This is a genomic window from Anaerocolumna sedimenticola, from assembly GCF_009931695.1.
GTDB lineage: Bacteria > Bacillota > Clostridia > Lachnospirales > Lachnospiraceae > Anaerocolumna > Anaerocolumna sedimenticola.
The window spans coordinates 2,396,544-2,454,214 of record NZ_CP048000.1; the positions used below are offsets into that span (position 1 = coordinate 2,396,544).

Annotated in this window: 47 protein-coding genes, 1 tRNA gene and 1 pseudogene (2 of these 49 cut by a window edge); 36 read left to right on the forward strand and 13 right to left on the reverse strand. The window is 36.4% G+C overall.

Annotated elements, in window-relative coordinates; genetic code table 11:
- Positions 1–1,350: the 5' portion of a multicopper oxidase family protein gene (locus Ana3638_RS10530; RefSeq protein WP_330587975.1), read on the reverse strand. It extends 531 nt beyond the left edge of the window; only the first 1,350 of its 1,881 coding nucleotides appear in the window; it begins with the start codon at positions 1,348–1,350; its stop codon lies beyond the left edge, outside the window.
- Positions 1,351–2,206: 856 nt separating this feature from the next.
- On the opposite strand from Ana3638_RS10530, the gene pheS reads away from it, so the two are divergent.
- From pheS to Ana3638_RS10650, 24 genes and pseudogenes are all read left to right on the forward strand, one after another.
- Positions 2,207–3,226 carry a phenylalanine--tRNA ligase subunit alpha gene (gene pheS / locus Ana3638_RS10535; protein ID WP_161837984.1) on the forward strand — a complete coding sequence of 340 codons (1,020 nt, stop codon included), beginning with the start codon at positions 2,207–2,209 and terminating at the stop codon, positions 3,224–3,226.
- Between the two features lie 157 nt (positions 3,227–3,383).
- Positions 3,384–5,822: a phenylalanine--tRNA ligase subunit beta gene (pheT, locus tag Ana3638_RS10540; RefSeq protein ID WP_161837985.1), complete on the forward strand. Its 2,439-nt coding sequence runs from the start codon at positions 3,384–3,386 to the stop codon at positions 5,820–5,822.
- Between the two features lie 173 nt (positions 5,823–5,995).
- Positions 5,996–8,551 carry an Ig-like domain-containing protein gene (locus tag Ana3638_RS10545; RefSeq protein WP_161837986.1) on the forward strand — a complete coding sequence of 852 codons (2,556 nt, stop codon included), beginning with the start codon at positions 5,996–5,998 and terminating at the stop codon, positions 8,549–8,551.
- Positions 8,552–8,893: 342 nt separating this feature from the next.
- Positions 8,894–9,364: a hypothetical protein gene (locus Ana3638_RS10550; RefSeq protein WP_161837987.1), complete on the forward strand. Its 471-nt coding sequence runs from the start codon at positions 8,894–8,896 to the stop codon at positions 9,362–9,364.
- Complete coding sequence (locus tag Ana3638_RS10555; protein WP_161837988.1) at positions 9,361–11,439, forward strand: hypothetical protein; 2,079 nt, start codon at positions 9,361–9,363, stop codon at positions 11,437–11,439. Before Ana3638_RS10550 ends, Ana3638_RS10555 begins: the two co-directional genes overlap by 4 nt.
- Before the next feature lie 309 nt (positions 11,440–11,748).
- Positions 11,749–13,368, forward strand: a complete 1,620-nt coding sequence (locus tag Ana3638_RS10560) for an Ig-like domain-containing protein (protein ID WP_161837989.1) — start codon at positions 11,749–11,751, stop codon at positions 13,366–13,368.
- Between the two features lie 394 nt (positions 13,369–13,762).
- Positions 13,763–14,203, forward strand: coding sequence for a VanZ family protein (locus Ana3638_RS10565; protein ID WP_161837990.1), 441 nt, complete (start codon positions 13,763–13,765; stop codon positions 14,201–14,203).
- A gap of 33 nt (positions 14,204–14,236) precedes the next feature.
- Positions 14,237–14,563, forward strand: a complete 327-nt coding sequence (locus Ana3638_RS10570; protein WP_161837991.1) for a DUF6142 family protein — start codon at positions 14,237–14,239, stop codon at positions 14,561–14,563.
- 129 nt (positions 14,564–14,692) lie between these two features.
- Positions 14,693–16,762 carry an aminopeptidase gene (locus Ana3638_RS10575; protein WP_161837992.1) on the forward strand — a complete coding sequence of 690 codons (2,070 nt, stop codon included), beginning with the start codon at positions 14,693–14,695 and terminating at the stop codon, positions 16,760–16,762.
- A 211-nt stretch (positions 16,763–16,973) separates the two neighbouring features.
- Entirely contained in the window at positions 16,974–17,489 is a 516-nt protein-coding gene (gene purE, locus Ana3638_RS10580) for a 5-(carboxyamino)imidazole ribonucleotide mutase (RefSeq protein WP_161837993.1), read from the forward strand.
- A 377-nt stretch (positions 17,490–17,866) separates the two neighbouring features.
- A complete protein-coding gene (purM, locus tag Ana3638_RS10585; protein WP_161837994.1) occupies positions 17,867–18,892 on the forward strand; it encodes a phosphoribosylformylglycinamidine cyclo-ligase in 1,026 nt (341 codons plus the stop codon).
- The gene (purN, locus tag Ana3638_RS10590) at positions 18,886–19,509 is read left to right on the forward strand and encodes a phosphoribosylglycinamide formyltransferase (RefSeq protein WP_161837995.1); all 624 of its coding nucleotides are present in this window, start codon (positions 18,886–18,888) and stop codon (positions 19,507–19,509) included. Before purM ends, purN begins: the two co-directional genes overlap by 7 nt.
- A gap of 23 nt (positions 19,510–19,532) precedes the next feature.
- Positions 19,533–20,804: a phosphoribosylamine--glycine ligase gene (gene purD / locus Ana3638_RS10595; protein ID WP_161837996.1), complete on the forward strand. Its 1,272-nt coding sequence runs from the start codon at positions 19,533–19,535 to the stop codon at positions 20,802–20,804.
- A gap of 328 nt (positions 20,805–21,132) precedes the next feature.
- Entirely contained in the window at positions 21,133–21,552 is a 420-nt protein-coding gene (locus Ana3638_RS10600) for an MATE family efflux transporter (protein ID WP_161837997.1), read from the forward strand.
- Positions 21,549–21,716 carry a hypothetical protein gene (locus Ana3638_RS10605; RefSeq protein WP_161837998.1) on the forward strand — a complete coding sequence of 56 codons (168 nt, stop codon included), beginning with the start codon at positions 21,549–21,551 and terminating at the stop codon, positions 21,714–21,716. The genes Ana3638_RS10600 and Ana3638_RS10605 overlap by 4 nt, the downstream gene beginning before the upstream one ends.
- Positions 21,717–21,907: 191 nt before the next feature.
- Positions 21,908–24,223: an SH3 domain-containing protein gene (locus tag Ana3638_RS10610; RefSeq protein ID WP_161837999.1), complete on the forward strand. Its 2,316-nt coding sequence runs from the start codon at positions 21,908–21,910 to the stop codon at positions 24,221–24,223.
- Positions 24,224–24,408: 185 nt separating this feature from the next.
- The gene (locus Ana3638_RS10615; RefSeq protein ID WP_161838000.1) at positions 24,409–25,683 is read left to right on the forward strand and encodes a cadherin-like beta sandwich domain-containing protein; all 1,275 of its coding nucleotides are present in this window, start codon (positions 24,409–24,411) and stop codon (positions 25,681–25,683) included.
- A 126-nt stretch (positions 25,684–25,809) separates the two neighbouring features.
- The gene (locus tag Ana3638_RS10620) at positions 25,810–26,184 is read left to right on the forward strand and encodes a GntR family transcriptional regulator (protein ID WP_161838001.1); all 375 of its coding nucleotides are present in this window, start codon (positions 25,810–25,812) and stop codon (positions 26,182–26,184) included.
- Between the two features lie 30 nt (positions 26,185–26,214).
- A complete protein-coding gene (locus Ana3638_RS10625; protein WP_161838002.1) occupies positions 26,215–26,757 on the forward strand; it encodes a UvrB/UvrC motif-containing protein in 543 nt (180 codons plus the stop codon).
- On the forward strand, positions 26,750–27,784 hold the full coding sequence (locus Ana3638_RS10630; RefSeq protein WP_161838003.1) for a protein arginine kinase: 1,035 nt from the start codon (positions 26,750–26,752) through the stop codon (positions 27,782–27,784). Before Ana3638_RS10625 ends, Ana3638_RS10630 begins: the two co-directional genes overlap by 8 nt.
- 138 nt (positions 27,785–27,922) lie before the next feature.
- Positions 27,923–30,366: pseudogene (locus Ana3638_RS26760) on the forward strand (ATP-dependent Clp protease ATP-binding subunit).
- Positions 30,367–30,580: 214 nt separating this feature from the next.
- Positions 30,581–30,997, forward strand: a complete 417-nt coding sequence (locus tag Ana3638_RS10640) for an endosialidase (protein WP_161838004.1) — start codon at positions 30,581–30,583, stop codon at positions 30,995–30,997.
- Positions 30,998–31,141: 144 nt separating this feature from the next.
- Entirely contained in the window at positions 31,142–32,494 is a 1,353-nt protein-coding gene (gene radA, locus Ana3638_RS10645) for a DNA repair protein RadA (RefSeq protein ID WP_161838005.1), read from the forward strand.
- A gap of 310 nt (positions 32,495–32,804) precedes the next feature.
- On the forward strand, positions 32,805–33,521 hold the full coding sequence (locus tag Ana3638_RS10650; RefSeq protein ID WP_246240988.1) for a methyl-accepting chemotaxis protein: 717 nt from the start codon (positions 32,805–32,807) through the stop codon (positions 33,519–33,521).
- Positions 33,522–33,555: 34 nt separating this feature from the next.
- Here Ana3638_RS10650 and Ana3638_RS24675 read toward each other — a convergent pair whose 3' ends face one another.
- The 6 genes from Ana3638_RS24675 to Ana3638_RS10675 form a co-directional block, all read right to left on the reverse strand.
- Positions 33,556–33,717 carry a hypothetical protein gene (locus Ana3638_RS24675; RefSeq protein WP_202621598.1) on the reverse strand — a complete coding sequence of 54 codons (162 nt, stop codon included), beginning with the start codon at positions 33,715–33,717 and terminating at the stop codon, positions 33,556–33,558.
- Between the two features lie 73 nt (positions 33,718–33,790).
- A complete protein-coding gene (locus Ana3638_RS10655; RefSeq protein ID WP_161838007.1) occupies positions 33,791–34,495 on the reverse strand; it encodes a DinB family protein in 705 nt (234 codons plus the stop codon).
- Between the two features lie 14 nt (positions 34,496–34,509).
- A complete protein-coding gene (locus Ana3638_RS10660) occupies positions 34,510–35,055 on the reverse strand; it encodes a cysteine hydrolase family protein (protein WP_161838008.1) in 546 nt (181 codons plus the stop codon).
- 34 nt (positions 35,056–35,089) lie between these two features.
- The gene (locus tag Ana3638_RS10665; RefSeq protein WP_161838009.1) at positions 35,090–35,668 is read right to left on the reverse strand and encodes a DJ-1/PfpI family protein; all 579 of its coding nucleotides are present in this window, start codon (positions 35,666–35,668) and stop codon (positions 35,090–35,092) included.
- A gap of 91 nt (positions 35,669–35,759) precedes the next feature.
- Positions 35,760–36,332, reverse strand: a complete 573-nt coding sequence (locus tag Ana3638_RS10670; RefSeq protein WP_161838010.1) for a DUF1062 domain-containing protein — start codon at positions 36,330–36,332, stop codon at positions 35,760–35,762.
- A gap of 572 nt (positions 36,333–36,904) precedes the next feature.
- Complete coding sequence (locus Ana3638_RS10675; protein ID WP_161838011.1) at positions 36,905–37,183, reverse strand: CD3324 family protein; 279 nt, start codon at positions 37,181–37,183, stop codon at positions 36,905–36,907.
- Between the two features lie 337 nt (positions 37,184–37,520).
- Here Ana3638_RS10675 and Ana3638_RS10680 point away from each other — a divergent pair, with 337 nt between their 5' ends.
- Both Ana3638_RS10680 and Ana3638_RS10685 read left to right on the forward strand, forming a co-directional pair.
- A complete protein-coding gene (locus tag Ana3638_RS10680; protein WP_161838012.1) occupies positions 37,521–38,093 on the forward strand; it encodes a rubrerythrin family protein in 573 nt (190 codons plus the stop codon).
- A gap of 291 nt (positions 38,094–38,384) precedes the next feature.
- On the forward strand, positions 38,385–39,821 hold the full coding sequence (locus Ana3638_RS10685) for an MFS transporter (RefSeq protein ID WP_161838013.1): 1,437 nt from the start codon (positions 38,385–38,387) through the stop codon (positions 39,819–39,821).
- Positions 39,822–39,880: 59 nt separating this feature from the next.
- Here the strand turns inward: Ana3638_RS10685 and Ana3638_RS10690 are convergent, their stop codons facing one another.
- Positions 39,881–41,584: a S8 family peptidase gene (locus Ana3638_RS10690; RefSeq protein WP_161838014.1), complete on the reverse strand. Its 1,704-nt coding sequence runs from the start codon at positions 41,582–41,584 to the stop codon at positions 39,881–39,883.
- A gap of 200 nt (positions 41,585–41,784) precedes the next feature.
- On the opposite strand from Ana3638_RS10690, the gene Ana3638_RS10695 reads away from it, so the two are divergent.
- Positions 41,785–41,855 (forward strand) — tRNA-Trp (locus Ana3638_RS10695).
- Between the two features lie 17 nt (positions 41,856–41,872).
- Here the strand turns inward: Ana3638_RS10695 and Ana3638_RS10700 are convergent.
- The 3 genes from Ana3638_RS10700 to Ana3638_RS10710 form a co-directional block, all read right to left on the reverse strand.
- On the reverse strand, positions 41,873–43,153 hold the full coding sequence (locus tag Ana3638_RS10700) for a hypothetical protein (RefSeq protein ID WP_161838015.1): 1,281 nt from the start codon (positions 43,151–43,153) through the stop codon (positions 41,873–41,875).
- Between the two features lie 79 nt (positions 43,154–43,232).
- Positions 43,233–44,354, reverse strand: coding sequence for a DUF58 domain-containing protein (locus tag Ana3638_RS10705; RefSeq protein ID WP_161838016.1), 1,122 nt, complete (start codon positions 44,352–44,354; stop codon positions 43,233–43,235).
- Between the two features lie 7 nt (positions 44,355–44,361).
- Complete coding sequence (locus Ana3638_RS10710) at positions 44,362–45,318, reverse strand: AAA family ATPase (protein ID WP_202621599.1); 957 nt, start codon at positions 45,316–45,318, stop codon at positions 44,362–44,364.
- A 381-nt stretch (positions 45,319–45,699) separates the two neighbouring features.
- On the opposite strand from Ana3638_RS10710, the gene Ana3638_RS10715 reads away from it, so the two are divergent.
- Positions 45,700–45,927, forward strand: a complete 228-nt coding sequence (locus Ana3638_RS10715; RefSeq protein WP_246240990.1) for an HPr family phosphocarrier protein — start codon at positions 45,700–45,702, stop codon at positions 45,925–45,927.
- A gap of 57 nt (positions 45,928–45,984) precedes the next feature.
- Here Ana3638_RS10715 and Ana3638_RS10720 read toward each other — a convergent pair whose 3' ends face one another.
- Positions 45,985–48,495, reverse strand: a complete 2,511-nt coding sequence (locus Ana3638_RS10720; protein ID WP_161838017.1) for a bifunctional diguanylate cyclase/phosphodiesterase — start codon at positions 48,493–48,495, stop codon at positions 45,985–45,987.
- A gap of 355 nt (positions 48,496–48,850) precedes the next feature.
- On the opposite strand from Ana3638_RS10720, the gene tgt reads away from it, so the two are divergent.
- Positions 48,851–49,984, forward strand: coding sequence for a tRNA guanosine(34) transglycosylase Tgt (gene tgt / locus Ana3638_RS10725; protein ID WP_161838018.1), 1,134 nt, complete (start codon positions 48,851–48,853; stop codon positions 49,982–49,984).
- An 84-nt stretch (positions 49,985–50,068) separates the two neighbouring features.
- A complete protein-coding gene (yajC, locus tag Ana3638_RS10730; protein ID WP_161838019.1) occupies positions 50,069–50,401 on the forward strand; it encodes a preprotein translocase subunit YajC in 333 nt (110 codons plus the stop codon).
- Between the two features lie 181 nt (positions 50,402–50,582).
- On the opposite strand, the gene Ana3638_RS10735 is transcribed toward yajC, so the two are convergent.
- The gene (locus Ana3638_RS10735; protein ID WP_161838020.1) at positions 50,583–51,449 is read right to left on the reverse strand and encodes a PHP domain-containing protein; all 867 of its coding nucleotides are present in this window, start codon (positions 51,447–51,449) and stop codon (positions 50,583–50,585) included.
- 313 nt (positions 51,450–51,762) lie between these two features.
- Here Ana3638_RS10735 and Ana3638_RS10740 point away from each other — a divergent pair, with 313 nt between their 5' ends.
- The 6 genes from Ana3638_RS10740 to Ana3638_RS10765 form a co-directional block, all read left to right on the forward strand.
- Positions 51,763–52,137: a TIGR04086 family membrane protein gene (locus tag Ana3638_RS10740; RefSeq protein WP_161838021.1), complete on the forward strand. Its 375-nt coding sequence runs from the start codon at positions 51,763–51,765 to the stop codon at positions 52,135–52,137.
- Positions 52,138–52,378: 241 nt separating this feature from the next.
- Positions 52,379–52,519: a six-cysteine ranthipeptide SCIFF gene (gene scfA / locus Ana3638_RS10745; RefSeq protein ID WP_091684032.1), complete on the forward strand. Its 141-nt coding sequence runs from the start codon at positions 52,379–52,381 to the stop codon at positions 52,517–52,519.
- A 161-nt stretch (positions 52,520–52,680) separates the two neighbouring features.
- Entirely contained in the window at positions 52,681–54,123 is a 1,443-nt protein-coding gene (gene scfB / locus Ana3638_RS10750; RefSeq protein WP_161838022.1) for a thioether cross-link-forming SCIFF peptide maturase, read from the forward strand.
- 223 nt (positions 54,124–54,346) lie between these two features.
- Positions 54,347–56,119, forward strand: a complete 1,773-nt coding sequence (gene recJ, locus Ana3638_RS10755) for a single-stranded-DNA-specific exonuclease RecJ (protein WP_161838023.1) — start codon at positions 54,347–54,349, stop codon at positions 56,117–56,119.
- Between the two features lie 283 nt (positions 56,120–56,402).
- The gene (locus Ana3638_RS10760) at positions 56,403–56,927 is read left to right on the forward strand and encodes an adenine phosphoribosyltransferase (RefSeq protein ID WP_161838024.1); all 525 of its coding nucleotides are present in this window, start codon (positions 56,403–56,405) and stop codon (positions 56,925–56,927) included.
- A 375-nt stretch (positions 56,928–57,302) separates the two neighbouring features.
- Positions 57,303–57,671, forward strand: partial view of a RelA/SpoT family protein gene (locus Ana3638_RS10765; RefSeq protein WP_161840519.1) — the 5' end (the start) only. Its footprint extends 1,914 nt past the window's final position; the window shows 369 of its 2,283 coding nt (coding positions 1–369); its start codon is at positions 57,303–57,305; its stop codon lies beyond the right edge, outside the window.

Here is a 57,671-nt window from a genome sequence, read left to right on the forward strand (position 1 = left end):
TATATCCGGTAATTTTCCCGGTTTAACAGGCGGTGATGTATACATAGGAACCGTAAACCGCATAACCTGGCCGACGGTGTCCGGATCAGGCGGATTACCTCCCGGATAAGGGGCATTGGCATCATTTAGCAACATTATTTTAGTTCCTGGTTTTATATCGGAAAAGTCTATTAAAATATCTGCTCTTTCTGCCGGAGCTAACAGTAAGGATTCAAGAACCACCGGAGTGGGCAGGAAACCGCCGTCACTGCCGATTTGAGTCATCTTCATTCCATTTGATAATTTTAGATTGTAAAATCTTGCGTTGGAGCCATTTAAGATACGAAACCGGTATTGGTTTCGTTTTACATTTAGATTAGGCCAAACCTTGCCGTTTACCATTATAGTATCACCAAAGAATTCCGGCATCCAATACGGATGAATATCCGGATTATTACCTGTGGTATGAAAATAAAAGGATCCGTCTTCCATAAAAGAGCGGTCTTGTATTAACAGCGGTATTTCGAATTTTCCATGAGGCAAATGAAATTTATTTTCCATTGCGGCGGATTTTTGGTTATGAGCAGAATTCCGAAGCAGATAAAACCCAGCAAGCCCTGCATATAAATTAAGCCTTGTAATACCCAAAGCATGATCATGGTACCATAACGTGGCAGCGTCCTGTTTATTGGGATAAGTGTAAATATTCGTTATGAAAGCACTGCCTGTTTTACCGTTACTGGTAAACCAGGCATCCGGATGCCCGTCGAAAACAGATATAACTTCACCGCCGTGCAGATGTGTAACGACTGGAATCGGTTTTTGTGCATCATGAAAGCCGGGAGGATAAGATGGCCATGGCTCTGGAGGATCCATTGGTATATGATTTGGATTTGCCCAATGCAGGGTTGGATCTACGGCAAAAAGATGGGAACCCTGTAAGTGGTTAATCCAATTTACGGTAACCGGTATATTTCTCACTGCTTCCAATGTAGCACCTGGAGAGCCCCGGTAATATTTTACACGTCCGGTTTTTCTATCCTCAATTAGTCCGCCATATCCCCAGACTGTCGTATCAGGGTAACCTTTTGGAAGAATCTGCTGCTTAAATTCGCTGATATCGATCTCGTATAAATGCCTGGTTCCATGCGATTCTTTCATTATGCCCTTTACGTTATCATTTTTGGCAGCTTTTATATAAGGCTTATAAACTGGTGGTTTTTCTAATTGATTGACATACTTAGGTATGGCAGCAGGATCAAGTTTCATAACAGAAACGGAATTCTTATTATTTTTATGAAAAGTATTCTTTATCGCTTTATGCATTTTAGCAGCATAAGTGTGATGTTTCCTGATTTGCGAAGTAAACATAGGCCCTCACTATAACAATGGATCTATGACATATTATGTAGATTTCTGGTTAAAAGTTACTGGATTCTATTGACATAAAATCCAAAAAAGCGGCAGCTTTATTCGTGGTATTTTTTTCCGATTATGTCCGTAAAGACCCGGGATATGACTGTGGAACGTAAAAATGAAATCGGCAAGCTTTAATCTACCCTTGACAACACAAAAAAATATGCTAAAATGAATCATATATGTTAAAGGCTATGAAGGTGTAATGCATATGCTGAATTTTGTATTTGCATACCAGGTAATTATTTTCTTGCAGAGAGAGGAAGTCACCGGCTGAAAGCTTCCTTAAGTTCAGATAATTATTAATATTCCCACCGGAGCCTCATCTTTGAAACAAACAGTAGGAGATGACGTTTTAGCACGTTACGCTGACTTAAGTGCTTATGTATTTGGAATTTCTTATATAGACTGCAATACATAGGAATTTGGGTGGTACCGCGGAGTACACGTTACCGGTAGGTAAGTGTATTATCATGTATGATATGATTCCGTCCCTGTTTTTGCAGGGACGGATTTTTTTGTTTAATTAATAATTTATTAAACAAAAAAACTCAAGAAGTACGAATGATGCTGTAAAGGAATATGCCAAAGTAAGTAAAAAAGTTCATTACAGTGTTTGGACTGTATCGCAAGCAAACCTGCGATATGCAAAAGTATCAGGTTGAAAGAAAATAAAAGAATGGAAAGGATGCCACATGCAGATTCTTTCAACCTTTTATTGCTGACAATAGAATGCTGGCCAGGTCCGTATTCTATTGTATGTGGCAGTAACACTTCTGCCTGCAGATGTGTTATATAATGGGTGTTAATTATGAAAGAAAAATTAAAAGCCATAGTAGACGAAGCCTTAGTAAAGATTCAGGCTTCCGAAGAGTTAGACAAATTAAATGATATCAGAGTTGCATTTTTAGGCAAAAAAGGAGAACTGACTGAAATATTAAAATCCATGAAAGATGTGGCACCTGCCGACAGACCGGTAATCGGACAATTAGTGAATGAAGCAAGGGCTGCACTGGAAGAAAAATTGGATGAAAAAAAGAATTACTTTGCTAAAAAATTAAGAGAAGAGCAAATTCAGAAAGAGACGATAGATGTTACCCTGCCTGCTAAAAAACCAATGGTTGGACATCGTCATCCTAACTCCATTGCTTTAGATGAAGTGGAGAGAATATTTGTGGGAATGGGATACGAAGTAGTGGAAGGCCCGGAAGTAGAATATGATTATTATAATTTCGAAGCATTAAATATTCCGGCAAACCATCCGGCGAAGGATGAACAGGATACGTTCTATATTACGGGGGATATCTTATTAAGAACCCAGACTTCACCCGTTCAGGTTAGGGAGATGGAGAAAGGAAAATTACCCATTCGTATCCTGGCGCCCGGTAAAGTATACCGTTCCGATGAAGTAGATGCAACCCATTCTCCTAATTTCCATCAGATTGAAGGTCTTGTAATTGATAAAAATATAACCTTTGCGGATTTAAAAGGTACCCTTGCCGAGTTTGCAAAACAATTATTCGGGGAAAATACAAAAGTTAAGTTCAGACCCCATCATTTCCCTTTCACCGAGCCAAGTGCGGAAGTAGATGTATCCTGCTTTAAATGCGGAGGAAAAGGATGCCGTTTCTGTAAAGGCTCAGGATGGATTGAAATTTTAGGCTGCGGTATGGTACACCCGAAAGTTCTTAAAATGAGTGGTATTGATCCCGAAGAATATTCCGGATTTGCTTTTGGCGTAGGGTTAGAACGTATCGCATTATTAAAATATGAAATTGATGATATGAGATTACTCTATGAAAACGACGTACGTTTCTTAAAACAATTCTAGAATTTTACAGTTTATGTAATTCCAGAATTGAATCTCAGAGCCGGATCTGGCCCAAAGGGCATTAGAAGCTTTTGAAATAGCAGTAGTATGGATAATCAGAAAAGTAAATCGTTTATCAATGACTTTAAGTTAAATTATATAGGAGGTTTAATGGAATATGAATACACCATTATCATGGATAAAAGCATATGTGCCGGATCTTGACGTAACGGCACAGGAATATACGGACAGTATGACACTAAGCGGAACAAAAGTAGAGGGTTATGAAAAGCTGGATGCTGATCTGGACAAAATCGTGGTAGGTAAGATTTTAAAGATAGAAAGGCATCCGGATGCGGATAAACTGATAATATGTCAGGTACAGATTACGGAAGAAGGAGAAACCGTTCAGATTGTAACGGGTGCTCCCAATGTGAAAGAAGGGGATATCGTACCCGTCGTATTGGACGGAGGACGTGTTGCCGGCGGCCATGACGGAAGTAAAACACCGGGCGGAATCAAGATAAAGAAAGGGAAACTTCGTGGAGTAGAGTCCTGCGGTATGATGTGTTCCATTGAAGAATTAGGTTCCAGTAAGGAGATGTACCCGGATGCACCGGATAACGGAATCTATATATTCAGCGATAATCCTGCATATGACGGTATTAAAATAGGCTCCAGTGCAATTACCGTTTTAGGTCTTGATGATGTAGTTTTTGAATATGAAATTACATCCAACCGCGTGGACTGCTTTGGGGTGATCGGAATTGCAAGAGAAGCGGCAGCAACATTTGGTAAATCCTATCAGCCTCCTTTTGTGAAAGCTACCGGCAATCAAGAAAACGCAGGCGATTATATTTCCGTAGATATTCAGGATAAAGATCTTTGCAGCCGTTATGTAGCAAGAGTAGTAAAGAATATAAAAATTGGACCGTCACCTCTTTGGATGCAGAGAAGATTAGCTGCCTGCGGTATTCGTCCGATCAATAACCTGGTTGATATTACTAATTATGTTATGGAAGAATATTCTCAGCCGATGCATGCCTATGACCTTGATTTGGTCGCAGGTAAGAAGATTATTGTCAGAAGAGGCAAAGACGGAGAGGAATTCCAGACTCTGGACGGACAGGTAAGAAAAATCGATTCTTCCATTCTTATGATTTGTGATGCCGAAAAACCGGTTGGTATAGCGGGTATCATGGGCGGAGAAAATTCAAAAATAACAGATGATGTTAAGACTTTATTATTTGAAGCTGCCTGCTTTAACGGAACCAATATCCGTTTATCGGGCAAAAAACTGGGCCTTAGAACCGATGCAGCCGCAAAATTTGAAAAGGGTTTAGATCCTAATACTGCTATGGAAGCCATAAACCGTGCCTGCCAGTTAATTGAAGAGTTAGGCGCAGGAGAAGTGGTAGGCGGAGCAGTTGATATCTATCCTGAGGTGAGACAGCCAAAAAGGGTACCGTTTCATTATGAGCGGACTAATAAATTATTAGGTACCAATTTAGATAAAGAAACTATGATAGGTTACTTTAAAAAGATTGATTTAGACTATGATGAAATAACCGGTGAGGTTATTGTGCCAAGCTGGAGACAGGATGTGGAGTGCCAGGCAGATTTAGATGAAGAAGTCGCACGTTTCTATGGCTATGCTAATATTCCCACAACTCTGCCGACGGGAGAGGCAACTACCGGTAAATTGTCTTTTAAATTACGAATTGAAAATATGGCGAGAAATATAGCAGAGCAGTTCGGTTTTAACGAGGCTATGAATTACTCTTTTGAAAGTCCTAAAGTATTTGATAAACTCCTGATTCCTGCTGATGACAAACTTCGTAATACATTAATTATATCAAACCCATTAGGAGAAGATTTCAGTATTATGAGAACCATTTCCCTAAATGGTATGTTAGAGTCTTTGTCTACGAATTATAACAGAAGAAACAAAAATGTCCGTTTATATGAACTTGGCAGCATCTATCTGCCTAAGGTATTTCCTGTTACCGAACTGCCGGACGAAAGAATGCAGTTTACCCTTGGAATGTATGGGGAAGGGGATTTCTTTGATTTAAAAGGTGTTGTAGAAGAGTATTTAGAGAAAATCGGAATGAAGAAATTAGTTTCTTACGATCCTAAAGCAGGGAAACCATTCCTTCATCCCGGACGCCAGGCAAATATGATATACGACAATACGGTGATTGGTTACATCGGTGAAGTTCATCCGGATGTATTGGATAATTATGATATTGGTGATAAAGCCTATGTGGCAGTACTTGACATACCGGAAATCGTATCCCGTGCCTCCTTTGACGTAAAATACGAGGGAATTGCAAAATATCCTGCTGTTTCCCGTGATATCAGTATGGTAATGCCAAAGGTTATTTTAGCAGGTGATGTGGAGGCGGTAATCCGTAAAAACGGCGGTCATATTTTAGAAAGCTACCGATTATTTGATGTCTATGAAGGAAGTCAGATAAAGGAAGGCTATAAATCCATGGCATACTCCATCAGTTTCCGGGCGAAAGACAGAACGCTGGAAGATAAGGATGTTACGGAAGTGATGAAAAAAATCCTGGACGGATTAAGCAAATTAGGAATTGAATTAAGACAGTAAAACAAAAAGCTGTTGCAAATTTTGCAGCAGCTTTTCTTATTTTTTCAGTGTAAGATGCCGATAAAACTGATTAAGAGATAAAAATTTATTTTTCGGCTAATTTCTGACAAATTTGGATATTATTATCATAGTCAGAACAAAAAAACATGAAATAAAACCAAGGAGGGGAAATAATGAAGAAATACCTGTTTCGATGGAAAGCATTATTTTTGGCATTCGTTCTGTTTCTATCCATGTTACCGGCTGATGCGATCCATGTTGCTGCTGCAGCAAAACCTGCTATGTCGGTAACGCAAAAAACAGTGATCGGAGTAGATGAGGAATTTAAACTATCAATTAAGAATTTATCCAATTCCCAAAAAAAATCTGCCACATGGTATTCTACCAATAAGAAAGTGGCCACTGTATCCGGCGGATATGTCACTTCCACAGGAAAGGGAACCGCATATATTAAGTGTAAGATTACCTATAAGAACGGCAGTGTTTATATACCGTCCTGCAAGGTTACGGTTAAAATTCCGGCAACTGCCATAGAAATTACCAATGCCCAGGATGACTTATCCAATAACAGCAGGCAGGTTATTGCAGTTGGAGGTTCTTATGATTTTAATACTGAACTTACTCCATCCAAGGCAGACAATTACATAACGTACAGTATTGATAAGACAGAATGCGCCACAGTCGATAAAAAAGGTATCGTAACGGGTATTAAACCTGGTTTCGTAACCTTAACGGCTAAAGCTAAACTTAATAAACCGGCGGGTTACCAAAACCTGCTGGATGATGTCCTTGTTTTATCTTACAGTGTTAATCTTGAAATTGTATCCAAATCAGCAAGTGTCAGCAGTGTTGAATTAACGGATACGACAACTATGAAAGTAACTTTTGATGAAGAAATAGATAAAAGCTCGGTAATGGATGAAAATGGAAAACTATTGAATAATATTATTATAACCTCCAAAACAGACGGTGACGGTGTGATAGCCAGCGGCTTAGGAACCTTAAGCGGAAAACTGTCTTCGGACAAAAAGACGTTAACCATTACCACCTCCGGTTATTTTAACGGTTTATATGGCGTTAAATTTTCAAGAAATATCCGGACGGAAGATAACGAACCCTTAATGGAATATTACAAAACGTTTTCCTTATATGATACTACACCGCCTTATTTTAAAGATAACTCAGTTGATGATACCGGACTGATTGCTTACATCAATTTCAGTGAAGCCATGAACTATTCCGGTATGAAGATAGAAGAAGCGGAATTGGTTTCAGGACGTAAAGCAGCAAAAGCATCTACTATCAGTAAGTTAAAAAATAAATCCAATTATAAACCGTCCGAAGACGGAAAGTCCTTAAGTATTGATTTATCAACCATATCCAGTGTTGACAAGGATAAGAAATTTAAGGTCGTTTTCACCGGATTAAAGGACAGAGCAGGTAACTATACGGAAAATGACAGTATTACAGCTTATGTGGAAACGGATACTTCACCGAAACCGCAGGCTAAACTGGTATCTTTGGAACGTACGGATCTGAATACCTTAACGGCTACTTTCTCAAGAGGTATCAAGTCACCAGGCAAGGTACTATTAAGTAACGGAGAGATTATTACAGGTGTTATCAGTAAGGATGATCCAAAACAGGTTACTTACACCTTAGATTCCGATTCTGCCAAACTAACCGGTAAACAGGAAGTAAATATCGGATACTGGGATAGTTATAATGTAAAAGATTCGGATGATTCTGCAGATGATTACAAAGAAGTGAAAGTAAGCTTTGATATCGATTCCACGCAACCGGAGATAACGGATTATGAACTTATTACGGAAAGTGACGATGATAAGATTACCTACAGCCTGATATTGACCTTCAATAAAAATGTGGAGCTTATTGATGATGAGGGAACCTTTGAAGCAAGGCTGGTAACCGAGGACGGAGATATTGAAGATGAGCATGATATCGGATATTCAGCTGACGCAGATGATGAAATCGTTACGGTGGTACTGGATGATGATGATATGGAAGAACCAGGTACCTATACGATTACTATTCCGGAAGAATTTGTAGAAGATGATTATGGTAATGTAAACTCTGATACAACCGTTAAAGTGGAAAGTACGGAAGGCTCTTCGACCGCATTGCCTAAACCAAAAGCAATTGTTCAGTCCAATGATGATGCAAGTATTATTTATGTGACCTTTGCGAACCAGCTGGATGAAGATACGGCAGAGGAAGTTGATAATTACGATATAGAGGATGCTCATGTTGAATCGGCAGAGTTAACGGATAATACGACCAGCGGTGCTACGGTAGAATTAAAACTTGAGCCAGGTTCCATTTCGGAATCGGGCAAATACACCATTACCATTTCAGGAATCCTGGGATATCATAATACTTATTCGGAGATGGAGGAATATGAGACCAAGATCAGTCTTCATGAAAATACCGGTCCGGAATTGGAAGATAAAGATTATGATTATCCTGACGAAATAATCTTGACTTTTGATGAAACCCTTGCAGGTACGGCAAGTTTTCAGGTTCTTCAAAATGGTGTTGATTTGGTTGAATATTCAGAAATAAGCGGTAAGAAAGTAATCATTACTTTACAGGATAAACCAACGATGGGTCAGGAATTAGAGATTGTACCCACAAGTTATAATAACATAACTGATAAATATGGAAATAAATCGGATATTGGAACACTAAGCATTACACCGGACAATTAAATAGTAAGGTATATAGGAGCTTTTGCCAAAGCTGAATGCTAAAGGCAAGAGCTCCTTATTTATTTCCGCGAAAGCAAAGTGAGAATTGGCAAGCTTGCTTGCAATAATACGAACGCGCACGTGAACCGGAGAAACACGCAAAGCGTGTTTCATACGGTTTCCAGTGTTTCCTATCTAAGACAAATACATGCAGTAAATAAAATATTTTACAAGGGATAAATGTACAATTTAACAAAAATATAACATTTGAAGCATTATTAGACAATATTTTGACAAATGTAGGAACTATAATGTAAAATAGTAATGAAAGTAAAGAGAACGTATTAATAGGAGGAATAGTGAATGAAAAAATGGATGCAAAAGTGGATGGGAATTTTACTCGCCGTTCTGTTGTTTACCTCAGTAATTCCAGTAAATGAAATTATAACACAGGCTGCGGCGGCTCCAAGCTTGTCCGTAACAACCAAGGCTCTCACCGGGATAGGGTCGGCATTTACCTTAACCATCAAAAATCTTGACAAAACCAAGGTTAAATCGAAAGTATGGTATACAACAAATAAAAGTATTGTGACAGTAGATTCTAAAACCGGTTATGTAACATCCACCGGTAAAGGAACCGCTTATATTAAATGTAAAATTACTTACAAAGACGGGACCATTCTGCGTCCTGCCTGTAAGGTAACAGTTCAAATTAAAGCCACGGCAATTGATATAACTAATATCCCGGGAGACGGTACGGATTATTTTGTAATGACAACAGGGATACCATTGATTTTAACAGTGTTCTTACACCTGGTAATTCCAGTGATTTGATAACTTATACCACTGATAATACCAATTGTGCAACCGTAGATAAAAAAGGAATTGTTACGGCATTAAAACCAGGAATCATCAATCTCACGGCAACGGCTTCCCTGACAAAAGCAGGTGCTTCTTCAAGCCTTGTTAAAGATACCGTAAAGATTCAGATCCTTGAGAAATCAGCAGGGGTAAAGAGTGCGGTATTATCCGATACTACAACTCTGACCATAACGTTTAACAGTGCTATTGATGAATCAACAGTATTAGACGGAGATGAACTTAATGATGATAATGTATCCCTTAAGGCTATGACTGACAAGGATGGTGAGATGGCTGATAAATTGGGAGACTTGACCGGAAAATTATCTTCCGATGGAAAAACTTTAACAATCACTTCAGAAAATGCTTTTAACGGGATTTACGGATTGCATCTCTCAGATAGTATTAAGACTGCGGGAGGAACTGCATTAACGGAATATTATAAGGAGTTAGAGTTACATGATACCAAAGCACCATATTTTAAAGATTATGATGTTGATGATACCGGATTAATCGTAACCCTGACATTCAGCGAAGCCATGGACTTTTCTAAAATGGCGGTTTCCAAAGTAAGTCTTGTAAAATCCAGCCAGACTGCAGAAACTGCTACCTTAAGTTTATTAAAGACCAAAACAAACTATGTGAAATCAGAGGATAACAAATCTTTAACGATAGATTTAACCGGTATTGATGAGGATGACCAGAATAAGACTTTTGCCGTAGTATTTTCGGGATTAAAGGATAAAGCCGGTAATTATCCAAAAAGCTCCATTATAACCGCGTATGTTGCAACGGATACGACGGAAAAATCACAGGCTAAATTAAAAACCCTGACACGTACCGGTTATTATACCCTGACTGCTACTTTCTCCAGATCTATAAAGACACCTGGCGAGATTGTATTAAGTAATGGTAAGACGATTGAAGGAGAAGTGGATAAAGATGACAGAACCATAGTTAATTTTACACTGGATTCTACTTCGGCAAGATTAACAGGATCACAGAAAGTTTCTATCGGTTATTGGGACAGTTATAATGTTAAGGATTCGGATGATTCCGCAGATGATTATACGAAAAAGACAGTTAATTTCAGTGTGGATACGGATGGACCGGAATTAAAGACATATAAACTTACCAAAGAAGAAGATACAAAAGAGGATGATGAAATTAAATATATTTTAACATTAACATATGACAAAACCGTGATATTAACAGATGATTCAGGAGATTTCACGTCCAGACTTGATACGGTGGATGATGATATTTATCCACAGAAAAAACTTAGTTATACCGCTACGGTAAAAGATAAGGTAGTAACGCTTGAGTTGGATGAAGACCAGTTTAACGAAAATGGAACATATACCATAACGATACCGGTGGGATTTGTAAAAGATAAATTTAATAATGAAAGTGAAAAGAAACAGATTACTATAAAACGTTCCGGTTCGGACGGAACTGAATTACCGGCTCCGGAAAGCATTGAACAATCTTCTGATGATCCTAATGTTATTTTGGTTAACTTTGAGAATAAGGTTGATAAAGCCACAGCGGAAGATGAGGATAATTATAGTATTTTAGGAGTTAAAATTTCGAAAGCGGAACTAGTTGAGAATACTTCTAACGGAGCAACCGTAGAGCTGACACTGAAAGAAGGAGCTATTGAGGTATCAGCCACTTATGCAGTAACCATAAAAGGAATAAAAGGATATAATGATTCTTATACTGCTATGGAGGAATATGAGACCACTGTATTATTAAATGAAAATGAAGGACCATCCATAACAAAGGTGGCTTTTGAATACCCTGATACAATTGTAATAACTTTTAATGAAGATATTAAAGGAACTGCAAGCTTTAGTGTAACCCAGGGAGGAAATGAGTTTGCAGAAGATTTTGAAATTGATGATGATACTGTTACCATTACATTAAGTGATGATCCGGAGATGGGAAAAAGCTTAAAGATTACACCGACCAGTGCAAATAATATAACAGATGAAGATGGTAATAAGGCTGTAATATCAACTAAATATGTAACTCCCAAAAAATAATAAAATTATTTTAATAGCATAGCATTAGGGCTGTTGCAGATATCTTATACTTAATCTGCGCTTAGAATATAACCTTATTCTTTCGTAATTAACATATAAGAAGTCTGCAACAGCTCTATATTTATGTGAAATTAAAGAAAATTAGATTAGTAGGCACTAAGCGTCATGAACATAAGCAGGAAAATAGATGCAGATGTTTTATTCAATTAAAAATATCAAAAATCTGGCAAATTTCAGACAACATTATGACATAATATGGAAATATTATAGATTATGTAAAAGAAAACCAATCTAATAGGAGGAGTCAGAATGAAGAGAAAAGCAGTTAAAAAACTAACATTTATGCTTGTTTTCTTGATTTTACTTCCGATAAACACCTATGGTAATTCTAGTGTTGCCAGTGCAAAATGGACTTGGGACTGGAAATATTACCCTGCTTTATCAGTAACAGATAAGACATTGGAGAATATTGGAAACACTTTTGAATTATCTTTAAATGGTTTAAGTACAAATGTAAAAAGTATTAAATGGTATACCCTTAATAAGAAAATCGCCGCAGTAAAAGCAGAAAACAACGGTAAAACAGCAACCGTTACTGCAATTAACAAAGGAACCACAAATATTAAATGTAAAATCACGTTTTATCACAGCAAGACAATAGACCTTTATTGTAAGGTAACCGTAAAATCAACTGCTTTAAAAATAGAAATAACCAATAATAAAGATGATAATGACGGCAGGCAGGTTATGGAAGTTGGAGACAAATATAACTTTAACAGTAGAATAACTCCAAGCAGTTCTTCTGCGAAGACCTATTGGCTTATTAATAACGAATATTATGCCAATGTTGATTCGAATGGAGTCGTAACGGCAAAAGAAGAAGGAATTGCTGTTTTAACAGCAGTTGCGGCTAATTCAAGAGATGAAATTGCATCCAGTAATATAAGGGATCAGGTAATTATTGAAATCGTTGAGGATGAGGATGAGGACGATAACGATGATAATGACGATAACGATGATCCGGATTATGAACACCAGGCTAAATTAGTAACCCTGAAGCGTACTGACAGAAACAGGTTAACGGCAACTTTTGACCGTTCCATTCAGACACCCGGATTATTACTTATAAATAATATGGAATGTATTGAGGGTAAAGTGGATTCCGAGGACACTGAAAAGGTAAATTATAATCTGTCTTCGGCATCTTCAAAGTTAACTGGTTGGCAGGATGTTTTAATCGGTTATTGGGAAGGATATGATGTATCACCGGATGATAACTCTGCGGATAAATTAATGAAAGTGAGGGTCAACTTTTCAGAAAACGGTGTAAATTCCTTACCTGCTCCTGTCCAAATTACCCAGTCACAAAATGACAACGATATTGTTATCATACAATTTAATGTTAAACTGGATAAAGCTTCGGCTGAGAAAGAATCTAATTACTCCATAGCAGGAGCTAAAATAATTGATGCAGATTTAAAAAATAACAATTCCGGGAATGCGGTAGTCGAGTTAACTTTGGATGAAGACAGTGTTTCGACTAATGGAAACTATCTGGCAAAGATAAGCGGAATAAAAGGATATAATAATACTTATTCTGTAATGAATCCATATAATGTATCAATTTATTTAAGGGAAAATACAGCCCCCATATTAACTGATTATAATTATATTTATCCTACAACAATTAACCTTACTTTTAATGAAACTGTAAGAGGAAATGCAGGATTTAAGGTACTTCAGGATGATAAAGATTATGTTTCCTATACTTATATTAATAATAATATAGTAACAATCTTCTTAAAAGAGACTCCGGATATGGATGAGATTCTACGTATTAAACCTACGGATTGGAATGTTATAATGGATACGGCAGGAAATAAAACCAGTTCATCTTTATCTCATACAATAGATCCGGATAATGATTAGTAGTAATTTATTAAAAAAACTGCCCATATTATCTATAATGCATTTAACCTTACAAGTAAGTCCCCCGCTTCTTAGCGCAGCATAAGCGGCGGGCCTTAGATTAACTTGTTTCAGTCAGAATTCATATTCCGCTGAAATACCTGCGCAGCAGGTATAAGGGTAGAGCCAAGTAGCGCAGCGGACTTAAGAATATCCGCTTGACTTGCAACTAAATGTTGCAAATGCTCAATATAATTATAGTAAAATATGTGGTGGTTTTTTCCTATTCATAACATTCCTGCAGTACGATTTTATTACCCCCTTTACGTAATGTAATATTTGTTTTATAATGGTTGGGATATGGAAAGCACACTGGAGGAAAAAGTCATTGAAATCTATTAGCAGAACAGTCATTATGTCAGTAAGTCGCGTGCTGTTTGTACTATATATCATATTATTAGCTTATTTTTTATTTTTTAGCGAGCGTTATGGACGAACAATAATTTCGGATGATTATAGATATAATTTGGTATTATTTAAAGAAGTAAGGCGTTTTATTTTATACCGGAGAGAGGTCGGTTTTGAAAGTTTTATTGTGAATATATTTGGAAATGTTCTGGCATTTGCGCCATTTGGATTTGTTTTACCCATTATAAGTACCGCTAACAGGAAATTGTTAAATATAACTTTGTTAAGCCTGGAATTTAGTCTTACCATAGAATTGATTCAGTTGATTTTTAAAGTTGGAATATTTGATGTAGATGACATACTAATGAATACTTTGGGTGGTATTCTGGGCGGTATCTGTTTTCTGATATGCCATAAATTAATAAAATCCATAAAAAAACTACGGTAAATATAGCAATTGTACGTGGAGAAGGAGCGGACAATGTTTAAACATAAAAAAGAAATATTTAAATTCTCAGGCAGGAGTCATTCCCTGAAAGGAATTATATCAGTAATAATCGGAAGCCTTTCCCTTATTTCTTTATTGATATTATCCATAATTTCCAGCCTTTCCAAAGGAAACGGCGGATTGATTATCGGATTTATTGGGATGCTCTTATTTGTCATATCCATAACCGGTTTTATTCTTGGTATTAAAGCCTGCCGGGAAAAGGAAATTTATTATACGGCACCTGTTACCGGGATGGTGATAAATGGGTTTCTATCTATCTTCTTTTTTGTTTTATATATGGTCGGAGTGATAATTTAACCTTACAAGCAGCGTAGCGGACCTAAGAATATCCGCTTCACAAAATAGAAGATGAAGATAACCAATTTCTAATAGTATAAATCCATTGAAAATAACTGGATAAAAATATAAAAAAGAAAGGAATAATCTATGAAATATACAGAACTGTTTAAAGAATCAAATGAGGAAATCCGTGAACGTTATGAATTATCCATGGAACGTATTGGTACAATCTTAAACGAACAAGTCATGAAAGAACCAGTCAGGGATTATTTTAATAAAACGGCTGAGTTTATCCTGAAAATAAAAGAGTTAGTCACATTGGTAGAAACGGACAAACTGAGTCAGATGACATTGGAAGACCTTAAGAAGCTGAATAATGAGTTATATGAAGATGTAATTCCTGAGAATTATGAGAATAGTTTTGGAAATCCCCGCTACGCAGTAAAAAAGCTGGGTAAAGTCGGAAAACTTCTGTCTTTTTTATATGCGGAAATAAGGGGTATGATAGTTTATGCCTATGAATGCAGATTATTTGATATTACCATTTATTTGGAATTATTTATCGAAGTTTATAATTATTTTGAAGAAGCGGATGATTATACTTATAAAGATGTAAAACGGGCTATTTATGATTTCATCAGTGATTATACAGGGGATATCATTGAATACAGGACAAGGGAATTAATTGATTCCCAGTTATCATTTGTTAATGATATTATTCATAATTGGGATTTAAAGGATTTCAGGTATCTATATCAATTTGGTGAATATATCGGTGAAAATGAATTAAAGACAGCAGAATTCCTAAACAGTCTGACCGAAGAGGAGGTAAAAGCAATGGCTTTTACTTACACGGAAGGATATCGGAGAGGGTTTGCAGCAGCCAGGATTGATTTACGTAAAAAGAGAACAGTAAACATACGTTATAACATTGGATTTGAGAGAATGCTTTATTACGCGGTTGAGTATTTTGCTGAGATGGGGCTTAAACCGGTAATCTATCGTGCCGCAGTAAATACAGTAAATAAGAAACAGCATTTAAAAATCGGTTTTCATTCCACAGGACCAAATAAACAATTTGACTATGATCACCGTTTTGATAATGGTTTATATCTGGATAAGGCATATAACGAACGGAAATTATCCGGTCTTAAGAAAGCTTACGAAAAATATAAAAACGAATCAGCTCTTTATGCCGGTCCTGCTGTAATCCAGGTGTTTGGAGAAAAAAATTTCGCACCGGAGAATAAGGCTGAAGTTATTAAATTAGATAAGAGACAGCAGAAATTATATGTTATGTATAACCGGGCTTCGAACCTGATTACAAACGAATATATTAAAGGAGAAGAAACCAGTTTTACAATTATAGCCTACCCCATTCCGGAAATCGGAGAACAGTTTAAAGATATATTTAAGGAAACGGTTAAAGTAAATACTTTGGATAACCAGACCTATAAAGAAATCCAGCAATCCATCATCGATGTTCTGGATCAGGGAGAGTATGTAAAAATCCTTGGCAGAGGTAAAAACCGCACAGATCTAAAAGTCATGTTATATGAATTAAAAGATCCAGGGACGGAAACGATCTTTGAAAACTGTACTGCAGATGTGAATATACCGGTTGGAGAAGTTTTTACATCACCAAAATTAACCGGTACCGAGGGAACTCTTCATGTAACACAGGTCTATTTAAATGAATTGGAATATATCGATTTAGCCTTACAGTTTGAAGATGGAAAGATAAGTTCTTATACCTGCAGGAATTTTACTTCGGAAGATGAAAACAAACAATTTGTTAAGGAAAATCTTATGTATAATCAGGAAACCCTGCCTCTTGGTGAATTTGCAATCGGAACCAATACAACTGCTTATGTTATGGCTCAGAAATATAAAATAGGAGATAAACTTCCTATTTTGATAGCCGAGAAAACCGGACCTCATTTTGCAGTGGGGGATACCTGCTACCAAATGAGTGAAGATTTAAACTTATATAACCCGGACGGGAAACTTATTGTAGCAAAAGATAATGAGATATCCATATTGAGAAAAACAGATATGGACAAGGCATATTTCAACTGTCATACGGATATAACCATACCTTATGATGAACTTGGAGAAATTACTGTTTACAAAAAGAATGGTGAAACCATCACAATTATTAAAGACGGAAGATTTATACTTCCGGGTACGGAAAAATTAAACGAAGCTTTTAGGTAATCTTAATAACTGGTCGATAATCATAAAGAATTAGGTAATTGTGAAATAAGATTATTGTAGTTATAACCATACAATTAATACAATTTCAGAGCTGAATTTTGCCCTTAAGGCAACTGAAACTATGAAATTGTATTAATTGTATGGTATATTCGGAAAACGATATCGTTTCGCAATTACCTAAATCATAAAGAGTGAAAGCGAGGAAAGTGAAATGGCAGCAAAAGTAGGAATAGTTATGGGCAGTGATTCGGATCTTGAGATCATGAGCAAGGCAGCAGATGTATTGGATGTTCTTCAAATCGAATATGATATTACGGTTATATCCGCCCACAGAATGCCGGATATTTTCTATGATTATGCAAAAACGGCAGAAGAAAAAGGTTATAAGGTCATTATTGCAGGTGCCGGCGGTGCAGCTCATTTACCGGGTATGACAGCAGCCATATTCCCCATGCCGGTTATCGGCGTTCCAATTATGACCAAGTCTTTAGGTGGAGTTGATTCCCTTTATTCCATCGTTCAGATGCCAGGGGGTATACCGGTAGCTACGGTTGCAATCAACGGGGCTCTTAATGCCGGATTATTGGCGGCTAAAATTCTGGCAACCTCAGATCCAGAATTATTAGAACGTATAAAATCTTATGCTTTAGGTTTAAAGGAAAATGTTCTTGCCAAATCAGAAAAACTTGATGAAATGGGCTATAAGGAATATCTGAAAAGTATGTAGTAAACACAGAAGGGACGGAGAGATCCGTCTCTTTTGTGTTTCAAAAGAAAGTTCGGAGAATTTCTCTTTAATAGAAAAAGCCCTCCGGGCAGGATGCGATGGAATGCCCTTAAAAGAGGGGAGCTGGTGGACTTGTCCGCTTAGACTCATTCACAGAAAATTGGGTCTTATTATTTCATTTCATTTATATAATTATCTTATAGGTATGAAATGTTTTATTAATTACACTTATAAACAATATAAGAAAATAATGAAACTGAAAAGTAGGACAAATAATATAGGTTATGTTAAAATAAATATCAGATGAGAATCTTGTAAATGAAGTCAGTGTTTGTATTTATCACTATGAATCAGATATCTAACAAGGAGGATTAACCATGGATTACAAAAAGGCAGGAGTAGATATTGAGGCCGGTTATAAGGCGGTTGAGCTTATGAAAGAACATATCAAAGGAACCATGAGAAGCGAAGTTTTAACCGGAATAGGCGGATTTTCTGGTGCATTTTCCTTAGAGAATTTTAAAAACATGGAACAGCCTACTTTAGTTTCCGGAACGGATGGAGTAGGAACTAAGTTGAAACTGGCATTTATTTTAGATAAACATGATACCATAGGAATTGACTGTGTGGCTATGTGTGTGAATGATATAGCCTGTGCAGGCGGTGAACCCCTATTCTTTTTAGATTATATTGCCTGTGGTAAAAACGAACCTGAAAAAATAGCAACAATCGTCAGTGGTGTGGCGGAGGGCTGCAAACAGGCCGGTGCCGCATTAATCGGGGGTGAAACAGCAGAAATGCCTGGCTTTTATCCTGCCAACGAATATGACCTGGCAGGATTCGCCGTTGGTATTGTAGATCAGAAACAGTTAATTAACGGAAGCAATTTAAAAGCCGGAGATACCATAATCGGAATCGCTTCTTCCGGAATACACAGTAATGGTTATTCCCTTGTAAGAAGCGTTTTTAACATGAAACGGGAAGCTTTGGATACTTATTATGAATCGATTGGGGCTACCTTAGGGGAAGTCCTGTTAACTCCGACTAAAATATATGTAAATGCCTTAAAAGCATTAAAAAGCGGTGGTATTACCGTAAAAGCCTGCAGCCATATAACCGGCGGTGGATTTTATGAGAATATTCCAAGAATGTTAAGCAACGGTATGAACGCCGTAATATATAAAGACAGATATGCAGTACCTCCAATCTTTCAGATGTTATCAAAAGATGGGGCAATTGAAGAAAAAGTTATGTATAATACTTATAATATGGGAATTGGAATGATGATTGCCGTAGATAGTGCTGATGCGGATAAAACCATAAGATTATTACAGCAGACCGGTGAGACAGCTTATATCGTAGGTGAGATAAAAGCCGGAGAGAAAGGTGTTACCATATGCTAAAAGTTGCAGTTTTGGTATCCGGAGGGGGTACAAACCTACAGGCAATCATTGATAATATTGAACAGGGTAATATAAAAAATACAAAAATTGAAATCGTAATCAGTAATAAAAAAAATGTTTATGCATTGGAGAGAGCCCGCAAGGCGGGGATACCCACAGCGGTAATATCACCAAAAAATTATACGGACAGGGATGAATTCAGCAATCAGTTATTAGCTGAAATAAAGAAATACGAAGTTGATTTAATTGTTTTAGCCGGATACCTGGTAATAATACCGGAAATTCTAATTCAGAATTATAGAAATAAAATAATTAATATTCATCCGTCTCTGATTCCTGCTTTTTGCGGGGCCGGTTATTATGGACTGCGGGTACACGAAGCCGTTCTGGAGAGAGGGGTTAAAATTACGGGTGCGACCGTTCATTTTGTCGATGAGGGTACGGATACCGGTCCGATTATACTTCAAAAGGCCGTAGAAGTACAGGAGGGTGATACTCCAAAAGATTTGCAAACAAGAGTTATGGAAGAGGCAGAATGGCATATCCTGCCGGAAGCTATAAACCTTATTGCTTTAAAAAAAGTTAAGATAATAAATAACCGTGTAACTATATTATAAAGCTCTGAAAGGGATTGAAAAGCATGAAAATATTAATCATCGGAAGCGGAGGCAGGGAACATGCCATAGCTTACAAGGTTTCTAAAAGTAAATTAACAGATCAATTATTTTGTGCTCCCGGCAATGCGGGTATTGAAGAATATGCCGCCTGTGTACCGATTGGCGTTATGGAATTTGATAAGCTTGCGGCTTTTGCGAAAAATGAGAAGATTGATTTAACCATAGTCGGCCCGGATGATCCGTTAGTAGCCGGGGTTGTGGATGTATTTGAAGCAAATAATTTAAGAATTTTCGGTCCAAGAAAAAATGCTGCTATAATAGAGGGCTCCAAAGCTTTTTCCAAGGATCTGATGAAAAAATATAATATCCCTACTGCGGCTTATGAAACTTTTGATTCCTCGGAAAAAGCTTTGGAATATCTAAAAACCTGTGATTTCCCCATCGTATTAAAGGCAGACGGGTTGGCACTGGGTAAAGGTGTGTTAATCTGTAATACCTTAGATGAAGCGAATACAGGTGTCAAGGCAATTATGTTAGATAAACAGTTTGGTTCCGCCGGAGATAAGTTAGTAATAGAAGAATTTATGACAGGCAGGGAAGTGTCGGTACTTGCCTTTTGTGACGGAACCAATATAGCAACCATGACAAGTGCCCAGGATCATAAACGTGCAGGAGATGGGGATCAGGGATTAAACACAGGAGGCATGGGCACATTTTCACCAAGTCCTTTTTATACAAAAGAAGTAGATGAGTTTTGTCAGAAGTACATCTATCAGGCTACTATGGATGCTATGAAAGCGGAAGGAAGAGAATTTACCGGTATCCTGTTCTTTGGTTTAATGCTTACAAAAAATGGGCCTAAGGTATTGGAATATAATGCAAGATTTGGGGATCCCGAGACGCAGGTGGTTCTTCCCAGAATGAAAAATGATATTGTTGAAGTGTTTGAAGCCTGTATTGACGGCAGACTTAAGGAAATAAGGCTGGAATTTGATGATAATGCTGCAGTTTGCGTAATATTAGCTTCAGACGGATATCCGGAACACTATGAAAAAGGGTTTATTATAGATGGATTGGATAAATTTATAGGAAAAGACGGATTTTATGCTTTCCATGCCGGAACGAAAAGAACCGCTGACGGAATCTTAACAAATGGTGGACGTGTTATCGGAATCACTGCTACCGGAAAAGATTTAAAAGAAGCCAGGTCAAATGCCTATATGGCTGCCGGCTGGGTAACTTTTAAAAATAAGTATATGCGAAATGATATTGGTAAAGCAATTGATGAAGTATAAAGAGAGAGAATTAATAGAATATTTATCTGGGCGGGTATTTTAAAATATCCGGGGTATATTATTCTTTAAAATTCCTTATCAAAATTCGCCATTCACAATATTAAAATTAATATATAAGACTGAATCCTATCTGGTTTTATCCCATGGAAGAATCTGGAATTAACAGCCTGTTAAAGAGTCCGGACATGGGAGGTGAGAGTACCGGTAAATAGGATACGGTCTTATTTTTATACTTTATAATGATTAATACCATATTCCGGAATAATTATTTTATAATCATTTAAATTGTGCTATAATACCTCAAGATAAAATAAAAAGAGGTATACATATGACAACAGATTTAACGAATGGATCACCCGGCAGGCTTTTGTGGAAATTTTCCATACCCTTGCTTTTAAGTGTAATGTTTCAGCAGCTGTACAGTATCGTAGACAGTGTAGTGGCCGGGCAATATATAGGGGAAGACGCCCTGGCAGCAATTGGAGCTTCTTATCCCGTTACCATGATATTTATTGCGATTGCAACAGGATCTAATATAGGTTGTTCCGTTGTAATATCCACATTATTCGGGGGAAAAGAATATGCTAAAATGAAAACAGCGATCTTCACCTCTTTGATTTCAATATTTTTTATCAGTCTTATTTTAACCATAATAGGAATTTTGGATTGTAATCCCATGTTAAAACTTCTGGATACTCCGGAAAATATTTTTTCAGATGCTTCCGTTTTCTTATGGGACCTTTTATGATAACTACTTTCACGGATTTAATCTTAAGGGTGGTATTATCTTATATATTATCAGGTTTTATGGGTTCTGTTGGTATCTGGCTTTCCTGGCCTATCGGCTGGACGATTGCAGCTTTACTTTCTTTTCGTTTTTATGCGAAAGGGATTTGGAAGAAAATGTTATAGTTATTTCCTAATTATTTGATTATTTGACATATATTATCAAAATGTCACAGAAGTGCCATATGTATTCTGTAACATATTGAAAAAATACAAAGTATTTTTTAGTATAGTCTGCCCTAAGGCTGAACTGTAACAAATTTATTATACATAATAGTTATCTTCGTTGACTTAATAATCTGAGGAGGAAAAAGGGGATGAAAAAAAGTTCAATATATAAATGGTTTGCGATTCTTTTATGTCTGATATTAATATATCCCGGTGGTATCACTTTAAATTCAATAAAAGCAATTGCGGCCACCTATGGAACGGTAACAGCTACCAGTTTAAATATACGTTCCGGCCCGGGAACTAATTATGATAAGGTCCAGGTAAACGGTAGTTTCGCTTATTTAAAAAAGGGTGAAAAATTTACGATAATTAGTAAAAAGGATGGATGGTACAAAATATCATTTACTTTTAGCGGTAAAAAAGCAGAGGGATATGTTATGGATGACTTTATCAAAGTAGCAAACAGTTCATCCACTGCAACTAAACCTGCACCAACCCCAACTCCCACCCCGGCAGCAGGTGGTTCAACGAATCAGACAACAGCTGATTTTAAACTTGCTGCCAGTGTAATGGCAACAAACTTAAATGTAAGGCAAAAACCATCCACTACAAGTACAAAAGTAACTTCTATCATAAAAAATCAGAAAGTAACGGTTTTAAATGAAGTAATTGCCGGAACGGAGAAATGGTATCGGATATCCTTTAAAGTAAGTAATAAAACAAAAACAGGTTACGTATTAAGTGATTTCGTTAAGTTAACCCTGCCAGCCAGTATAAAAGCGGCAGTTAACAGTAAAACAAAAGTGAAGCTTAGAACCGGAGCAGGTGACAGTTATAAATATCTAACAACGAGCAAAGGAACTGCCATAACATTAAGTAATAAGAAAGCAGTAACCATTACACAGGAAGTAACGGATGGGAAAGGGAAGAAGTGGTTTAAAGTATCATTTACCGTAAGCGGTGTAAAATACAGCGGGTATATTTTGGGCAGCCAGATTTTGCTTACAGGGACAGCCTCAACGCCCACTCCAAAACCAACTGCAACGCCTACCCCAAAACCAACGGCAACACCAAAACCAACGGCAACCCCTACTCCAAAACCAACTACAACGCCAACGCCTACCCCAACCCCAACAGATAATTCTGACGATGATACACCGGATGTATTGTCAGATGAAGAATTTGAAGAGAGGATGGACGAGGAAGGATTTCCCGAGAGTTATAAACCGTATCTGAGAGATTTGCATGAAACCTATCCTACGTGGGTATTTAAGGCATTTCAAACCGGACTGGATTGGGATACGGTAATAGAAAAAGAAAGCAAATTAGGTGTCAATTTAATTTCCAATGGAAAAGGCACCGAATGGAAATCCTTAGAAACAGGGGCTTATAACTGGTCTACAGACAGTTTTATTCCATTTGACGGTTCCACCTGGGTCACTCCGTCCAAAGCAGGCTTGGAATATTATATAGACCCCAGAAACTTCTTAAATGAGAAAAGTATATTTCAATATGAGTTATTGACCTATCAAAGTGAATACCAGAATGTTACCGGTGTGGAAGGAATTCTTTATAATACACCGCTATACAATTGTACCTATTCTTATGAAGATGAGGAAGGAGAAACCGCAGAACGTACTTATTCGGAAACCTTTATGGATGCAGCTGAATATTCCGGCGTAAGTCCGTATCATCTGGCAAGCAGGGCAAAACAGGAGGTAGTTACCGGAACTTCTACTTTAAGCTCCAGTGTATCCGGAACCGTGGATGGTTTAGAGGGATACTATAATTTCTATAATATTGGAGCATATAACAGCACCGCAACCGGCGGTGCCGTAGCTAACGGCCTAAAATATGCGAAAAACGGAACAACGAATCAGGAATTAAATGCACAATACCTGATTCCCTGGGACAACCCTTATGATTCCATAGTGGGAGGTGCATATATTATTGGCAGCAATTACATAAAACGGGGACAGGATACTACATACCTGCAGAAATTTAATGTTACCGATACTTCAACCTATTCCCATCAGTATATGTCTAATATTGAAGCTCCTAATGCAGAGGCCAAAAAAACCTTTGCTGCATATGATGTAATGTCAGAGATTCCTATTGCATTCAGTATTCCGGTGTATGAAAATATGCCTGACGAACCCTGTCCGGTTCCGGAAACGGCTTATAATCCGAATAATTGGCTGAAAACGCTGAAAGTAGATGGTTATAGTTTAACCCCGACTTTCGATTTGAAGAAAGACCAGGAATATTCTATCATTGTTGAATCTGACGTGGAAGAAATTAATGTTACTGCTACTACCGTCAGTAAAAAATCCAGTATAGAAGGAACAGGATGTATTCCACTGGATGAGGGAAATAATGAAATTAGAATAACTGTTACAGCAGAAAATGGCGATGTCAGGGAATATCTGATTCATGCTGTAAAAGAAGAAACGGAAGAATAAGCCTGAAGAAGAGATCAGAACCTGTTTTAAAACTTTGTAAAAAAGCACTTATGATAAAATTTCATAAAAGTGCATAAAATCAGGGTTTTTACAGGTTCTTTTTCTCAAGTAACCCAAGAGGCAATTCTAAAGTTTACGAATATGAAATTATACTCAATGGAATACTTAAGATTAAGGAGAAACAAATGGAAACCAATAAAAAAATCTATAAACAATGCTTATCACTTATTTTATTATTGTCTTTAATTTTAATGCCCTATTCTTTTATCAGGGCAGCCAGCGCGACCATTAACATAAAAGCGGATACGGAATCCGCAGCGGTTGGAGATGAAATTACAGTTAGTCTTTCCATATCTTCCGATGCCATGTTAGGAGATTTTGAAGCATATATAACATATAATGCTGATATACTGGAATTTGAAAGTGATGCTTCCTTTATAGCCGGAGGGGAAGGTTTATTAAAACTCACCGATAAAAATTCGGTAAATAAAGAATCTTCCAGGAAGTATATCATGAGATTTACAGCAAAAGCAATAGGCGTAAGCGAAATTGCAATTAAAGATAAAGCAGAAATATATGAATATGAAACCGGAACCGCCATGTCCGTCTCCAGTAACCGGCTGGATATCCGTGTATCTGCGGCTAAAACAGCTTCAGACAATAATAATCTTAAAAGTTTAAAAATAAATCCCGGTAGTTTAAAACCAAAATTTGATCCTAAAATTACAGAATATACAACGAAAATAGATTATGAAAGTAATAAAATTATTCTAAGTGCGGTACCGGAGGACGACAATGCCAAAGTAACGGTTGACGGTAATGAAAATCTTTCGGTAGGAAATAATAAAATCACGGTAAAGGTGAAAGCAGAATCGGGTGAAATGAAAGAATACATTATTACGGCAACTCGGAATGAAGAAAAAGAAAAGGATACGGAAGAGACAATTGAGACAGTGGAATCAGATGACAACCTGGATTCCGTTTCAAAGCAATATGGCAGTATAGAAGATAAGGCAGCAGAAATGGGTAATTTGCTCCTTATAAAAGATGGAGAAGATATTTATATTCAGAATGGTTACCGTTATCAAATCCTAACTCCTGGTGAAGATGTTGCAATACCGGGCGGATATAGTAAGACTTCATTAATATTAGATGATGTAACAGTAACTGCTTATACACCGGAAAATGATCTGAATAGTGATTTCCTGATTTTGTATGCGAAAAATGAAGCAGGGGAAACAGGATTCTATCAGTATGACAGAGTGGAAGAAACCTTACAGCGGTATACCAAAAGCAGAGAAGGAAATAAGGTGGTTATGTCCGGTAATTTAATGCAATCTGAAGAATATAAAGCAAAATTAACCACAATGGGTATTGTTTTAGCAATATTGGGTTGCGTCTGTATTATTCTTTCTGTGGCATTAATCAGGTTATATTTAAAAAACAGAGAAGAAGAATAAGAGGTATAGGCGAAAATTGGAGACACTAAGTGAATATCAATGACACTAAGTTTATCTTGACAATAGATAGTAATCTGTTATACTAATAATATAACATATATAACGAACAATTAGGAGGTGGATGATTTGATAGTAAGAATCGATTTTAACAGCGAAGAAGCTTTTTATATCCAACTTCGCAATCAAATCATTTTCGGGATTGCAAATGCAGAGTTAAGAGTTGGGGATAATCTGCCTTCTGTTCGGGAATTAGCAGAAGATATTGGAATTAACATGCATACAGTAAATAAAGCATATACTATGTTAAAACAGGAAGGGTATGTAAAGCTTGACCGCAGAAAAGGAACTGTAGTTGCAATTAACGCAGATAAATTTAAGGCAATGGAAGAACTGTCCTGTGACTTGAGGGTAATATTGGCGAAAGCCATTTGTAAGAATATAAGCTGTGAAGAAATACATGGTTTGGTGAATAAAATATTTGACGATTTTAATGTAGAATAGTAACCGAAATCAGAACAGGAGGTTGTTACTATGTTATGTGATAAATGTAAAAAAAATGAAGCTAAGATATATTATACTGAAATTATAAACGGGGAAAAAACAGAACAGCATTTATGTGAAGAATGTGCGACGGAATATACTTCTTTCCCTATGGGAACGGCATTTATGGATCAGGAGATTACGTTAGGCAGCTTGCTGTCTACAATATTAGGTAATTATTATAATAATCCCCATGGTACGGAACGCACGGAGAAAGAGATATATTGCGAAGGATGTGGTATGACATATTCGGAATTTATGAGGGAAGGCAGGTTTGGATGTGCCAAATGTTACGACAGCTTCCAAAAGATTTTAGACGGAAGCATAAAAAACATACAAGGTTCCGAGAATCATACAGGTAAGAGGCCTAAGGGATTTGAAACAAAAACCCAGAAGCTGGTTAAGGAATTATCTGAACTGGATAAATTATCCATACGCTTGCAGGATGCAATTGAGAAAGAGGAATTTGAAGAGGCTGCCAAGCTGCGGGATAAGATACGCCAGTTAAAAAAGGAGGAGATAGGTAATGCTTAAATGGTACAAAGAAGCAGGTCAGAATAATGACGTTGTTATCTCCAGCAGGGTAAGACTTGCCAGGAATTTGAAAGATTACCCCTTTTCGGCAAAACTCTCTGAAAAGCAGGCAGGTGAACTTGTGGAGAAAGTAAAAGCAGCTGCGCCGCTTATAGAAAACCAGGCCTCCATGAAATTTTACAGCTGCAGCGCAGATGTACTGGGAGATATGGAAAAAACCGCTATGGTGGAAAGGCATATTATCAGCCCTTTATTAGTGGCGAAAGAGCAAAGTACCGGTTTAATTCTTTCTAATGATGAAAGTATCAGCATTATGATAAATGAAGAAGATCATATACGGATTCAATCCATTACCGGAGGAATGAATATAGACGAAGCTTTTCAGGCAGCCAATAAAATTGATGATATTACCAATGAAATATTTGATTTTGCGTTTCATGAAAAGTATGGTTATCTTACTTCATGCCCCACTAACGTAGGTACTGGTTTACGGGCATCCTATATGATGTTTTTACCGGCTTTGACAGTAGCCGGTAAAATAATTAAGTTAGCGGAAGAACTAGGCCAGTATGGTATTGCTCTACGAGGGACCTATGGAGAAGCATCAAAAAGTGTTGGCAGTCTGTATCAGATTTCGAACCAGAAAACTTTAGGAAGTACGGAAAAGGAGATCATGGATAGCCTGGACCGTATCGTAGAGCAGGTTATGAAACAGGAACGCAGGCAGAGGGAATATATCCTTACCAATAATTATGATGAATTTGAAGATAAAGTACATCGTTCTTATGGTGTATTAAAATATGCGAAGCAATTATCTTCCGCTGATGCCATGGCTTTATTGGCACAATTAAAACTGGGGATTGATATGAATCTCATTCATTTAGGCGAAAATTATAATATTCATGAATTGATGATGGAAATACAACCCGGTAATTTACAGTGTCAGTTAGATAAAAATGTAGGAAGTGTACAAAGGGATAAATACCGAGCAGATTACATCAGAAAGAAATTACCGGAACAAGTGTAAAGAAAAGGAATCTTTACGCTGAAATCTGTAAATTCGAGGCAGTAACAAAGTAGAATTGGTATATCTGCTTTGACAACAGATAAAAATATACAGAAGTCAGCATTTCAAAACTTCTGAAAATCAGAACAGGAGGCTACTATGAACGAAAAATATACGGAAAATGCGAGAGCAGCAATAACCTATGCAACAGAAGTAGCATATAAGTTATCACACAATTATGTAGGAACAGAACACCTGCTTATCGGATTATTAGAGGCAGACGGTGTTGCTTCCAAAGTATTAGAGAAAAACGGAGTTGAAGTAGATAAAGTAATTGAATTGGTTAATCAGCTGATTGCCCCTAATTCAAATGTGGAAACCGTTGAAGTTGATGGTTTTACTCCAAGAGCTAAGAGAATCTTAGATCAGAGCTTTAAAGAAGCCATCCGTTTAAAAGCCCAGTTAGTTGGTACAGAGCATATATTAATTGCTTTAATTAAGGAATCGGACTGTATTGCAGTAAGACTTCTTAATACCTTGGGAATTAATGTACAAAAGCTTTATGTTGACATATTAACAGCAATCGGAGCAGATATGAATGCGGCAAAGAATGAATATGCCGCAAATAAAAGTAAAGCAAAGGCAAAATCAAGTACCCCTACCTTGGATCAATACAGCAGGGATTTAACGGAATATGCAAGAGAGGGTAAATTAGACCCTGTAATCGGTCGGGAGACAGAAATACAGCGGGTTATTCAGATATTAAGCCGAAGGACAAAAAACAATCCTTGTTTGGTAGGTGAACCAGGCGTGGGTAAAACAGCTATTGCAGAAGGCCTGGCCAGAAAAATCGTAGAAGGTAACATTCCTGAAATTATTAAGGATAAAAGAGTATTAACTCTTGATTTATCCGGAATGGTAGCCGGTTCAAAATACAGAGGAGAATTCGAAGAGAGAATTAAAAAAGTAATCAGTGAAGTCATGAGTGACGGAAATGTACTTCTTTTTATAGATGAAATTCATACCATAATTGGTGCCGGTGGGCGGAAGGAGCAATTGATGCCTCCAATATATTAAAACCTTCATTAGCAAGAGGCGAATTACAGTTAATCGGTGCTACTACCAGAGAGGAATACCGTAAATATATTGAGAAAGACGCAGCTTTAGAGAGAAGGTTCCAGCCGGTAGTTGTGGAAGAACCCTCCGAAGAGGAAGCAATCCTTATATTAAAAGGGTTAAGAGACAGTTATGAGGCACACCACAAAGTTAAAATAACAGACGAGGCACTGGAAGCTGCAGTTAAAATGTCAAGCAGATATATTAACGACCGTTATTTGCCGGATAAGGCAATCGATTTAATGGATGAAGCTGCTTCCAAGGTTCGTTTAAGTACTTTTATAACTTCTCCGGAAGTAAAAGAATTAGAGGCTGAAATCCTCCGTCTGGATGAAGAAAAAGAGCTCGCAATTAAAAATGAAGAATATGAAAAAGCAGGCGAGATTAAAAAACAGCAGGAGGAAATAAACAGCCGCTTAAATGCACTGCAGGTTCGTTCAGAAAAAGAAAAACAAGAGACGAAACTGGTTGTAGGTGAGAATGAAATAGCAGATATTATATCCAGCTGGACTAAGATTCCCGTTAAAAAATTAGCGGAAGAGGAATCGGAACGTTTAAGGAATCTGGAAAAAATTCTTCATGAAAGAGTCATAGGGCAGGAGGATGCAGTTTCAGCCGTATCCAAAGCAATTCGAAGAGGCCGTGTAGGTTTAAAGGATCCCAACAGGCCAATCGGTTCTTTCCTGTTCTTAGGACCAACCGGTGTAGGTAAAACAGAATTATCCAAAGCTTTGGCAGAAGCGATGTTTGGCAGTGAGAATTCCATGATACGGGTTGATATGTCCGAATACATGGAAAAACACAGTGTTTCTAAATTAATCGGATCCCCTCCGGGGTATGTAGGTTATGATGAGGGAGGACAGCTTAGCGAGAAAGTCAGACAGAATCCTTATTCCGTAATCCTGTTTGATGAAGTGGAAAAAGCACATCCTGATGTATTCAATATCCTGCTTCAGGTATTGGATGACGGGCATATAACCGATGCCCAGGGCAGGAAGGTCAGCTTTAAGAATACGATCATTATCATGACCTCCAATGCCGGAGCTCAGAATATCATTGCACCAAAACGTTTAGGATTCTCGTCTGTTACGGATGAAAAAGAAGATTATAAAAAGATGAAGGAAGGCGTTATGGAGGAAGTAAAACGAATCTTTAAGCCGGAATTCATTAACCGTATTGATGAAATGATTGTGTTCCATTCCTTATCCAAGGAAGATATTAAGAGTATCGTAGGTATTATGTTAAAGAGTATTGCTAAGAGATCAAAACAGCAGATGAGTATATCTCTGGAAGTAAATGATGCAATCATTGACCGTATTGTTGAAATCGGTTATGACCAGAATTATGGTGCAAGGCCGCTGAGAAGAGCAATTCAGACTAATATCGAAGATAAGCTGGCAGAAGAAGTCCTTGAAGGTAATCTTCATAATGGAGATACCGCGTTAGTACAACTTTTCGACAAAGATATTAAAATTTCCAAAAAATAATTCATTTCTTGTGCATATATTAGTAGAAATTGTCATGCAAATATTATATAATAGAGATAGCTACAAAAACTATGAATATAATATGTTCCATTTAATGTGCCCGGAATATAAGAAAACCATGTAATAAGATAGCTATTGGCATTTTGACCGCTGATAGGCCATTTGGAGAAAATATAAATCGAGGAAGTATTTAACGAAATTAGGAGGATTTAAAATGTCAGTAATTGATGAATTAATACGTGAAGAAAGCAATGGGACAATCAGTTTTGGCAATTACGAATTAACAGCAAAATCAAAAGTGAATGATTTTGAGCATAACGGAGATATATATAAGGTTAAAACCTTTAAGGAAATAACTAAATTAGAGAGGAATGGAATGTTTGTTTATGAATCTGTTCCGGGAACAACAGCCCATAATTTAGATATATCCGAAAAAGAAGTCAGATTTTCTGTTGAAGGACCTGAAGATGCACAGATTACCTTGGAATTAGAAGCAGAGAAAGAATATAAAATCTATATTGATGATACAAATGTGGGAAAGATGAAAACAAATTTAGGCGGTAAACTTATGTTTAGCGTGGAATTAGGTGAAAATCATAAATCAGCTATAAGGGTAGTGAAACTACAATAGTTTTCCTATGGTTTGTTTTAATAATTGGAACTGTTTTAGGGGCTTTAATACCTAGAACAGTTCCTTATTATATATAGGCAACCCCTTGGATCAAGGGAGATGAAGATCGGACTAATTCGCATTGATTATTATTAGGAGGAAAATATGGCTAAAAACAGGACTGTTTTTTTCTGCAGGGAATGTGGTTATGAAGCATCCAAGTGGATGGGGCAATGTCCGGGCTGTAAGCAGTGGGATACTTTTACCGAGGAACCGGTGATTAAGAAAAAGATGAATAACCAGGCCGGTTTATCACAGACAGAGCCGCAGCTTTTATCCGATGTAACAACTGATAAAGACCAGAGAATATTAACCGGAATTGAAGAGTTTGACAGAGTATTAGGGGGTGGGATTGTGATTGGTTCCCTGGTATTAGTAGGCGGAGATCCCGGAATAGGAAAATCGACTCTGCTACTTCAGATGTGCAGGGAACTGTCCGATAAACGAGTTAAGATATTATACATATCGGGAGAAGAATCTCTAAAACAAATTAAAATGCGTGCTGACAGGCTGGGGTCATTTCAGGGAGACTTATTATTACTAAGTGAAACTAACTTAGACAGTATAGAAGACACCATACGTAAATTAATGCCTCAGATAGTAATCATAGATTCCATACAGACTATGTACAAAGAAGACATCGGTGCGGCTCCCGGCAGTGTAAGCCAGGTAAGGGAAACTACAGGAATCTTAATGCATTTGGCAAAAGGGTTGGGAATATCCATCTTTATTGTGGGACATGTTACCAAAGAAGGTGTAGTTGCCGGTCCCAGAGTTTTAGAACACATGGTGGATACGGTTTTGTATTTTGAGGGAGAGAGCAAAGCTTCCTACCGAATTTTAAGGGCAGTAAAAAACCGTTTTGGATCCACCAATGAAATCGGTGTATTTGAAATGCGGGATAAAGGCCTAGTGGAAGTGAGTAATCCATCGGAATTTATGTTACAGGGTAAACCGGAGGGAGAACCGGGTTCGGTAGTAACGGCTTCCATGGAAGGGACCAGACCTATATTAGTTGAGGTACAGGCATTGATCTGCCAGACAAATTTTAACATGCCAAGAAGAACAGCAGCGGGAACTGATTATAACCGTGTAAATCTGTTAATGGCTGTTTTAGAGAAAAGATTAGGAATTCAGATGTCCGGAATGGACGCTTATATAAATGTAGCCGGCGGAATGAAGATTAATGAACCCGCATTGGATTTGGCGATTGTTATGGCTATTTTATCCAGTTATAAAAACCGGCCGCTGGACAATAAAACCTTATGTTTTGGAGAAATTGGGCTTACCGGAGAGGTCAGGGCGGTCAATATGGCGGAACAGCGTGTTATTGAGGCTGGTAAAATGGGATATGATACGGTTTTATTACCGCAAATTAATAAAGAGAATATTGGTAATACGAATGTAAAACTAATCGGTATCAGGAATATAAGGGAGATTATAAATTCATTTTCTTAATGATATTTTCATATAGATAATTGCGAAACTCACATATTATATCTATATGCCACGCAATTAATACAATTTCAGAGCTGAATCTTGCCCAGAGGGCAACTGAAGCTATGAAATTCGTATCAATTGTGTGGTATATTCAAAAAACAATATAGTTTCGCAATTGCCTAATATTTTCATACTTAATAAAGAAGTATTGTATACATTGAGTAACAATAAAACTGGCTTGACATACAAACTTTGATCTGTCTGGCTTATGGTTGTTTTGTTACCATTATATAAATTAATTACAAAAGAAAAGGCGGAGGTATTAATAATGGAATGTACAAAAGATTGTGAGGAATTAAAAAGTTTAATGAGGCAGCAGGAGGAATTTATTCATAGTATTGGAAATATTATGGAAAACCTGGATACCTCTCAATTAAAAGTAGAGAAAAATGCATTTGATGCCATAAACAGTTCGGACACATCCTTAAATTTAGTAAAAGAAGGAATCCAGTCTGTGGATGATCTATTAAACAAAATCGATTCATTGCATACCGCAGTGGAGAATTCAACGAAAAATATTAATCAGATGAAGAATCTTTCCAATATGATTGAGGGATTTGCTTCTGTCATAGGAGGTATATCGAATAAAACAAATATGCTGTCCCTAAATGCCTCCATTGAAGCAGCCAGAGCAGGGGAACAAGGCAGAGGGTTTGCTGTTGTAGCCGGAGAGGTAAGAAACTTAGCAGCACAATCAGCTCAGTCTTCAAAAGAAATTTCGGAAACAATCCAATCCATACAGTCATTTGTTACGGAAACCGTTGAGGCTATGAATAAAATTTATGAAATTGTAGAAAAACAAAATTCTATGGTAAGTGATGTGAAAGATGTATTTCATAAAATATTAGAGGCAGCATATATTTCCAATGATGTATCGAGAAACATGGAACATGAGATCGCATATCAGAGGGATATTACAGACAATGCGAAACACACGATTGATTCCATTCATCTTATTTCCGAACAGATAGATGAGGTTGAATAGGGATCATTAGCGGAAATAAAAGGGAAGAGGATGCCTATTTTTTGGTATCCTCTTCTCCTTCTGCTATGATGTCTTCCAGCACGTGCATAAGATCATAGATATTATTTAACTGTACATTTCGTTCTAAGATTGAATTCTTTAATTCTATAGGCAGGGTTTCAAATTTTTCCCTGATTGCTGGTGCTACATGCGACATAAAATCACCTCGATAATAGTTTGTCCTGCTTAAATGATTTTATGTATGAAGAATACGCACTATATGAATTTTTTTAAGTATTTATTTGCTTTTTTAAATCTAATTTCATAATTTTAGCTTTTAATTTTAAACTATCGTTTAAGTGTACAATTTGATGTCTGGTAATTGGCATCTGTAAAATTCCAGATACATCTTTTTTGCCCCAGAAATCCAGGAGCCAGATTGAATCCGGATGGTTTGTTACACCACCTTCCAATCGGATCCGCTCCAAACGGTCTGATGTTATTTTTCTTTTGAGATCTTCCGCAGTGAGGGCAGATAAAATTTGCTGAGTTTGTTTTCCGACTGCATTTCGGTAATTTTTCAGTTCCTGCTTATTAATTGATTTACTTAACTTTATGATTTCATCGTCTGTCATGGCATTACCGGTATCTTTTACAGTAACCTGTAATTTATCCAGCCAGGTTTCGTCTAAGACCTGCTGCCATCCTTTTACTAAAATATTTATGGTCAAATCTTCAATTCTTGTAATATGCCAGATATTCCATGCAATAGTTACATCCTTACTTGTAGGCATAACCTCAAAATCTTCATCGGTTAGCCCATCCCAAACCTCATCCGCCAAGGTTATCTCAGTTGTTGATGATACCGGAGATAAGTGGATCATTTTATGCATATCCAGACATAAATTGATTGCTTCCGTAAATTTATCTTTGCTTTTAAGATATTCCTTTAACAAGGTCTGTTTTGGATTCCAATCCGTCCCAGGTTTAAACATAAAATACCTGCCTTTTATCCTTTTTCGTTTAAAATATTTATCTGGCACATTTTCATAGCTTTTAAAGCATTTTCATGACTTTCTTTTGTAACTCCGGCACAGCAGGATGCATCCACGGTGACAGGTACCTCTGGCAGAAAGGTTTTAATAAGAATAGCGTTGGAAATCACACAGATATCCGTACAGATTCCTATTAACTCGATTTGTGATACCGTATCATAAACTCCATTCATAAGATCTTTTGCAAGTTCACTGGAACCAAAGGTTACTTTTTCATAGATTTTATAGTTACTTAGGTTAGTTGCTTTTAATATTTTACTGTCTAGTTCCCAACCTCCGGTTTTTGTGATACAATGTTTTACCGGCAGATTCTTTCCCTCCTGGGTATCCAGATAATTATCAAAATGCGTGTCCTTGGTAAAAATTATCGGATCACCGTTTAGCTCATATTCTTTAATTTTATTTACTACCTTGTCTACGATCTGAACTGCTTCTTTGGTGCCTAACGTACCGCAAATAAAATCATTCTGCATATCAATAACAACTAATAATTTATTCATTGATTTAATCCTTTCATAAGTAAGAGCAGACTTATTAATACCCCATAGCTTTTTTTACAATCTCCATTTTTTCTTTTGAAGTAAGCTTCTCTAATAATAAAAATCCCACTCCCGGGGCTGTTTGGGGACAATAAGAAGTTATAATATTATTATCGGTGACAATGGGCTCATCTATCACGTTAACGTTAAATTCTCTTAATTGTGCTTGTCTTATACCTTCTTTAAAATGATAGGTGGTAGCCTTTCTTCCTTTTAACACCCCGCTTTTTCCTATTGGCAAGGCCCCGACACATACGGAAGCAATAATTTTTCCTTTGGAATTAAAATCCCTTATCAACTGCAGAAATTTTTCGTGATAAGCTTCTTCATAAAAACCGAATTCCTCAAACCCACCGGGGATAACAAGAGCCTCATAATCATCAATGTGAATTTCATCAATCAGTTTATCTACCGTAACAGGAATATGAAACGTACTTATAACCTGTTTTTGAAAACCACAGGTTATTACTTGTATGTCATATCCATAATCATTACGTGCCCAGCCCATAATATCCACGAAAGGACTGAATTCCATAGTCTCAAATCCTTTTGCTAAGAAAAGTAAAACTTTCATACATTACCCTCATTTCATAATATGTGGTTTTGGATTGTATTTTATATTATTATAACTGATTCTGTTTCAAACTACAATATTTACCATAATGTTAAGGCAAAATAGTTATTATCAAATCATTACAGAGAGTTGTTTTCCATATCTCTTTCTCATTATTAATAATAATTTTACCGCATAAACCAAGGCGTTTTATAGAGGATCTTGATATACCCAGTTTTCTGCTTAAAATTTTGTCAACCCGAATATCCATAGGATAATTACTCCTTAATTGTACCTGAATGGATTCATTCAGATCAGTAAGCCGTATGATATCGCCGCTTACTTCATATTCAACTTCTTCATAGTCTAAATTCACATTGTTTTGAGCATGTATATTTGCATCAAAAGCATATTTTCTGGCAAGCTCCTCATCATTGCATAAAAATTTTCGGTATAAATCCGGAGGGATGGAAGTGGGATTTACTCTTGATAAGATTGACATATTCCACGTTGTTTTACACTTTCGGCATTGATAGATAAGCCATACGTCTACTTTACTTTGATTGGCATTAATTCTGAAATTGCCGGTGGTAATAAATGTGCATTTAGTACTGCATTTAGAGCAGTTTTTGGTAATTGTTGGCTGATTCAGAGGGACGATTTCCCATAGTATTGTTTTCTGCATATTTTTTTCGCTCCTTTATTGAGCTGCACAAAAATATGGCATAAATAAAATCTATATGAAATTTTGGTGTTTGATCTATTCATATTTCCATGCAGCTAAAACTAATTCTGATGGCATCAAAAATAAACCCAGTCTTGTACTGAATTTTTGATGTTTTATTTGGCTTAAATCAGAGATTATCAATTAACTGGTGTAGTCATATGAATAGAGCCCTCCTTATTTTTTAATGCGGAGACAGTTTACCATAAGAATAAAAAGGTAAATACCTTAATCTTATTTATGAAGTATTTTTAAGGTGGGGATAAATGTTAATTTAAGGTGGACGTTTTATTGACTTATTAGAATTTTAAGATAAATTGATATAATGTTTGGAATATGAAAATTTAGAAAGCATCCTACAAAATTGTAGGAATTAACTTGGGTTAATTGTGAATAAATAAAAAACCGTATCATATCTTTCAAAAATAATCCTTTCATTTGCTGTATTTGGCACAAATTTATAAAAAAAGATATTTAATCTTATAATAATTTATAAGAATCTTGAGATCGATATGATACAGTTTTTACTGCATTTATTCATTATTTCTTTTTTCCTGTAATACAATCCGCTGTATACTCTTTTCTGACAAGAAATATTGATTTGCAAGTTCAGTAATTTTTAATCCGTTTATATATCGGGTATAAATTTCTGAATTTCTCTTTTTAATCCATAGTTTAGAGTTGGTTTTTTCACCCCAGCTTTTACGGTTATTACTTTTTCTGGGTATATATAAATATCCACCGTCAATATATTCCTGTATTAATTCCAATACTTCCTGGGGTAAAACAGTTTCTGCTTTTAAATAGCTCATGGTGCTCCTCCTTGAATAAAAATACAAAGATTGAGCAAAGGCTATCATCTATTTATTTTTAATTGTGCAATAGCCTTTGCTATGCACAAATAACAAGTTTATTTCTCATAAAAAAATCCCCTTTCTATTACGGATAAAACTTACTCTTCCAATATAATACAACAGGAAAGTAAAATTATCAAATGATTTTTTAATTAGGTGGCAAAAGGTCAAGCTATAATATCGATACAATCATAAGTTAAGGCATTTACACAGGTCCTCTACTTCTGTCACATAATTTATAAGGATTATTCATATGATGTAGCAATAGGTTAACAGGTATTAAGGGAGGTGCAAAATGGATTTCCAGCAAAGCAGGACTTATATAAATTTGCAGAGTGCATTTGAGGGAGAATTGATCAGCAGCAGCAAATATGAGATATATGGAATTCGTGCAAGGCAAGATGATTTCCAGCAAATAGCATATGCTTTTGATGTCATATCCAGATTTGAAAGGGAGCATGCGGTAATATGGTTGAAGTTATTAAATAATGGTGAAATTCCGAGTACCATACAAAATCTGATCGCAAGTTCAGATGATGAAGCAAATAAAGGAAATAACATATATAGGGAGTACGCTCAAACAGCGAGAGAAGAGGGATATAATTCCATCGGTGCTTTATTTGACGGAGTTGCAAATATTGAATTGAATAATGAAGCAATCTTCCGAACATTTGCGGAAAATATAGAAAATAACCAGGTTTTTTGTAAAACACAGGAAGTTTTATGGGTGTGTACTAATTGCGGCAATATTATGGGGGATTATGTGCACCTGAAATATGCCCGATTTGCGGCTTCCCTCAGGGGTATTATCAAGTTTACGAATCTTCTTATTGATTACAACTTCTTATGCTTATCAATTAATTGTTAGTTAAAAAAGCTGCTGTAAGATATAGGGAAGGAATCTTCAGATAGATTTAGTCAGAAAACGAAATCCAAGTTTTGTAAAACCTGATTTTACAGCAGTATTTCTATAAAAAAATGACATTAAATGCATGATTAACTCCATTTACAATTGTATTTGCGTAAGTTATAATTGAATCCTGACATTAAAATTGGTTGAATGATTGGACAACCCTTTTAGGTATTTTGGACATGGGGCAAAAAATGACAGGAAAAGAAGAAACGCAGGAACATACGGTATGGAGGGATTTACATAATAATGTTAAACAATTTCATGTTTATCAATAGATTTTTATTAGCCAGGCTTCGCAGGATTTATTTTATGGCTTTACCTGAGAGTAAAAGTGATCTTAAAAAGAGCAGAGTATGCTTTACGGTAGGTGATAGTGCTATCCAGACAATAGCACAGCTTTCCGGCGGAACGTTTCTGGCAACTTTAATGTCATTTTGCGGAATATCCGATGCCAATATTGGTATTATAACCTCCTTGGTAAGTCTCGCCGCTATATGTCAGATTTTTTTAATCAATTATTTTAAAAAACTAAAAAAATATAAATTCTTAGTATGTTTTACAGCCTTGCAAAGATTACTATTTACTGTTATTTATTTTATACCTTTATTATTTATCAGTAATTCGAAAAAGGCGATAATTATTGTTGTTCTATATTTTACCGGGCAAATTTTTGTACAAGTAGGTACACCGGCATCCCAGGAATGGATAGCCAGCCTGGTTCCGGGGAGATTAAGGGGAAAATATTTCTCCATAAAAGATTCCATAGCCGTATTTGTAGTATCCAGTACCATGTTAATAAGCGGTATTGTATTGGATACATTTAAAAACCGGAATCTTAAGATCGGGTTTATCATAATAGGAACATTAATATTTATTCTTGTTTTAATAAACGTTATAGCGTTTTCCAAAATGAAAGAACCTAAGATATCCTATTTAAACCAGGATGGGAAAGAAATGCACGGAAGACTGGCAAAAAAGGCAAAAGAAGATGAGAAAATAAATAAAAAGAATGATAAAACGATTCTCAATGAGATTATAGATGCTTTTCAAAACAGAAAATTCAGAAAGGCATTTGCTCTGCAAAGTTTATATACATTATCTTTTTATATATGCTTACCTTTTAACTCCAGTTATCAGATTAATGAATTAGCCTTACCTTATACATTTATCATGTTTGTTTGCTTTATGACAAATTTGTATCGAATATACATATCACCTAAATTAGGACGTTTAGCAGATAAATATGGAATGGCGAGATTATTAAGATATACTTTATTAGCCTTAGGCTTCAACATGCTGTCCTTTGCTTTTACAGTTCCGGGTAATGCATATCCGCTATTTATAATCAGCCAGATAATAGCTTCTACTGCCTGGGCTTTTGTGGGTATTGGTTTGTTTGGATTGCAGTTAGACTTTTTCCAAAATGAAAAAAGAATGATCTGGCTTACTTTAGTTTCCTCCATTTCAGGGGTTTTTGGATTTTTTGTTTCCATCGTTGGCGGTGTGATTTTAGATCATCTGCAGAAAGCTAATCTTAATATAAATGGAACGCCCATTTATGCACAGCAGGTATTAAATTTTATTGGATTTTTAATCATGCTATTTACCGTTTGGTTTATTAAATTTCATATTGAAACAGAAAAAATTGACACCAATCATAAAGACGGCAGAGTAAGTGTATAATCACTGAAGGAATAAACACACAGACATTAATGGATAAAGAATGGCTGTGTGTTTTTCATTTATACATTTTCACTTCTTAAGCTTTCGTAGGTATTATAAAGATCTATAATACCGTATCCCCATTCTTTATTTGGATAGGTCATATTAGGATCTCTTTTTGCACCCCGCAGTAATAAATTTTTAATTTCTATGGTACTAAAATGTGTGTAATTTCCTCTTAAGATACCCCATTCTAAAAGCATTGCCGTTATCCCAGCCGTATGTGCTGCCGCAGCACTGGTTCCGGAAGCGGTGATATATGTATTGTTTAAACCTGGTCCAATCAGATTAACCCCCGGTGCCGCTAAGGAAGGAGCAATATTTTCGTTCCTTATATAACCCCGGCCGGAATTAATATAAAGGCTTTGGTTCGTATGGTCATATGCAGTTACCACGATAGGTATATCAGTATTTCCGGGAGAAGTTAAGGTATATTCCGGGTCAGGCCTTACAAAATATGTCTGATTCGTAATAAATTGTTGAATCGGCAGCCAGACATGATAATTAACTGTGAGATTACCGCTTGAGTAGACACGGAATCTCCATATTCCTTCTGTTGGAAGCTTAAACCGCATTAAAATCAGTTCATCGCCGGATTGAGATTCTACGACCTGATAATCCAAATTTATAATAGTTTTCTCAAATATAAAACGTATTTCTCTTGTTTCTGCTATTCTGGCCGGTATTCTGGGTATATATTCGCCTGTTGGAGAAAGGATATCTACGGAGAAGGTACTAGGTCCGATTCCCCATATTTCCATTGTAAACCCCTCCTCATTTGGTCCTACCTTTAACTCAACCGTATCAAATTCACTTCCGCTTTTCACCGCTCCATAATAGTGGTGCCCTCTATTTCCTTCATTTCCGCCGGCAATCACGACGGCGATACCACTTTGGGCAGCCAGTGCCGAGAGGTAACTGCTTAAAGCCCCCCGTTCATCGTGAGCTCCCTGGGAAGTACCAACACCTATAAAAAGTGAAAGAGGGCGCATAAGTTTACTGGCTGTCTCTACAAGATACCTGATACCATACATAAGATCATTCTTTTGATAGCAGGTCACATTTTGAGGAATACGCCAAAACTCTTTTAAATTATTTTTAGCAGGTTTTAATTTTACTGCTATTAATTCCGCATCAGGGACAACACCTGTGAAATTGTTTTCTTCACTTGTGGATCCGGCTGCAATACCGGCTAAAAATGTTCCATGGCCGTCTTCGTCCGTACTTGGGACAATGGATAAAGGATCATTACTGGCAAGTGCGGCATTTATTTGCTCCTGGGTGTATTCAGTTCCAAAAGGGAAACCTTCCGGCATGGAATCACTTTGAATGGTCTGGTCCCATATGGAAACGATTCTAGAAGTGCCATCAGCATGCCTAAATGCACTATGGGTATATTCGATCCCGGTATCTACAACTCCGATTAATATTCCATGTCCCCGCAGGTTCAGATTAGGTATATTACGGACTCTGTAAATACCGGATGCTTCAACACTGGCGATATCCATTAAACCATAGCAATTAGGATAGGCACCGTATCCATATAAATGAATAAAATTTTTGGGTACACTGGCAACTGGAGTATATACATTAACATTATCATAATTAATAAAATCATAACATATATCTAACCTGGCTTTTATGTCATCCAAGGAGGATCCGTTTCTAATCATGAAATCAGCATAATCTTCACTTAGAATTCGATCTTTGCAGTCTTGATCCAATTTTTTTCATCTCCAGATAAAATGATTATGTATATAAATGTATGAATCATTATCATTATTATTCATTATATGGATATTTAAGGAAAAACATACAGCCAACGTATATCCGGTTAAAAATTAGTTCTTTTTTATAAAATATTCTTGACAATTAAAACAATTCATTGTATTATAAATAAGCAGTGTTTGATTGCCAAATACATAGGGGATTGGTCAAATGGTATGACAAGGGTCTCCAAAACCTTTAGCGGGAGTTCGATTCTCTCATCCCCTGTTTGAAAGACATTATCGTTATGGTAATGTCTTTTTTAGTATATTCTTAACCTGGATAACATCCTCTTTTGTACAATCATCCTTACTATATCTTGCTTTTTCATAAAATTCCGCTAATTTCTTTGCTTCCTTTTTGATTATTTCATCCTCGGAATGCTCAGTTTGAATATTTAAGGCATATTGGGATAGTTGCATTGGAGTTAAACAACCTGATAGTTTTTCGGTATCATTATGGGTTATAACCCCTTTATAAAAATGTTTTCTGATTTTTTCATTATTGGAGCGGCCAAACAAAGGAAATAGTTTCTTAACTACCTTGCTCATTTCTTCTCTTTTCAGGGATTCCCTCTTGTCAAAGGGGGAAATAAATTCGGTTTTATCTCTGAAATTATTGTATTTCTTTTCATAAAACAATTGATATAACCGGTAAAGGCCATATAGAATTAATGCTATCACTCCGGCAAATAACGCTATAGTAAATAAACCCAGCAGGATGTTCCCAATATACTGCCAGATAACAGACGGGGTATTGGCTTTTATAAGCCCTAAGGGTTCAGCTCCTTGATCCGGTTCTATATTTTTTATTGGAGAAGTTATATCTTTATCTTCAAACAGTGAAAAAAAGGCTCTTATTAATCCTAATAGTAAATTTCCAATTATGGCTAAAAAGGCTTTCAGAGGAAATTTTGTGAAGATAAACATGGTGGCAACACATAAACAACTAAAAAATAGCAGTAATATATGATTGGTATTTTGGATGCGTTTTATTGGAACATTGGTTAAATTGCTGTGAGTCTGAAAAAAACGTTCAAAATTAATGAGATACAAATTAAACAGATATAACAATATAAATGATAAAACTAACAGGAATACCAGACTGGTCAGATTAGTTATTCCCAGATAATTATTTAAAAAATACATGGCAATAAACGGTGCTAAAAATATCAGAGAGGTATTTGATTTCGCCATAACTTCTGTTTTCAACTTGTTATTAAGAGCAAATGCCGTTAAAAGAACGAAATAAATAAAATAAAAAGCAATTACAAAACCATTATGGTTCGTAAAGATATAGACAGCAGCCATACTGATATGCAGGACTAAAAAAGACCAGATATGTTTGGTGTACCTGCCAATCAGGTAAGATATGACTGGAGCCGGAAGCAATATAAAAGTTTTATAAACATAACCGGTATTTTTGGTGGTAAATATAATACCAATTCCGATTACGGCAAAAGAAGCAAGAAAATTAAGGAGTATATTTAACATATCTATTATAAAATGATATTGTTTGTTATTCATGCTAAAAACCTTTCTTTTTATTCTATAAAAGAGCTAACAGGTTTGGTGTGTCAAAAGCCAAACAAATATCTTACCTATATTAAGGGGCTAGTTCCCATGGTATGATATAAGGTATTAATACGGCATCTGCTTTTACTGTAACGCTTTGATTGGTGGGGATAATCCAGGTAAAATCAGCTTTCTTTTCAAGAGAGGTTAAGAGGAGCCGCCGGATATCTTCTTTTTGATAAAAAGATATAAAAATCAGATAATCATTTTCTGATGAATGGAGGCAGTTTTCTTCGATGACCGGTACAAATGCAGGTATGGGTAAAATGGTATCAATTCTGGCTAAGAGTTCATTGATAGCTTTTATATGATTATTTCCTGATCCGGGAGGGATATTTAATATTTCATGAGTTATTATATCTCTGCCATTGGTGTAAATGGATGTCTGAATTCCCTGATCGATAAAAGCAGAAGCGAGAGACACAGCCAAGCGGATACTTTCTTCCTGTAAATCTTCGTGTTTCCATATGGAGTCAGATTCTAAATTAATAATAATTTTAACCTGCTGGGAAGAAGTATAATCGTAAACATTAACCTTTAGGGAGCCTGTTTTCGCGGAAGCTTTCCAATTTACTGTTTTTAACGTATCATAGGACTGATATTCACGAATACTTCGGAATTCAAAGGGGTCTTCATTTATAAACCGTTTGGCGAGTACTGTTCCCAGCATTTTATTAAAAGGTGCCTGTAATCTGATATAATCTACAGGTTTTGGATACACATATAAGCGTATATCCATATCATAATTTTTTACTGCTTCAAAAGTGATAAACAAATCGGAACAGATCAGATCCGCATTATTTATTGTAAAATAACCCCGGTGCAAACACCTGAAATTTAACGACCTGGTTAATTTCTGATACATCATAATGGATATCAAATCATTACGGTAGTAATTATCGGTTACGATGGAATTGTTAAAGTCCAGAAAGTTCAAATATTTAGAAGTCATGAACTTCACTTTTAAAATGGGAAGGGGAAGTAATTTCTTATTTATAATAGTCTCATATAAAATTAATTCATCACCTTCTACGGCTTTCTCTTCGGAAAAATTGATAGAAACCGACAGGTTTTTATTCCATAACTTATGGTAAAGGTAATTCTGGAGTAAATATAGTAGAAGAGCACCTAACATAGCTGATAGTATAATCATGGAATTATTACCTCCTGGTAAAATCCTCAGTTGGAACAGGCACATCTCCTAAAATCTCAAAAATGATATCAAGGGAAGCAGCCCCTTTTTGGAATCCTGTTCTTAAAATAATACGATGGGTTAATACATAAGGCGCGATCGTCTGTATAATTTCAGGTGTAACATATTGTTTGCCTTTGATAGCGGTATAAGCCTGCGCAGCTCTTAAAAAAGCCAGACTTCCCCTTGGACTGACGCCCAGAGCAATACCTTTATGGCTTCTTGTTTGGTGAATGATCGAAATCATATATTCCATTAAAGAAGGGTGAATATAAATAGATTTAATGAAATTCTGCATAGCCAGTAATTTTTCTTTGGAACAAACACTATTTAATGCTTCTAACGGGTCTGCCTGGATAAAACGGTTTAAAATAGCAATTTCTTCGGTAAAATCCGGGAATCCCATTCCGATCTGCATGAGAAAACGGTCTAACTGTGCTTCCGGCAGAGGAAATGTTCCTGCTGTTTCAACAGGATTTTGAGTTGCTATTACGAAAAAGGGTTTTTCTAAACGGTAGGTTTGCCCGTCAATGGTTATCTGTTTTTCTTCCATACATTCCAACAGGCTGGATTGGGTTCTTGGAGTAGCACGGTTAATTTCATCTGCAAGGAGTATATTGGTAAATACCGGCCCGCTTCTAAATGTAAATTCCCCCAATTTCTGATTATAATAATTTAATCCGGTTATATCTGACGGAAGAAGATCCGGTGTGAATTGAATTCGTTTAAAGTCAGCATCTAATGATTTGGCCAGGGATTTAGCGAGTACTGTTTTTCCCGTACCCGGTACATCTTCAAGAAGAATATGTCCCCCTGCAAGAAGAGAAGTCAGGATTAAATCGATAATCTGAGATTTTCCTATAATAACTTTTTCAATATTTTGCTTTATCCTGTCTGTTTGAGATTGTAATTCCAATATATCCATAGCATCACCTTTACTTTCCTAATCGTTCCAGTATTAATAAATGGAATTTGGTTCCATGTCCTCTCTATTATAGTACATACTATGAAGAAATGGATATAGGTAAATAGCAGATATAATTGCGGAATGATTGTAGAAATTATACAGGAAATGCTTTGTTAGCTTAGCGATATTGATTTCTTCGGGAAAGTATTAAAATAAATAATCCTGTAATCTTTTATAAGAACTAATAATATAACCGGATTTTCTTATAATAAATAAATAAAAGCCGATAATATCTTTGGAATTGCACCGATTCGGCAAATTGACTTATATTATAAAACATGATATAAAATTTCTAGCCGTTTTTATAAAAATAACAACTTATTTGGAGGAATTATAAAAGTGGAAATAAAAAAGATTAAACTGAATACGCCAGAAGAAGTAATGGAATTTGTTAATGCTGCGGAACAATGTGATTTCGATATAGATTTATACTATAATAGAATAGTTGTAGATGCAAAGTCTTTCCTTGGAATTATGAGCCTTGATATATCCCAAAACTTTAATGTAGCTTACCATGGTTATAACAATAATCTGGAAAATACAATAAAAAAATATGCAGTGGTATAACTGGAAATAAAAGGGTGTGTTGTAACTGCAGCACACCCTTTTAAGTATACATAATATTTATTGCACCGAATCAAGTATAGCCAATAATCTGGAGGGGTATAAGGGTTTACTGTAGATATAACCCTGAATGATATCACAATTCTTAGCCTTTAGTACACTTAATTGCTCATTATATTCCACACCTTCAGCGATAACCTCTACATCTATACTATGAGCCAGCTGTATAATTGCCTCCGCGATTAAGGAATCCTTCCTATTTTTACTGATATTATCAATAAAAGATTTATCAATTTTTAAGGTATTAATCGGCATACTGGTTAAGTAATTTAAAGAGGAATAACCTGTACCAAAATCGTCTAATGATATACGTACTCCTAAATCCTGAAGGCTGTTCAATAAGGTGACAGCATCGGTTATAGAGGATACAATCGTACTTTCCGTGATTTCCAGTTCGAGGTATTTTGGTGGAATACCAGTTTCTTTTAATACATGATCCAACATAGTAATAAATCCTGTCCGGTTAATCTGAACAGATGAAATATTTACCGATACGATATATGGAGTATAGCCAAGTTCCATCAGGTTCTTGTTAAATCGGCAGGCTTCTTTTAAAATCCATTCGCCAAGTTCCACGATTAGCCCGCTCTCTTCTGCAATTGGGATAAACTCCGATGGAGACAGTTCCCCTAACTTTCCGCTTTTAATTCTCATTAAGGCCTCGAAACCTATTATTTTATTCGTAATGATATTGATCTGAGGCTGGTATTTTATATAAATCTCATTGTTTTCTATAGCTCCCCTTAATATTTCAAGAATGATAGTATTTCTGTTTAATTCATCTTCCATACTTTTATCGAATAATGTATATTTGTTTTTACCGGTATCCTTGGATTTATACATAGCTATGTCAGCATTCTTAATCAGAACATTGGTTAAGGTACCGTTTTTCGGATAAATGGCAATGCCGATACTCATGGATACATAAGCGATTTCACCGCTTAGATGAAAGGGTTTTTTAAACGCATCGATTACATTAGCCGCAAATTCAGTTGCTTCCCTTTGGCTGCTTAAGTTTTCTCGGAAAATTAAAAATTCGTCGCCTCCTGCCCTGGCGAGTATATCATCTGAAGTGATTAAGGAAAGAAGCTGTTCGGCGGTTTGGGTTAATAAATTATCTCCATAATCATGTCCAAGAGTATCATTTATTGTCTTAAAATTATCCAAATCTACAAAGTAAACGGCATGTACTTTATTAGATCCCGGTGACAAAGCTAAAGTGCTGTTAACCCGTTCGGTAAAAGCCAGTTTATTTGGCAGGTTAGTAAGAATATCGTGATATGCTAAATATTCAATCCGAATATAATTATTGCGAAGCTGTTCCTCGTTGGTAATTAATTCTTCGTGCATTGCAGACAGTTCATTATAGTTCCCTTTAATAATATGTAACATCTTATTAAAACTTCTGGATAATTCACCTATTTCATTATTAGCTTTAATATTGGATTGTACCTCTAAGTCCCCGTCTGAGGCAGTACGCATGGCATCCTTTAATTCTATAATGGGATCCGTATATGATTTAGCAAATTTATTACTTACCAGAATCATAAAAATGATAAGTATAATCACGGTCCATCCCAGAACATAGATAATTATTACGGCGAGATTAATGATTTCCGATATATCCTGTTTCACCAGTAAAACCCAGTCAAGTTCCGGTATAACACTATACCCGTAAATTTTACGGTTATTTTCATAGTTATATGCAAACGCACCGTTTTGAGTAATTTTACCGGTATAATAACTGTTAACAAGAGTACCGAGTTTTTCATTATCAATACTTGTACCGATTAATCTGGAATCAGGATGGTACACTATGATTCCGTTTTTATCTAAAACTACTCCAAAACCGGTTTCTCCCATTTTAATGGAGCTAAGAAAATCTTTAAAATAGGATAAATTAATAGTGCTGATAATATAACCGATAATTATTGAACTTTCATTTGTTTCCATGGTTATGGGGCAGCCTATTTCTATACAGTAAGAGCTTGTTTTGTTTGTGATATTGTCCGGTGAAAGCTGCGGATTTTTAATCAGTCCGCTGACGCCGCTGGCAGAACACTTAGTGGCTTTTATGTAGGAGAGGGTTATACTGTCGGAGTAATCCGTATTAACAATGGATTGATCGGAACTGGCGATTGCCTGAAATTTTGTATTATATACCGTTATACGGGAACAGGAAGGATACTGGGCATGACGTTTTTTTAATAATTCCATGGCGCTTTTGTAAATATCCTTATAGCCTTTCTTTGTAAGTAAAACAGACGATTGATTATAAAGTGCCAGATTATAAATCTGGTTTTGTATGGCAAGAAGATTAATTTCTGTCTGTTGATTTTTGACCATCGCTTTTAACCCATTGCTGTTCGTAACAGCCAATTGGTTTAAATTATCACGCTTAATTGATATCAATCTGCCGGCAATAAGTTGATATGCCAGTATAGATACGATGATAATTGGTACAATAGAGAATATAATTAAGGTTATTCTTAAGGTTTTTTTAATCGACATAATATTCTTCCAGGACTATTCAGTTAAGCGGTCCTTACGAACCAACGCATATATGCGTCAGGTACACAAAACATGCATAAATCGCATATTATGGTACTATTTGCTCGAAATTTAGCGATTCTATCGGGCGGCTGAATAGTTTAATCTTCTTTCATGTAGTAATTATTTACATTTTATCAATATTTCTGGAAAATTGCAACAATATCTGGAATTGAGAAATGCTGATTTTATAATAACTTTACAACTTAAATGAAAATTTTAGTTGAAAAAGAATTCCATAACAGGTATACTTGTAGCGTTAGATTAAACATAATGGTAAGCAGTAACTTATTATGGAATTAGAACGGAGAAATTTATGTATAGGTTAATATGCAGAGACGGTAATGCAAAGCGAGGAGAGTTTACTACCGTCCATGGCACGATTCAGACACCTGTGTTTATGAATGTGGGTACTGCGGCAGCGATAAAAGGTGCGGTATCTACTATGGATTTGCAGGGGATAAAGACTCAGGTAGAGCTATCCAATACCTATCATTTACATGTAAGGCCGGGTGACCAGGTAATTAAGAAACTGGGAGGTCTTCATAAGTTTATGGTATGGGACAAACCTATTTTAACGGATTCAGGCGGTTTTCAAGTCTTTTCTCTGGCAGGGCTTCGAAAGATAAAAGAAGAAGGTGTGTATTTTAATTCCCATGTAGATGGCCGCAAGATTTTTATGGGTCCGGAAGAGAGTATGCAGATACAATCCAATCTTGCCTCTACAATTGCCATGGCTTTTGATGAATGTCCGCCACATCCGGCAACCAGGGAATATATGCAGAATTCGGTAGACAGAACCACAAGATGGCTTAAGCGTTGTAAAGATGAGATGGCAAGGCTTAATTCCCTTGAAGATACTATTAACAGGAAGCAGATGTTATTTGGAATTAATCAGGGCGGTACGTTTGAAGATATTCGTATTGAGCATGCCAAGAGGATTGCCGAGATGGATTTAGACGGTTATGCTTTGGGAGGTCTGGCAGTCGGAGAGTCCCATGAGGAGATGTACCGTATTATAGAAGAAACGGTTCCTTATCTTCCATTGGAAAAGCCAACTTATTTAATGGGTGTGGGAACACCGGAAAACATTTTGGAATCGGTGGAACGAGGGGTGGATTTTTTTGATTGTGTATATCCTGCACGAAACGGCCGTCACGGTAATGCGTATACCAACCATGGAAAAATGAATCTGCTGAATGCCAAATATGAACTGGACAGCCGAGCCATAGAAGAGGGTTGTGATTGTCCGACCTGCAGACATTACAGCAGAGCATATATCAGGCATTTATTGAAAGCAAAAGAAATGCTGGGTTTAAGGCTTTTAGTTACGCATAATCTCTATTTTTATAATAATATGATGGAAGAGATTAGAGGTGCGATTGAACAGCAAAGATATAATGAATATAAAAAAGCTAAGTTAAAAGGCTTTGCGGAAGGCGAAGCATAACATGATAGGAATGAAATGATGTTCCTGATTTAGTAATATGGGTAATCCATAACAATAAATTTATATAATAACAGGAGGAATTTTATGAATAACCTTATTTTTTTAACGCAAACTGCTACGAATGGAGGAACGTCCTTAATAATGATGGTTTTCTGGATTATAATTATGGGACTTGCTTTTTACTTTATGGCGATTCGTCCCCAGAAGAAACAGCAGAGAGCAATGGAAGCACTGATTTCTACTCTTGCACCGGGAGATAGTATTCTGACATCCAGCGGTTTCTATGGTGTAATCATTGATGTTATGGAAGAAGTAATCATTGTAGAGTTCGGAAATAATAAAAATTGCCGTATACCTATGAAAAAATCAGCTGTTGTTGAAGTTGAAAAGCCAAATACTGCAGAAAAAGAAAAATAATATAGTAATTAATAATAGTAAAGACGCTGTAAAAACTATTTGAATATAAATAAAATAATTCAAAACGACACAATAAAAAAATAATGTAAAAATAATAATATAGTTAAGCCTATCCTGATACTTTATTTACCCAAAGGATTCAACCAATAAGGTATGTATCAGGACAGGCTTTTTCTAACGGTTAATTTCTGCTCTTTAAACGATCCTCCAGTTTTTCCAGAATGGAATACGGAATTTTTAAATTCCCGCGGCCGGAACCCAGACTTATATCTGGTTTATTGGCTCCGTGAAAGTCGGAACCACCTGTAATCACCAGATTATACTTATTAGCTAAATGTATCATACGTCCTTCATCAAAACCCGTATTAGTGGAATATATAGCTTCGATACCGTCTAGTCCACGATCAGAAAGATAGGAAACCATCTGTTCCACTTCCTCCAACGTATATTTATAGAGCAGAGGATGTGCTGCAACGGAAAGTCCTCCTGCCGTATGAATCAGATCAATTGCCTCAGCAGGAGATAAATATTCCCTGGGTACATAATATGGAGAGTCATCATTTAAGTACCTGGTAAAGGCATCCTGCATGGATTTACAATACCCGTACTTAACCATAAACTTGGCAAAATGCGCTCGGGTTAAGACCGCTTCCCCTTCTTCCTGGCGTAATTTATCAACGGTTATGTCTATACCCGCAGATCTTAAATTTGCGGTCATCTTTTCGTTTCTTTCATCCCGCTTCAAACGGGCATTTTCCAGTGCCTGATAAAGGATAGTATTATTTCCATCTACAAACAAACCCAAAATATGAATATCTCTTTTTCTGTAAAACACCGAAAGTTCCGTTCCAGGAATAACCTGTATGGGATTTCCGGCTTCTGTTTCTGACAGGGCAGCAGCCTGCGCTTGTTGAATACCGGCCAGGGTGTCGTGATCGGTCAAAGCGATTGCTGCAAGTTGACTTTTAACCGCCAGATTAACGACTTCAGATGGGGTTAAAGTTCCATCGGAAACATTGGAATGGACATGGAGATCAATATATTTCATGAGTATTCTTCCTTCCTTTTTTTATCTATTGGATTTGGGTGCCAAAATCCGATTTGCTTGAAGTGAATTTAAGGTTATAGATATAACCTGAGCAGATATGACAAGTAAATCCTATAATTAAATAATTTTCATTATTCTTATTATTAATTTATTAAGCTTTATTATTATAGCATTCTTAATGAGAGAAGTCATCTGATTTTCAAACTGCATGGTTTCAGAATAATCGGATCTTAAAATTTCAAAAATGCGATATTATAGAATATAAATCAGGCATGGATAATATATTACAGTATAAATAAAGCGGAGGTTTGGAATGGACAAAGTATTGCACCGTAATTCAAAGGTTGTAGTTATCTTACGAGATCTTCTGATTTCCTATATGGTAACAGGAATACTGTTGTTATTGCTGGCATTTTTTATGCTCAAAGCCGATCTTTCAGGCGGAATCCTTAATGGGGGTATTTTACTGACTTATGTCTTATCTTCTTTTGCAGGCGGATTTTTGCTGGGAAAAAGTGCAGACCAGAAAAGGTTCCTGTGGGGTTTGGGTATGGGAGCATTATATTTTATCATGCTGGTGTTAATTTCTATACTGACGAATTCCGTAATGGGAATGGAAGCGAGCAGGGTAATAACCGTTATGGTTATATGTTTATTCAGCGGTATGCTTGGCGGTATGATCAGTTAAATCGTTACAGTTCAGCCTTGGGCTGAATTGTAACAAATGGATACACATGTACATATATCTCGTGTTTTCTGTGACTTTCACTACCCTCCACTCACAAAAAACACCTCGCGGTTCCCCAGGCTGAACGGTAGCGTTAAATTATAATAAAAAACTCTTTTCATATTATTTGGGGTATGGTATAATATCAGATGATATTATTGCTATAAATAGGCAATCAGGAATAATTGAAGGAGGCTATCTCATGAAACGTATCAAAACATTAAATACAAGAAATTTAAAAGATACCATGAAAAAAGGCGGATGTGGCGAATGCCAGACTTCCTGCCAGTCAGCTTGTAAAACATCCTGTACTGTAGGAAATCAAAGCTGCGAAAACAAATAATAAAGATACATAATCAGATACATGATGTAAGAAAAAACAGGAGCTTTTAAGTTCCGCATTATCCCGTGTATTTTATAAGCAGCGTCTTTCGGCCGCTGCTTATTATTTGTGCGGAGTTTTGCAGTTACCAATTGCTTTTTTATATAGAAGGGAGAAACACTTTGGTTCACCAATATAAGAATAACGGATATAATATTGTATTAGATGTTAACAGCGGAATGGTTCATGTTGTTGATGACTTAGCTTATGATATTATAGCCGTATATAATACTATAGATCAAAATAAATCTAAGAAGTTTTCTGATATTAAGAAAGAAGAGGTTATAAATGAAATAATCCGTAAGTACCATCGTTCGGAATACAGCCGGTTGTTCGGCAGTGAATCGGATGAGGAAGAAGTTAAAACAGCTGTTCTGGAAGCTCTTAATGATATAGAGGAATTAATTAAGGACGGTGCTCTTTTTACGGAAGATATTTATGAAAATTATATATCCGAATTTAAATCCCGGCAAACAGTTGTAAAAGCGTTATGTTTACATATTGCCCATGATTGTAATCTGGCCTGCCGTTATTGCTTTGCGGAGGAAGGGGAATATCAGGGCAGAAGAGCTTTAATGAGTTATGAAGTAGGAAAACAGGCATTGGATTTTCTGATTCAGAACTCCGGAAACAGAAAAAATCTTGAAGTCGATTTCTTCGGCGGCGAACCGCTTATGAACTTTGACGTAGTAAAACGTTTAGTTGTTTATGGCAGGGAGCAGGAGAAATTACATAATAAAAAATTCCGTTTTACCTTAACCACCAACGGAATTCTGTTAAATGACGAAATCATGGAATTTGCAAATCAGGAAATGAGTAATATGGTACTCAGTATTGACGGACGTAAAGAAATAAATGATCGAATGAGGCCTTCAAGGAACGGAAAAGGCAGTTATGATGTAATCGTACCAAAGTTTTTAAAATTCGCTGACAGCCGTAAGCAGACGAATTATTATGTGAGAGGAACATTCACTCATAATAATCTGGATTTTGCAGAAGATGTTAAACATTTGGCCGAACTGGGATTTAAACAGATTTCCGTAGAACCCGTAGTATCCCTCCCTGAGGAACCTTACGCTATCACAGAAGCCGACATCCCTAAAATTTTTGAGGAATATGACAAGCTGGCACGATATATGCTGGAGAAGAAAAAGGAAGGAAAGGAATTTAACTTTTTCCATTTCATGATTGATTTATCCGGCGGTCCCTGTGTTGCAAAACGTTTATCCGGTTGTGGTTCGGGTACGGAGTATCTGGCGGTTACTCCTTGGGGTGATTTATATCCATGCCACCAGTTTGTCGGTGAGGATAATTACTTGATGGGTAACGTGTATGAAGGCGTGAAAAAAGCAGATTTAAGGGATGAGTTTAAATGCTGTAATGTTTACGCCAAAGATAAGTGCAAAGAGTGTTTTGCCAGATTTTACTGCAGCGGCGGATGTGCTGCAAATTCCTTTAAGTTTCATGGAAACATTTTGGACACTTACGATATTGGGTGTGAGCTGCAGAAAAAACGTGTGGAATGTGCAATTATGTTAAAAGCTGCGGAAGCGGAATTAGAATAATAAAGGCAGTAAAAGTGAGCAATCATCTGACTTGCTTAAATGATTGTAAACGCACCGGCGAACGGAAGAAACTCGCACGTTGAGTTTCTTCCGTTATTCTTTCATATTCTTTATTACATTCTGATAAATGGTTTGGGTATCGATAGTCATCCCAAGGTATTCATTCAAAACAATAAATTGGACTTCCGTCGCCTAAACCATAGATGGAATATTGGAGGTTACTATGGAAAAATGGGTATTAAAAAATAAAAAAGCAGATTTTACTGCTATGATGAAGCAATATAAAATAAGCGAAGTAATTGCAAGATTACTGGTTAACCGGAATCATGAAGAAGCAGAAGATATTAAAGCATTTCTCCATCCGGATATTGGGTATTTACATAATCCCCTGACTATGAAAGATATGGTGAAGGCATGTGACATATTAACGGATAAAATAAAGCAAGGTAAAAAAATCAGGATTGTTGGGGATTATGATGTTGACGGAGTTGCTTCGACTTATGTTTTATATACGGCACTTAATAACTGTAAAGCTACAGTAGATTATGAGATTCCGGACAGGGTAAAAGACGGCTACGGTATTAATATGAATATTATTGAGGCTGCCAGCCTGGACGGTATTGATACCATATTAACCTGTGATAATGGAATATCTGCTAAGGAGCAGATTGAAAAAGCAAAAGAACTTGGTATGACAGTTATTATTACGGACCATCATGATGTGCCGTTTATGGAAGAGGGAGACCGAAAAGAATATATCATACCAAAGGGAGATGCAGTGGTAAATCCCAAGCAGCACGATTGCCAGTATCCGTTTAAATGTCTTTGCGGTGCGGCAGTTGCTTTTAAACTGGTTCAGATCCTTTATGACAGGTTCGGGATTGACAAAAAAGAAACGGATAAATTATTAGAAGTAGTAGCCATCGCTACGGTGTGTGACGTAATGGATCTGGTGAATGAAAACCGTATTATTGTAAAAAATGGACTGGAATTATTAAAAAAGACAAATAATTTTGGTCTAAAGGCTTTAATGGAGAAAAATAATATCAACCTGATTAATCTGTCCGCATATCATTTGGGTTATATTATCGGCCCATGTCTAAATGCTTCCGGAAGGCTGGATACGGCCAAAAAAGGTTTACGGCTGCTGTTATCGGAAACAAAAGAGGAAGCAGACCTCTTGGCAGGGGAACTTAAGCAGTTAAATGATACCCGTAAGGAAATGACAGCCAAAAGTTTGGAACAGGCAATTAAACTGGTGGAAGATGGCGGTATGGAAGAAGATAAAGTCCTGGTAGTTTATTTAAAAGACTGCCACGAAAGCCTGGCCGGAATTATTGCGGGACGTCTGAAAGAAAGATATAATAAACCGGCAATTGTATTGACCGATTCGGAGGCAGCTATAAAAGGTTCCTGCCGTTCCATAGAGCAATATAATATATATGAAGAATTAACGAAATGTAAGCATTTATTATTAAAATACGGCGGGCATCCGCTTGCAGCGGGATTATCTTTAGCAGAGACAGAAGTTGAGCGGTTAAGAAAAACTTTAAATCAGAATACCTTATTAACAACAGAGGATCTAATCCCAAAAATATCAATCGATATTCTCCTTCCGTTAGGTTACTTAAATGAAGAACTGGTAATGGAATTAGAAAGGATGGAGCCTTTTGGAAAAGGTAATTTAAAACCCGTATTTGCTGAAAAAAACCTGCGTATCAGAAGAGCCAGTATCTTTGGTAAAAATTCCAATGTACTGAAACTTCAGGTTGCTAACGAGTATGGACGTGTAATGGATGCTGTCTATTTTGGCGAAGTGGAAGTATTTTTAAATAATTTAAGAGAGGGTTACGGCCGGGAAGAAATAGATAAGATGTTCCAGAACAGGGATAATGCAGTAAAATTATCGGTAACCTATTATCCAAGTATTAATGAATATGGCGGAAATCGTACGGTACAGATAATTATTCAAAATTACCAGATGATATTTCAATAACTGCAAAAAATAAAAGAGAAAAACTGTAATGAATTTTGGCTTGAAATTTAAATTATAAGAAATTGCTGATTTGAAATAATTTGATATTTAATTTCGTTAATGTTATAATATATGTTGGGTTTTTTGTGCGCAGAAAGCATAGACTATGCGTTGGGTTGAAAGAAAAGATAATAAAGAAAGGAATGCCACATAAAAAATCTTTCGACCTGTGAAACTTTGTTTCACATATTATTAGTGGCAGCAACACATCTGCAGACAGATGTGTTATGCAGAGGGCGTTAATATGAAGAAGTTAGAAGAATATGTTAGAAGTATACCTGATTTTCCTGAAAAAGGTATTGTATTCAGGGATGTGACAAGTGTATTACAGGATAAAGACAGTTTAAGAATGTCCATCGATCAGATGCAGGCACTTTTAGATGGATTGGACATAGATGTTATTGTAGGGCCTGAATCAAGAGGTTTTATATTCGGAGTACCGATTGCCTATAATCTAAATAAAGCATTTGTTCCGGTACGCAAAAAGGGAAAACTTCCTTGTGAAACCATACAGATGGAATATGCCTTGGAGTACGGTACTGCAACGATTGAAATGCATAAGGATGCAATTAAACCAGGTCAGAAGGTAGCAATCGTAGACGATTTAATAGCAACCGGCGGTACAATTGAAGCGATAACGAAACTGGTTGAAAGTTTAGGCGGTGAAGTTGTAAAAATTATATTCTTAATCGAATTAGAAGGACTCCATGGACGTGATAAATTAAAAGGTTATAATGTGGATGCCGTAATAAAATACGAAGGGAAATAAAAATTTCCGCCATAAAGAATACAATTACTTACCTTGATTATAAGAACTTTGTTAAACTTAAATCATATATTTATAATAAATTTTGCCATAGGTTAGATGTACTATCATAACCTATGGCTTTAATTTTCGCACAAACAAAGTGAGAAATAATAAGCTTGCTTGCAGTAATTCGAACGCCCGCGCGAACCGCGTTTCTTCCCGTTTTATCACGACAAATATATATAATTTTCGTATACCCATCTGGAAGACAATGACAAAACTCAGCAGGATAAGTCATTATTCAATAAATGAATTGATTTTTTTTTAGAGATTGATTATAATAAAAAGATAAACTTACAGACTGGTGGTGATTTCATGGATGATTTGGCATATAAGATGAGGGATAAAGATAATAAAGACAAAAAAAATAAAGAAATGTTAATTCCTGCTGATTTTACTAGTCCTGACGTATTGTATAAGGAATTAGTTAAAATTGTGGAAAGTTATCATCCGTCTGCTGATATTTCCATGATAGAAAAAGCCTACCATGTTGCAGATCTTGCTCATAAAAATCAGTTCAGGAAATCCGGGGAACCCTACATTATACATCCTTTATGTGTGGCTATTATTTTGGCTGAACTGGAATTAGATAAAGAGACCATTGTAGCAGGACTTCTCCATGATGTAGTGGAAGATACGGTTTATACAGTTGAGGAACTCAAGGGAGAGTTTAATGAAGAGATTGCTTTACTGGTAGATGGTGTT

Bases quoted from the DNA above. Each gene is read 5' to 3' on its own strand.
- pheS (WP_161837984.1), top strand. From the start codon at position 2,207: ATGAAAGAAAAATTAAAAGCCATAGTAGACGAAGCCTTAGTAAAGATT.
- pheT (WP_161837985.1), top strand. From the start codon at position 3,384: ATGAATACACCATTATCATGGATAAAAGCATATGTGCCGGATCTTGAC.
- Ana3638_RS10545 (WP_161837986.1), top strand. From the start codon at position 5,996: ATGAAGAAATACCTGTTTCGATGGAAAGCATTATTTTTGGCATTCGTT.
- Ana3638_RS10550 (WP_161837987.1), top strand. From the start codon at position 8,894: ATGAAAAAATGGATGCAAAAGTGGATGGGAATTTTACTCGCCGTTCTG.
- Ana3638_RS10560 (WP_161837989.1), top strand. From the start codon at position 11,749: ATGAAGAGAAAAGCAGTTAAAAAACTAACATTTATGCTTGTTTTCTTG.
- Ana3638_RS10565 (WP_161837990.1), top strand. From the start codon at position 13,763: ATGTCAGTAAGTCGCGTGCTGTTTGTACTATATATCATATTATTAGCT.
- Ana3638_RS10570 (WP_161837991.1), top strand. From the start codon at position 14,237: ATGTTTAAACATAAAAAAGAAATATTTAAATTCTCAGGCAGGAGTCAT.
- Ana3638_RS10575 (WP_161837992.1), top strand. From the start codon at position 14,693: ATGAAATATACAGAACTGTTTAAAGAATCAAATGAGGAAATCCGTGAA.
- purE (WP_161837993.1), top strand. From the start codon at position 16,974: ATGGCAGCAAAAGTAGGAATAGTTATGGGCAGTGATTCGGATCTTGAG.
- purM (WP_161837994.1), top strand. From the start codon at position 17,867: ATGGATTACAAAAAGGCAGGAGTAGATATTGAGGCCGGTTATAAGGCG.
- purN (WP_161837995.1), top strand. From the start codon at position 18,886: ATGCTAAAAGTTGCAGTTTTGGTATCCGGAGGGGGTACAAACCTACAG.
- purD (WP_161837996.1), top strand. From the start codon at position 19,533: ATGAAAATATTAATCATCGGAAGCGGAGGCAGGGAACATGCCATAGCT.
- Ana3638_RS10600 (WP_161837997.1), top strand. From the start codon at position 21,133: ATGACAACAGATTTAACGAATGGATCACCCGGCAGGCTTTTGTGGAAA.
- Ana3638_RS10605 (WP_161837998.1), top strand. From the start codon at position 21,549: ATGATAACTACTTTCACGGATTTAATCTTAAGGGTGGTATTATCTTAT.
- Ana3638_RS10610 (WP_161837999.1), top strand. From the start codon at position 21,908: ATGAAAAAAAGTTCAATATATAAATGGTTTGCGATTCTTTTATGTCTG.
- Ana3638_RS10615 (WP_161838000.1), top strand. From the start codon at position 24,409: ATGGAAACCAATAAAAAAATCTATAAACAATGCTTATCACTTATTTTA.
- Ana3638_RS10625 (WP_161838002.1), top strand. From the start codon at position 26,215: ATGTTATGTGATAAATGTAAAAAAAATGAAGCTAAGATATATTATACT.
- Ana3638_RS10630 (WP_161838003.1), top strand. From the start codon at position 26,750: ATGCTTAAATGGTACAAAGAAGCAGGTCAGAATAATGACGTTGTTATC.
- Ana3638_RS10640 (WP_161838004.1), top strand. From the start codon at position 30,581: ATGTCAGTAATTGATGAATTAATACGTGAAGAAAGCAATGGGACAATC.
- radA (WP_161838005.1), top strand. From the start codon at position 31,142: ATGGCTAAAAACAGGACTGTTTTTTTCTGCAGGGAATGTGGTTATGAA.
- Ana3638_RS10650 (WP_246240988.1), top strand. From the start codon at position 32,805: ATGGAATGTACAAAAGATTGTGAGGAATTAAAAAGTTTAATGAGGCAG.
- Ana3638_RS24675 (WP_202621598.1), bottom strand. From the start codon at position 33,717: ATGTCGCATGTAGCACCAGCAATCAGGGAAAAATTTGAAACCCTGCCT.
- Ana3638_RS10655 (WP_161838007.1), bottom strand. From the start codon at position 34,495: ATGTTTAAACCTGGGACGGATTGGAATCCAAAACAGACCTTGTTAAAG.
- Ana3638_RS10660 (WP_161838008.1), bottom strand. From the start codon at position 35,055: ATGAATAAATTATTAGTTGTTATTGATATGCAGAATGATTTTATTTGC.
- Ana3638_RS10665 (WP_161838009.1), bottom strand. From the start codon at position 35,668: ATGAAAGTTTTACTTTTCTTAGCAAAAGGATTTGAGACTATGGAATTC.
- Ana3638_RS10670 (WP_161838010.1), bottom strand. From the start codon at position 36,332: ATGCAGAAAACAATACTATGGGAAATCGTCCCTCTGAATCAGCCAACA.
- Ana3638_RS10675 (WP_161838011.1), bottom strand. From the start codon at position 37,183: ATGAGCTATTTAAAAGCAGAAACTGTTTTACCCCAGGAAGTATTGGAA.
- Ana3638_RS10680 (WP_161838012.1), top strand. From the start codon at position 37,521: ATGGATTTCCAGCAAAGCAGGACTTATATAAATTTGCAGAGTGCATTT.
- Ana3638_RS10685 (WP_161838013.1), top strand. From the start codon at position 38,385: ATGTTAAACAATTTCATGTTTATCAATAGATTTTTATTAGCCAGGCTT.
- Ana3638_RS10700 (WP_161838015.1), bottom strand. From the start codon at position 43,153: ATGAATAACAAACAATATCATTTTATAATAGATATGTTAAATATACTC.
- Ana3638_RS10705 (WP_161838016.1), bottom strand. From the start codon at position 44,354: ATGATTATACTATCAGCTATGTTAGGTGCTCTTCTACTATATTTACTC.
- Ana3638_RS10710 (WP_202621599.1), bottom strand. From the start codon at position 45,318: ATGGATATATTGGAATTACAATCTCAAACAGACAGGATAAAGCAAAAT.
- Ana3638_RS10720 (WP_161838017.1), bottom strand. From the start codon at position 48,495: ATGTCGATTAAAAAAACCTTAAGAATAACCTTAATTATATTCTCTATT.
- tgt (WP_161838018.1), top strand. From the start codon at position 48,851: ATGTATAGGTTAATATGCAGAGACGGTAATGCAAAGCGAGGAGAGTTT.
- yajC (WP_161838019.1), top strand. From the start codon at position 50,069: ATGAATAACCTTATTTTTTTAACGCAAACTGCTACGAATGGAGGAACG.
- Ana3638_RS10735 (WP_161838020.1), bottom strand. From the start codon at position 51,449: ATGAAATATATTGATCTCCATGTCCATTCCAATGTTTCCGATGGAACT.
- Ana3638_RS10740 (WP_161838021.1), top strand. From the start codon at position 51,763: ATGGACAAAGTATTGCACCGTAATTCAAAGGTTGTAGTTATCTTACGA.
- scfA (WP_091684032.1), top strand. From the start codon at position 52,379: ATGAAACGTATCAAAACATTAAATACAAGAAATTTAAAAGATACCATG.
- recJ (WP_161838023.1), top strand. From the start codon at position 54,347: ATGGAAAAATGGGTATTAAAAAATAAAAAAGCAGATTTTACTGCTATG.
- Ana3638_RS10760 (WP_161838024.1), top strand. From the start codon at position 56,403: ATGAAGAAGTTAGAAGAATATGTTAGAAGTATACCTGATTTTCCTGAA.